Source organism: Pontibacter ummariensis, assembly GCF_900188175.1.
Lineage (GTDB): Bacteria > Bacteroidota > Bacteroidia > Cytophagales > Hymenobacteraceae > Pontibacter > Pontibacter ummariensis.
In genome coordinates this window covers 57672-115046 of the sequence record NZ_FZOQ01000006.1, presented here as the reverse complement: position 1 = coordinate 115046, position 57375 = coordinate 57672, and the positions used below count along the sequence as shown (strand labels likewise).

General features: G+C 50.7%; 53 protein-coding genes (2 of these 53 running past the window's edge). 34 read left to right on the top strand and 19 right to left on the bottom strand.

Annotation, left to right across the window (positions count from 1 at the left end; genetic code table 11):
- Positions 1-189 carry the 3' portion of a translational GTPase TypA gene (typA, locus tag CHB92_RS08465; RefSeq protein WP_089318757.1) on the top strand. 1617 nt of this gene lie to the left of the window's left edge, so 189 of the gene's 1806 nt are visible here — the last part of the coding sequence; its start codon lies beyond the left edge, outside the window; its stop codon occupies positions 187-189.
- A gap of 89 nt (positions 190-278) precedes the next feature.
- Here typA and CHB92_RS08460 read toward each other — a convergent pair whose 3' ends face one another.
- Entirely contained in the window at positions 279-1325 is a 1047-nt protein-coding gene (locus CHB92_RS08460) for a hypothetical protein (RefSeq protein ID WP_245842393.1), read from the bottom strand.
- Between the two features lie 1002 nt (positions 1326-2327).
- Between CHB92_RS08460 and ilvD the strand changes: the two genes are divergently transcribed.
- The 7 genes from ilvD (at position 2328) to CHB92_RS08425 (ending at position 11805) form a co-directional block, all read left to right on the top strand.
- Entirely contained in the window at positions 2328-4046 is a 1719-nt protein-coding gene (gene ilvD / locus CHB92_RS08455; protein WP_089318756.1) for a dihydroxy-acid dehydratase, read from the top strand.
- Positions 4009-5742 carry a biosynthetic-type acetolactate synthase large subunit gene (gene ilvB / locus CHB92_RS08450; protein WP_089318755.1) on the top strand — a complete coding sequence of 578 codons (1734 nt, stop codon included), beginning with the start codon at positions 4009-4011 and terminating at the stop codon, positions 5740-5742. The genes ilvD and ilvB overlap by 38 nt, the downstream gene beginning before the upstream one ends.
- Before the next feature lie 38 nt (positions 5743-5780).
- A complete protein-coding gene (gene ilvN / locus CHB92_RS08445) occupies positions 5781-6389 on the top strand; it encodes an acetolactate synthase small subunit (protein ID WP_089318754.1) in 609 nt (202 codons plus the stop codon).
- Between the two features lie 149 nt (positions 6390-6538).
- Entirely contained in the window at positions 6539-7579 is a 1041-nt protein-coding gene (gene ilvC, locus CHB92_RS08440) for a ketol-acid reductoisomerase (protein WP_089318753.1), read from the top strand.
- 11 nt (positions 7580-7590) lie between these two features.
- The gene (ilvA, locus tag CHB92_RS08435; protein WP_089318752.1) at positions 7591-8865 is read left to right on the top strand and encodes a threonine ammonia-lyase IlvA; all 1275 of its coding nucleotides are present in this window, start codon (positions 7591-7593) and stop codon (positions 8863-8865) included.
- A gap of 14 nt (positions 8866-8879) precedes the next feature.
- A complete protein-coding gene (locus tag CHB92_RS08430) occupies positions 8880-10415 on the top strand; it encodes an ATP-binding cassette domain-containing protein (protein ID WP_089318751.1) in 1536 nt (511 codons plus the stop codon).
- A 175-nt stretch (positions 10416-10590) separates the two neighbouring features.
- Positions 10591-11805, top strand: a complete 1215-nt coding sequence (locus CHB92_RS08425; RefSeq protein ID WP_089318750.1) for an OmpA family protein — start codon at positions 10591-10593, stop codon at positions 11803-11805.
- Positions 11806-12196: 391 nt separating this feature from the next.
- Here the strand turns inward: CHB92_RS08425 and CHB92_RS08420 are convergent, their stop codons facing one another.
- The gene (locus CHB92_RS08420; protein ID WP_179222991.1) at positions 12197-14683 is read right to left on the bottom strand and encodes a DUF5686 and carboxypeptidase-like regulatory domain-containing protein; all 2487 of its coding nucleotides are present in this window, start codon (positions 14681-14683) and stop codon (positions 12197-12199) included.
- A 269-nt stretch (positions 14684-14952) separates the two neighbouring features.
- Between CHB92_RS08420 and CHB92_RS08415 the strand changes: the two genes are divergently transcribed.
- The 3 genes from CHB92_RS08415 (at position 14953) to CHB92_RS08405 (ending at position 20292) form a co-directional block, all read left to right on the top strand.
- Positions 14953-16155 (top strand): multidrug effflux MFS transporter, encoded by a 1203-nt coding sequence (locus CHB92_RS08415; RefSeq protein WP_089318896.1) that lies wholly within the window; start codon positions 14953-14955, stop codon positions 16153-16155.
- Between the two features lie 166 nt (positions 16156-16321).
- The gene (locus CHB92_RS08410; protein ID WP_089318748.1) at positions 16322-17914 is read left to right on the top strand and encodes a hypothetical protein; all 1593 of its coding nucleotides are present in this window, start codon (positions 16322-16324) and stop codon (positions 17912-17914) included.
- Between the two features lie 287 nt (positions 17915-18201).
- A complete protein-coding gene (locus tag CHB92_RS08405; RefSeq protein ID WP_089318747.1) occupies positions 18202-20292 on the top strand; it encodes a prolyl oligopeptidase family serine peptidase in 2091 nt (696 codons plus the stop codon).
- Between the two features lie 195 nt (positions 20293-20487).
- Here the strand turns inward: CHB92_RS08405 and CHB92_RS08400 are convergent, their stop codons facing one another.
- The 4 genes from CHB92_RS08400 to CHB92_RS08385 all read right to left on the bottom strand — a co-directional run bounded on the left by CHB92_RS08400 (position 20488) and on the right by CHB92_RS08385 (position 24503).
- Positions 20488-21234: an SDR family NAD(P)-dependent oxidoreductase gene (locus CHB92_RS08400; RefSeq protein ID WP_089318746.1), complete on the bottom strand. Its 747-nt coding sequence runs from the start codon at positions 21232-21234 to the stop codon at positions 20488-20490.
- 3 nt (positions 21235-21237) lie between these two features.
- Positions 21238-21939 (bottom strand): type IX secretion/gliding motility protein PorT/SprT, encoded by a 702-nt coding sequence (porT, locus tag CHB92_RS08395; RefSeq protein WP_245842391.1) that lies wholly within the window; start codon positions 21937-21939, stop codon positions 21238-21240.
- An 11-nt stretch (positions 21940-21950) separates the two neighbouring features.
- Positions 21951-22673 carry a bifunctional demethylmenaquinone methyltransferase/2-methoxy-6-polyprenyl-1,4-benzoquinol methylase UbiE gene (gene ubiE / locus CHB92_RS08390; protein ID WP_089318744.1) on the bottom strand — a complete coding sequence of 241 codons (723 nt, stop codon included), beginning with the start codon at positions 22671-22673 and terminating at the stop codon, positions 21951-21953.
- 264 nt (positions 22674-22937) lie between these two features.
- Positions 22938-24503, bottom strand: a complete 1566-nt coding sequence (locus CHB92_RS08385; protein ID WP_089318743.1) for a tetratricopeptide repeat protein — start codon at positions 24501-24503, stop codon at positions 22938-22940.
- A 446-nt stretch (positions 24504-24949) separates the two neighbouring features.
- On the opposite strand from CHB92_RS08385, the gene yihA reads away from it, so the two are divergent.
- From yihA to CHB92_RS08365, 4 genes are all read left to right on the top strand, one after another.
- A complete protein-coding gene (yihA, locus tag CHB92_RS08380) occupies positions 24950-25555 on the top strand; it encodes a ribosome biogenesis GTP-binding protein YihA/YsxC (protein WP_089318742.1) in 606 nt (201 codons plus the stop codon).
- A gap of 74 nt (positions 25556-25629) precedes the next feature.
- Positions 25630-26037: an energy transducer TonB gene (locus tag CHB92_RS08375; protein ID WP_089318741.1), complete on the top strand. Its 408-nt coding sequence runs from the start codon at positions 25630-25632 to the stop codon at positions 26035-26037.
- Positions 26038-26058: 21 nt separating this feature from the next.
- Positions 26059-26514 carry a DUF5606 family protein gene (locus CHB92_RS08370; protein WP_089318740.1) on the top strand — a complete coding sequence of 152 codons (456 nt, stop codon included), beginning with the start codon at positions 26059-26061 and terminating at the stop codon, positions 26512-26514.
- Between the two features lie 78 nt (positions 26515-26592).
- Positions 26593-26901, top strand: a complete 309-nt coding sequence (locus CHB92_RS08365) for a hypothetical protein (protein ID WP_089318739.1) — start codon at positions 26593-26595, stop codon at positions 26899-26901.
- Between the two features lie 92 nt (positions 26902-26993).
- On the opposite strand, the gene fbp is transcribed toward CHB92_RS08365, so the two are convergent.
- Positions 26994-28016 carry a class 1 fructose-bisphosphatase gene (fbp, locus tag CHB92_RS08360; RefSeq protein ID WP_089318738.1) on the bottom strand — a complete coding sequence of 341 codons (1023 nt, stop codon included), beginning with the start codon at positions 28014-28016 and terminating at the stop codon, positions 26994-26996.
- Between the two features lie 89 nt (positions 28017-28105).
- Here fbp and CHB92_RS08355 point away from each other — a divergent pair, with 89 nt between their 5' ends.
- The 4 genes from CHB92_RS08355 (at position 28106) to CHB92_RS08340 (ending at position 31162) form a co-directional block, all read left to right on the top strand.
- Positions 28106-29362, top strand: coding sequence for an aspartate kinase (locus tag CHB92_RS08355; protein ID WP_089318737.1), 1257 nt, complete (start codon positions 28106-28108; stop codon positions 29360-29362).
- A gap of 223 nt (positions 29363-29585) precedes the next feature.
- Positions 29586-29726 (top strand): hypothetical protein, encoded by a 141-nt coding sequence (locus CHB92_RS25780; protein WP_179222990.1) that lies wholly within the window; start codon positions 29586-29588, stop codon positions 29724-29726.
- Between the two features lie 306 nt (positions 29727-30032).
- A complete protein-coding gene (locus CHB92_RS08345; RefSeq protein ID WP_089318735.1) occupies positions 30033-30497 on the top strand; it encodes a Fur family transcriptional regulator in 465 nt (154 codons plus the stop codon).
- A gap of 26 nt (positions 30498-30523) precedes the next feature.
- On the top strand, positions 30524-31162 hold the full coding sequence (locus CHB92_RS08340; RefSeq protein ID WP_089318734.1) for a peroxiredoxin: 639 nt from the start codon (positions 30524-30526) through the stop codon (positions 31160-31162).
- A 59-nt stretch (positions 31163-31221) separates the two neighbouring features.
- On the opposite strand, the gene CHB92_RS08335 is transcribed toward CHB92_RS08340, so the two are convergent.
- On the bottom strand, positions 31222-32097 hold the full coding sequence (locus tag CHB92_RS08335; RefSeq protein WP_179222989.1) for a dimethylarginine dimethylaminohydrolase family protein: 876 nt from the start codon (positions 32095-32097) through the stop codon (positions 31222-31224).
- Positions 32098-32306: 209 nt separating this feature from the next.
- On the opposite strand from CHB92_RS08335, the gene CHB92_RS08330 reads away from it, so the two are divergent.
- Together CHB92_RS08330 and rsgA are read left to right on the top strand one after the other, a co-directional pair.
- Positions 32307-33557, top strand: coding sequence for a 3-deoxy-D-manno-octulosonic acid transferase (locus CHB92_RS08330; RefSeq protein WP_089318894.1), 1251 nt, complete (start codon positions 32307-32309; stop codon positions 33555-33557).
- A complete protein-coding gene (gene rsgA / locus CHB92_RS08325) occupies positions 33554-34477 on the top strand; it encodes a ribosome small subunit-dependent GTPase A (RefSeq protein ID WP_089318733.1) in 924 nt (307 codons plus the stop codon). The genes CHB92_RS08330 and rsgA overlap by 4 nt, the downstream gene beginning before the upstream one ends.
- An 85-nt stretch (positions 34478-34562) precedes the next feature.
- Here the strand turns inward: rsgA and CHB92_RS08320 are convergent, their stop codons facing one another.
- A complete protein-coding gene (locus CHB92_RS08320) occupies positions 34563-35198 on the bottom strand; it encodes a fasciclin domain-containing protein (protein WP_089318732.1) in 636 nt (211 codons plus the stop codon).
- A gap of 146 nt (positions 35199-35344) precedes the next feature.
- On the opposite strand from CHB92_RS08320, the gene CHB92_RS08315 reads away from it, so the two are divergent.
- Complete coding sequence (locus CHB92_RS08315; RefSeq protein WP_089318731.1) at positions 35345-35803, top strand: peptidylprolyl isomerase; 459 nt, start codon at positions 35345-35347, stop codon at positions 35801-35803.
- Positions 35804-36092: 289 nt separating this feature from the next.
- Positions 36093-37397, top strand: coding sequence for a dicarboxylate/amino acid:cation symporter (locus CHB92_RS08310; RefSeq protein WP_089318730.1), 1305 nt, complete (start codon positions 36093-36095; stop codon positions 37395-37397).
- Here the strand turns inward: CHB92_RS08310 and CHB92_RS08305 are convergent.
- A complete protein-coding gene (locus CHB92_RS08305; RefSeq protein WP_089318729.1) occupies positions 37375-38106 on the bottom strand; it encodes a hypothetical protein in 732 nt (243 codons plus the stop codon). The genes CHB92_RS08310 and CHB92_RS08305 overlap by 23 nt on opposite strands.
- 154 nt (positions 38107-38260) lie before the next feature.
- Here CHB92_RS08305 and CHB92_RS08300 point away from each other — a divergent pair, with 154 nt between their 5' ends.
- The gene (locus CHB92_RS08300) at positions 38261-39091 is read left to right on the top strand and encodes a CPBP family intramembrane glutamic endopeptidase (RefSeq protein ID WP_089318728.1); all 831 of its coding nucleotides are present in this window, start codon (positions 38261-38263) and stop codon (positions 39089-39091) included.
- Between the two features lie 100 nt (positions 39092-39191).
- Positions 39192-39485, top strand: coding sequence for a hypothetical protein (locus tag CHB92_RS08295; RefSeq protein ID WP_308701843.1), 294 nt, complete (start codon positions 39192-39194; stop codon positions 39483-39485).
- A gap of 51 nt (positions 39486-39536) precedes the next feature.
- Here the strand turns inward: CHB92_RS08295 and CHB92_RS08290 are convergent, their stop codons facing one another.
- Positions 39537-41057, bottom strand: a complete 1521-nt coding sequence (locus CHB92_RS08290; protein WP_089318727.1) for a sigma 54-interacting transcriptional regulator — start codon at positions 41055-41057, stop codon at positions 39537-39539.
- 125 nt (positions 41058-41182) lie between these two features.
- Entirely contained in the window at positions 41183-42283 is a 1101-nt protein-coding gene (locus CHB92_RS08285) for a vWA domain-containing protein (protein ID WP_089318726.1), read from the bottom strand.
- Between the two features lie 168 nt (positions 42284-42451).
- Between CHB92_RS08285 and CHB92_RS08280 the strand changes: the two genes are divergently transcribed.
- The gene (locus CHB92_RS08280) at positions 42452-42730 is read left to right on the top strand and encodes a DUF427 domain-containing protein (protein ID WP_089318725.1); all 279 of its coding nucleotides are present in this window, start codon (positions 42452-42454) and stop codon (positions 42728-42730) included.
- Positions 42731-42841: 111 nt separating this feature from the next.
- Here the strand turns inward: CHB92_RS08280 and CHB92_RS08275 are convergent, their stop codons facing one another.
- From CHB92_RS08275 to CHB92_RS08260, 4 genes are all read right to left on the bottom strand, one after another.
- Complete coding sequence (locus tag CHB92_RS08275; RefSeq protein ID WP_089318724.1) at positions 42842-43828, bottom strand: acyl-ACP desaturase; 987 nt, start codon at positions 43826-43828, stop codon at positions 42842-42844.
- 196 nt (positions 43829-44024) lie between these two features.
- Positions 44025-44981 (bottom strand): glycosyltransferase, encoded by a 957-nt coding sequence (locus CHB92_RS08270; protein WP_089318723.1) that lies wholly within the window; start codon positions 44979-44981, stop codon positions 44025-44027.
- Positions 44982-45093: 112 nt separating this feature from the next.
- A complete protein-coding gene (locus tag CHB92_RS08265) occupies positions 45094-46203 on the bottom strand; it encodes a DegT/DnrJ/EryC1/StrS family aminotransferase (protein ID WP_089318722.1) in 1110 nt (369 codons plus the stop codon).
- Positions 46204-46216: 13 nt separating this feature from the next.
- Complete coding sequence (locus CHB92_RS08260) at positions 46217-46654, bottom strand: sugar 3,4-ketoisomerase (protein WP_245842387.1); 438 nt, start codon at positions 46652-46654, stop codon at positions 46217-46219.
- 113 nt (positions 46655-46767) lie between these two features.
- Here CHB92_RS08260 and CHB92_RS08255 point away from each other — a divergent pair, with 113 nt between their 5' ends.
- The 3 genes from CHB92_RS08255 (at position 46768) to corA (ending at position 49555) form a co-directional block, all read left to right on the top strand.
- Complete coding sequence (locus CHB92_RS08255; RefSeq protein WP_245842386.1) at positions 46768-47676, top strand: hypothetical protein; 909 nt, start codon at positions 46768-46770, stop codon at positions 47674-47676.
- Positions 47677-47679: 3 nt separating this feature from the next.
- Positions 47680-48285, top strand: coding sequence for an IMPACT family protein (locus CHB92_RS08250; protein WP_089318720.1), 606 nt, complete (start codon positions 47680-47682; stop codon positions 48283-48285).
- A gap of 139 nt (positions 48286-48424) precedes the next feature.
- The gene (gene corA, locus CHB92_RS08245; RefSeq protein WP_089318719.1) at positions 48425-49555 is read left to right on the top strand and encodes a magnesium/cobalt transporter CorA; all 1131 of its coding nucleotides are present in this window, start codon (positions 48425-48427) and stop codon (positions 49553-49555) included.
- Between the two features lie 15 nt (positions 49556-49570).
- On the opposite strand, the gene CHB92_RS08240 is transcribed toward corA, so the two are convergent.
- Positions 49571-52291 (bottom strand): hypothetical protein, encoded by a 2721-nt coding sequence (locus CHB92_RS08240; RefSeq protein WP_089318718.1) that lies wholly within the window; start codon positions 52289-52291, stop codon positions 49571-49573.
- Positions 52292-52453: 162 nt separating this feature from the next.
- On the opposite strand from CHB92_RS08240, the gene CHB92_RS08235 reads away from it, so the two are divergent.
- The gene (locus tag CHB92_RS08235; protein WP_089318717.1) at positions 52454-53350 is read left to right on the top strand and encodes a universal stress protein; all 897 of its coding nucleotides are present in this window, start codon (positions 52454-52456) and stop codon (positions 53348-53350) included.
- Here the strand turns inward: CHB92_RS08235 and CHB92_RS08230 are convergent.
- Positions 53347-54249: an ATP-grasp domain-containing protein gene (locus CHB92_RS08230; protein WP_089318716.1), complete on the bottom strand. Its 903-nt coding sequence runs from the start codon at positions 54247-54249 to the stop codon at positions 53347-53349. The two genes, CHB92_RS08235 and CHB92_RS08230, sit on opposite strands and share 4 nt — an antisense overlap.
- A gap of 139 nt (positions 54250-54388) precedes the next feature.
- Between CHB92_RS08230 and CHB92_RS08225 the strand changes: the two genes are divergently transcribed.
- From CHB92_RS08225 to CHB92_RS08210, 4 genes are all read left to right on the top strand, one after another.
- Positions 54389-55027, top strand: coding sequence for a hypothetical protein (locus CHB92_RS08225; RefSeq protein WP_089318715.1), 639 nt, complete (start codon positions 54389-54391; stop codon positions 55025-55027).
- A gap of 133 nt (positions 55028-55160) precedes the next feature.
- Positions 55161-55613 carry a D-aminoacyl-tRNA deacylase gene (gene dtd, locus CHB92_RS08220; protein WP_089318714.1) on the top strand — a complete coding sequence of 151 codons (453 nt, stop codon included), beginning with the start codon at positions 55161-55163 and terminating at the stop codon, positions 55611-55613.
- A 94-nt stretch (positions 55614-55707) separates the two neighbouring features.
- The gene (locus tag CHB92_RS08215) at positions 55708-56613 is read left to right on the top strand and encodes a hypothetical protein (RefSeq protein ID WP_089318713.1); all 906 of its coding nucleotides are present in this window, start codon (positions 55708-55710) and stop codon (positions 56611-56613) included.
- Positions 56614-56628: 15 nt separating this feature from the next.
- Positions 56629-56955, top strand: a complete 327-nt coding sequence (locus tag CHB92_RS08210; protein WP_089318712.1) for a nucleotide pyrophosphohydrolase — start codon at positions 56629-56631, stop codon at positions 56953-56955.
- Positions 56956-57015: 60 nt separating this feature from the next.
- Here CHB92_RS08210 and CHB92_RS08205 read toward each other — a convergent pair whose 3' ends face one another.
- Positions 57016-57375 carry the end of a 2-phosphosulfolactate phosphatase gene (locus CHB92_RS08205; RefSeq protein WP_089318711.1) on the bottom strand. Its footprint extends 366 nt past the window's final position, so the window shows 360 of its 726 coding nt (coding positions 367-726); its start codon lies beyond the right edge, outside the window; it ends in the stop codon at positions 57016-57018.

The window sequence follows — 57375 nt, the reverse complement described above, 5'->3', positions numbered from 1 at the left end:
ACAAACATGCGTGCTTCCGGCTCTGATGACAACGTGAAGATCGCACCTGCTAAAAACTTCTCACTAGAGGAGGCCATGGAATACATCCAGAAAGATGAGTACCTGGAGGTAACACCGAAGAGCATCCGCATGCGTAAGATTTACCTCGACGAGAACGAGCGTAACCGTATGTCAAAAGCAGATGCCTAAGCATTACATATCCTGCTTCTAAAAAGGCCAGCCGTACTAATACGGCTGGCCTTTTGTTTTAAGACTTATAGATGGTCATCCTACCCATGTCAGTCCCTGTTCACCACGCCACCGCCCGTAGCCACAGCAAGGTCTTTGGGCTCTCCCACTTTACCGCCTATCGCAGCGGCGATGGCTCCTAGCAGCAGCCCAAAGAAGGAATAGATAGCGGCTTTTGACACAGCCGATGCCACGTCTCCACCTATCTCCTGTGCACGCGCCCCGACCTGGGCTCTGGTGTCCTTGTACTGGGCTTTCGCCTGCTCGTAAGTGTTGACCCAGCCATTCACGACCTCCTCTGCCTCTGCTCTGCTTCTACCCGTTCGCTCCATTACAATGTTGATGGCTGCTTCACGGTCAGCCGCATTCACAATGTCCTGGCCTTGCCCGTATAGCCTATCAAACACGGCATCAAAAGTAGAGCCTGCTGCCTGAGGACTTGCAGCGGCCTCACCTGCTGCGCCTTGTACATTACTAGCAGTCTGCTGCGCCTCTTCCTCCAGGTTTTCCGGTTGCAACTCCTCTTTCCCTGTCTGGCGCAACAACTGACGGGCCTCCTGTTTTAAAGTCGACAGATCGATGTTAGTGTTCTGTAGTTGCCCCTGCACAGCATTTGCCGCCTCAGGTGCCACTGCGGCAATGCCTCGGCCTGCCAGTGAAAGCGTATCTCCAACCAGGCTGCCCACACCGCTTAGTACCCGTCCTACAGCAGTTGTGAGCAGGTAAAAGGAGAGTAAGGTAAACAGGCTCCAGGTGATAATGCCATGCAGGATACTGTCTGCTGTGGTGGGCATACCAGCCAGTCTACCTGCCACCCAGCCCCCGATAAACAGGGAAACCAGCGTGCTCACTATCCACCAGATAAGAGCTCCAGTACCGAGTCCTGCCATGGGGTCCTGTTCCTCAACGGGGTTTATTGTTCCAAAGCCAATGCCCAAGCCCAACAGGCTCCAGGCTAGTTGCACCACCAAAGCTACTACCAGGCCTGCAAAAACCGCCCCCCAGGATATTCGCTTAAATACGCCCAGGCCGGTGCCATACCGGGGCCCCGCTACAGGAACAGTGTAACCTCGTTCGTCACGTAAGTTGTCTTCCATAATTTTATAGCATCAAAATTTCAGATAAGCTTTCTAACGCTTTTAATCTTAGCGAGTTATAAAACCTTCTTTCAGAAGCCTTTTCCGCTCCTCCATAATGCCTTCATAGCACTGAAACTCTAAGAAAAGTGCGCGAACCGTAGACAGGCTGAGGTGTGCCACGACATTAGCCGCCGAACGGAGAAGACGAACCCCTCAACAGTTAAAAGCTTACAGTTAACTAAAAAAACCTTCTTCTAAACTTTGAACTTTGCCAAAAACTGTTAGCTTTGCTTTTACAATGATCAAACAAGCACAACTCTTCGTCAGCATTATTATTAACCTTGTGATTTTACCACAGGGACGGAGATGAATTGCTAAAGAATACCCCTATCAGAATTTGATAACAGCAACCATCTCCTGCAAGAGATGGTTTTTTATTTACTGCCTCGCCCGAATTAACTTATACACAGCATGCTTCTCTCTTCCATCATAGTAGTCATTCTGATTCTTGTCATTTCTCCTCTACCCCCACCGGGTTGACAGGACAGGCCTCTTTATATGCAAAAGCCTTTCTGCCCCGGTGGTCAGAAAGGCTTTTTTGTTTAGTCCACATATCCTTACACCTTAAAACAAAAGATAAGATGCCCGCAAATAGTAAAATACCCGTGCCTTGGGGGGAGAAGTTTACAAGAGTCAGACAGCTACCGCCCTAGAGCACCTCTTCCCAGCCTCTTAATTGCTTTGCTTAACAGTTGTAGTCCATTAAAAATGACAGTTAGAGATTGTATCGACAAAGGGGCAAAAAGCTGCAATTAAGGCAAATAGACGCAAAAAAAGAGACTTTAGAAATAGTGAAAAGCGAAAGCGTTGGTTTCAGGGGCAGGGATAATCCCAAGTAAATTGTAATCTAAACAAAGCCGCGTTCCTGCCACTCAGGAACAAAGAGAGACGAAACAGACTCCTTGTTAACAGTGCCGGCGCGAGCTTGTAACCAAAGCAGAATTACTAAGCCAAGTAAAAATGACCTTGAATAAATATAGCCGCATCTACACCCAGGATGACAGTTTGCCAGCCTCACAGGCCATGCTCATTGGTTCGGGTTTATCTGAAGAAGACCTGCGGAAGCCCTTTGTGGGTATCTGCTCTACAGGCTTTGAAGGGAACACCTGTAACATGCACCTCGACGGTCTCGCAGACGAGGTAAAGAAAGGAGTAAGCCAATTAGGGATGGTGGGCCTGCGCTTTAATACCATTGGTGTGAGCGATGGCATTACCAACGGTACGGAAGGCATGCGCTACTCGCTGGTATCAAGAGAAGTGATTGCCGACTCCATTGAGACTATCTCAGGAGCCCATAACTACGATGCCTTGGCTTGCGTGGTAGGCTGTGATAAAAACATGCCCGGCTCCCTCATCGCCATGGCCCGCCTGAACAGACCATCCCTCATGGTGTATGGTGGCACCATCAAAGGAGGGATGTTTAAAGGGGAAAAATTAAATATCGTTTCCTGTTTCGAAGCTTATGGCCAGAAACTGAACGGGAACATATCAGAAGAGGATTACCGCGGCATCATCCGCAATGCCTGCCCCGGCCCCGGGGCCTGTGGGGGCATGTACACGGCCAATACCATGGCCTCTGCCGCAGAAGCCCTCGGCATGGCCATCCCTTATACCTCCTCGTTGCCGGCTGTAAGCCAGCAAAAACGCGAGGAGTGCCTTCAGACGGGCAAATACCTGCTGAACCTGCTGGAGAAGGACATCAAGCCGAGCGACATTCTGGTGCGTGAGGCCTTTGAGAACGCGATGGTCCTGATCACGGTGCTGGGCGGGTCCACAAACGCGGTGATACACCTCATTGCCATCGCCAGCGCGGCAGGCATTAAACTAACATTGGACGATTTCCAGGCAGTAAGTAACCGGGTACCTGTGTTGGGCGACCTAAAGCCAAGCGGTAAGTACCTGATGGAAGATCTGTGCGCCTTGGGCGGTGTACCGGCTGTGATGAAGACGCTCCTGAATGAGGGCCTCATCAACGGTGACCTATTGACAGTAACAGGCAAAACGGTGGCAGAGAACCTGGCGGATGTAAAGCCACTGGGGGAAGAGCAGGACCTGTTAAGGCCGCTCTCGAATCCTATCAAAGCTGATGGGCATATCCAGATCCTGTACGGCAACTTGGCTACTAAAGGCGGCGTGGCCAAAATCAGCGGAAAAGAAGGCCTGCGATTTGAAGGGCCAGCCGTGGTATTCAACTCTGAAGAAGAACTGAACGAAGGCCTGAAAGTGAATAAAGTAAAGGCAGGTAACGTTGTCGTTATCCGCTATGTCGGGCCAAAAGGTGGACCGGGCATGCCAGAGATGCTGAAGCCAACCTCTGCCATTATGGGAGCCGGTTTGGGCGATAAAGTAGCTTTGATCACCGACGGGCGTTTCTCTGGCGGTACGCATGGCTTTGTGATTGGCCATGTTACGCCGGAAGCCTTTGATGGCGGCAACATCGCACTAGTGGAAGAAGGGGATATTATTACCCTGGATGCAGCAACCAATACCGTGCACCTGCACGTGGACGAGGCCCTGCTAGCCTTGCGTCGCGACAAATGGGTAGCCCCACAGGCTAGGGTGAAAAGAGGCGTGTTGCAGAAGTACATTAAAACGGTAAGCGACGCAAGTAACGGATGTATAACAGATTTAGAAGAGGCGTATGTTAACGAAAGAGAACCGAGCTCCGGAATTGCTTGAGGATGTACAAACAAAATCAGGGGCGGAAGCACTCATTCTTTCGCTTCTTGAAGAAAAAGTAGATACCATTTTCGGATATCCTGGAGGGGCTATCATGCCTGTCTACGATGCCTTGTATGATTACCAGGACAAAGTAAACCACGTGCTGGTACGGCATGAGCAGGGGGGCATACACGCCGGGCAGGGCTATGCCCGCTCTTCCGGTAAGGTAGGCGTCGTGTTTGCCACCAGCGGCCCGGGAGCCACTAACCTGGTAACGGGTCTGGCAGATGCGATGATCGACAGCACGCCGCTCGTGTGTATTACCGGGCAGGTGTTCGCGCACCTGTTAGGTACCGATGCCTTTCAGGAAGCAGACGTGGTCAGCATCACAGCCCCTGTAACCAAATGGAACTACCAGGTAACAGAAGCCTCTGAAATACCCGAGGTGCTGGCCAAAGCCTTTTACATTGCCAAAAGCGGCCGGCCAGGGCCTGTACTGGTCGACATCACAAAGAACGCCCAACTGCAGAAATTCGACTTCAAAGGTTATACACCTTGTCAGCACATACGCAGCTACCGCCCTAAACCAATTGTTCGCAAAGAGTACATCGAACAGGCTGCAGAACTGATCAACCAGGCGCAGAAGCCTTTTGTGTTATGGGGACAGGGCGTAATGCTAGGCTCGGCCGAGCAGGAGTTTAAGGCCTTTGTCGAAAAGGCGGGCATACCATCTGCCTGGACGATTATGGGCGCCGGGGCGCTGCCAAGCGATCATTACCTGAACGTGGGCATGCTGGGCATGCACGGCAACTACGGCCCCAACGTGTTAACCAACGAGTGTGATGTGCTTATTGCCATCGGGATGCGCTTCGATGACCGCGTAACCGGCAGGCTGGATAAATATGCCAAACAGGCAAAGATCATTCACCTGGACATTGACCCGGCTGAGATCGGCAAAAACGTAGAGACCACGGTGCCCGTGTGGGGCGACTGCAAAGAAACGCTGCCCCTGCTGACTGAGCTGGTACAACAAAAAAAGCACAGCGCGTGGCTGGAGAAGTTCAGAATGTATGAGGCGGAAGAAATCGCTGCCGTGATTCAGGACGAACTGCACCCGGCCTCCGAAGAACTCACCATGGGCGAAGTATTCCAGCAACTGAACACGCTCACCAACGGGGACGCCATTATTGTAAGCGACGTTGGGCAGCACCAGATGGTAGCCTGCCGCTATGCTAAACTTAACCACACCCGCAGTAATATTACCAGCGGTGGCCTTGGCACCATGGGTTTTGCTTTGCCTGCAGCCATTGGAGCCAAGTTCGGCGCACCAAACAGAACAGTAGTAGCCGTGGCCGGCGACGGAGGCTTTCAGATGACCTTACAGGAACTCGGCACTATAATGCAGAGTGGCGCGGACGTGAAAATGATCATTCTGAACAACCAGTTTCTGGGAATGGTACGGCAGTGGCAGGAACTCTTCCACGACAGGCGCTACTCTTTTGTAGACATTACCAGCCCTGACTTTGTGAAAGTGGCAAGCGGTTATGGCATTGCCGGCAAGAGCATCTCTAAAAGAGAAGACCTGCAAAGCGCACTACGGGAAATGCTCCAGCACCCGGGCTCTTTCCTCTTGGAAGTAATGGTGACCAAAGAGAACAATGTGTTCCCGATGGTACCACAAGGGTGTAGCGTGAGCGAGATAAGACTTAAGTAATTCTTCTGCGAAAGTGGAAACCGATTAAAGAAAGAGTTATGAGCAATGCGAATCATATCGACAGGAAGGAATTTAACATCACCGTTTACACGGAGAACCAGATAGGCCTGCTCAACCGCATCGCCATCATTTTCTCCCGGCGAAAGATCAATGTCGACAGCCTGAACACCTCCCCCTCCGAGATAGAGGGAATCCACCGCTTCAGCATCGTAATACACGAAACAGAGGAGGTCGTGTCGAAACTGGCAAAGCAGATAGAGAAACAGGTGGAGGTACTCAAAGTGTACTATAACACGAACGAGGAGGTGATCTGGCAGGAAATGGCCCTGTACAAGGTACCCACAGACGTGATCGCCGAGAAAGCGCTGGTAGAGCGACTGCTCCGTGAGAATGGTGCCCGCGCTGTGGTGATCCGCAAGGACTACACCGTGTTCGAAACAACCGGCCACCGCGAAGAAACGGACAACCTGATCAAGGTGCTGCAGCCTTTTGGGCTGATAGAGTTTGTTCGAAGCGCCCGCATCGCGATTATCAAGCACAGCGAAGGCTTTAACCGAAAGCTGCGTGAGTTTGAGCGAACAGAGCCCGGCCACGAAGTAAGCGAGAACGAGTACCTCAACAGCCGCGACAAAGTTTTTTCAATGTAGATTTTTACGACAGAAGATCTTTGACAAAAGACAAGAGCGCCTTACAAGGGAATCATTCCGCAGCATAAAGCCTCCTACAGTCCTTCGTCTTTTATCTTATGTCCCTTATAAAAGAAATAATTACTAACCTTAAAACGAGCTAAATTAAAATGGCAACTATCAATTTCGGAGGAGTAGACGAAACCGTAATCACCCGTGACGAATTTCCTCTATCAAAAGCGCAGGAAGTACTGAAAGACGAGGTTATCGCCGTAATCGGATACGGTGTGCAAGGCCCCGGACAGGCACTTAATATGCGGGACAATGGATTTAATGTTATAGTTGGCCAGCGCAAAGATTCTCCATCCTGGGACAGAGCCGTAAGCGACGGTTTTGTAGAAGGAGAGACACTTTTTTCTATCGAAGAGGCGGCAGAGCGCGGCACCATCCTGGTGAACCTCCTGTCAGATGCCGGGCAGATTGCTGTATGGCCTACCCTGAAAGAAAGACTAACCCCTGGTAAGACCCTTTACTTCTCCCACGGCTTCGGTATCACTTTTAAAGAGCAAACCAACATAGTGCCTCCGACTGATGTGGATGTGATCCTGGTAGCCCCGAAAGGTAGCGGTACCAGCCTGCGCAGGCTGTTCCTGGCTGGCGGTGGCCTCAACTCTTCGTTTGCCGTGTACCAGGACGCGACTGGGAAGGCTTATGAGAAAGCAATCGCGATGGGCATTGGTGTAGGGTCCGGTTATCTGTTCGAGACAGACTTCAAAAAAGAAGTATACAGTGACCTTACTGGCGAGCGAGGTGTGCTGATGGGTGCCCTGGCAGGAATCATCGAGGCACAGTATCAAGTACTGCGGCAGCGTGGCCACTCCCCTTCTGAGGCGTTTAATGAAACGGTGGAAGAACTGACACAAAGCCTGGTGCCGCTTGTTGGCGAGAATGGTATGGATTGGATGTTCGCCAACTGCTCCGTTACAGCGCAGCGCGGCGCCCTGGACTGGAAAGGCAAGTTTAGGGAAGCAACGCTACCGGTATTGAACGAGCTATATGATAGCGTGGCGTCTGGTAAAGAGGCTGAGCGCACTATCCAAAGAGGTTCTACCCCTGGCTACCGCAAGGACTTGGAAGCAGAACTGAAGGAGCTGCGCGAATCAGAATTATGGCAAACCGGAGCAGTGGTAAGAAAGCTACGCTCCAAGTAAAGGTATAGCAAATGCATAAAGATGTAGTTTCTTTTGATCGCGTAGTGGATCTGGAAAACGTCGAGAAGGCGGCAAAGAACCTAAAGGGCGTTATCTCTAAAACCCCACTGTTACAGAACCTCTCCCTGTCAGAGCAGTACGGCGCAAACATTTACCTGAAGCGGGAAGACCTGCAGATCGTGCGCTCTTATAAGATCAGAGGAGCTTACAACAAGATGTGCACTCTGCCCCGAGAGGAGCAGCCCAACCTGGAGATTGTTTGCTCCAGCGCGGGAAACCATGCACAGGGGGTGGCTTACGCGTGCCAGTTGCTCGGGATCAAGGGCTACATCTTTATGCCTGCTAAAACACCGGCTCAGAAAGTAAACAAAGTGCGCCTGTTTGGGAAGGATAAGGTGGAGGTCGTACTAACCGGCAACACCTATGATGATACTTTCCAGGCTGCCAAAGCTTTTTCAGATGCACACGGGAGCACTTTTATTCCTCCTTTCGATGATATGGCTATCGTGGAGGGACAGGCAACCGTGGGGCTGGAGATCCTCAGAGCTGCGACCTTTCCAATCGATTACCTCTTCATGCCAATTGGAGGCGGAGGACTCGCCTCGGGTGTTTCCAGTGTGTTTAAACAGCTGAGCCCCGACACAAAACTGATCGGCGTACAACCAATGGGCGCCCCGTCTATGTACCGCTCCGTGAAGGAAGGACAGCGCCTGATGTTGGACGAGATCGACAGCTTTGTGGATGGCGCAGCCGTGAAATGCCCAGGGGAACTTACCTTTGAGATTTGCCGCGAACTGCTGGACGATATTCTCCTGATCCCGGAAGGACAGATCTGTGAGGACATTCTGAAGATGTATAACGAGGAGGGAGTTGTATTGGAGCCAGCCGGCACCTTATCCATCTCTGCCTTAAAAAGCTACGCAGAGGAGATTAGAGGGAAAAACGTGGTATGCGTAGTGAGTGGCAGCAACAATGATATCACCCGCATGGAGGATATCAAGGAGCGTGCCATGCGGCACCAGGGACTAAAACATTACTTTATGGTGACGTTCAACCAAAAGCCAGGGGCTCTCCGCACCTTTGTGAATCAGGTGTTGCACCCGGACGATGACATCATCCATTTCCAGTACATCAAGAAAAACAACAAAGAAAAAGGCCCTGTTTTTATCGGTGTCGAGGTAAAGCATCCGCACGATGTGGAAAGCATCAAGCAACGGATGACGGAGGAAGGCTTTGGCTATGAGTACCTGAATGGCAAGCAGGACTTCCTGAACCTGCTCGTATAAAGCACAGATCCCTAATGCCTGCCACAAAACCTTTTCTTTCGCTTCAGAATATTACCGTCCGACACCTGCGCCAGGTGCTGTTCCAAAACCTGAACTTTCAGGTGAATAAGGGGGAGCACTGGGCCCTTGTAGGTGAAAGCGGTTCTGGCAAAAGCAGCCTACTCCAAGCTATCGCAGGTAACTCCCTGGTGGTAAATGGTAGCATAAAGCACTTCTATTTTCAGGATTTTGCAAAAGAGCAGCTATCGAAAAATGTACCGCTCACGCACCGGGACTTCCTGGCACACGTGCAGCAGCGCCACAACTTCCGTAACCTCTCGTCTAACAATACTGAGTTTTATTACCAGCAGCGCTATCATGCCGCTGATGCAGGGGATGCACCGACAGTAACGGCATACTTACAGGCGGTGATGCCTGCTACAGCTTTAGAACAACATTGGACTTATGAAAAGGTAGTACAGACCTTAAAGCTGGCGCCATTGCTCAACAAGGAGCTTATTAAGCTATCGAATGGAGAAACCAAAAGACTGCTAATTGCCGCAGCCCTGCTCAAGAACCCACTCCTGCTCCTGTTAGACGCGCCCCTCACCGGCCTGGACATACAGACACGGGAAGAATTTAACGGCATCATTCGGGAAATCACCGCATCCGGCATCACGGTCATCATGGCCACTACTCCCACAGAAATACCGGAAGCCATCACCCACGTAGCAGAATTGCGACAAGGGAAGATCATCAAAGCAGTACCAAAAAACGCTTACCAGCCAAAGACCAGGGAGTCCATTGCTAGCCCCTCTCTGGATGAAAAGGAATTGCAGGCCTTGCTTGCCGTGCATACTTCTCCTAGCTTCGACACGATCGTGAAGATGGACGAAGTATCGATCCGCTACGGCGATAAACAGGTGTTGGACGAAGTTGACTGGCATATCCAGCAGGGGGAGCGCTGGGCCCTGTTAGGCCATAATGGAGCTGGTAAAACCACGCTGCTCAGCCTGATCAACGGAGATAACCCACAGGCTTTTGCGCAACGCTTAGTGCTTTTCGACAGGAAAAGAGGCAGCGGCGAAACCATCTGGGACATTAAGCGGAACATTGGCTTTGTATCGCCGGAACTGCAGCAATACTTCCCGTACAACAGCACCTGTCTGGAAGTAGTGGAGTCAGGCTTTTATGATACACTGGGGCTCACCCGTAAAAGCGAGCCTAAGAAGGCGGCGTTTGCCTTACATTGGATGCGCCTCTTTAGAATTGAAGCCTTGGCACAAAAGCAGTTTAAACAGGCTTCTGCCAGTGCCCAAAGGCTTTGCCTGCTGGCGCGCGCCCTGATTAAGCACCCGCCCCTGCTCATTCTGGACGAGCCCTGCCAGGGGCTGGACCAAGCCCAGCAGCAAGAGTTAAAGCAAGTGCTCAATACCATCTGCCGCCTAAGCCGGATTACCCTTATTTATGTAACGCACTACCAGGAAGAATTGCCTGAAGCCGTAACCCGTATCTTACAATTAGCACAGGGAAAGATGGTACCAACCCTGTCCCTCTCTCCTGCTCTTTAGGCTTTCGGGTAGCTTCATGTCAGGAGCTTCTCTCTTTCCCGAAGACTAGCTTCTTCATCTTCTACTTTTATCCCACTACCCAGTAAAAACTTACTTTTACTAATTTTAATTATATTATTTATGATATAATTTCTAGTATTTATAGCTTGTAGTCTGTCTTAAGCCACTTGTTCTTATGAAAAAGACTATTATAACCGCTTGCTGTGCAGGGCTCTTAGCCCTTACCCTCCTTCCCGCACAAGCCCAGTTTAATGTTGGTAAGAAAATTCAAAACAAGCTGAACCAGAAGGTAGACCAACAGATTGACAAATCCATTGATGATGCTTTGGAGGGTCCTAAGAAAACCAACACCAAAAAGGACGGCAACGGGGTGGGTAGTGAAGTTGCTACCGCGGATAAAGCAGGCAATGCTGCTAAAACAGGAGACATCAAAGCCTGGACGAAATATGATTTCGTGGCTGGCGACAAGGTCATGTTCGCAGACAACCTGGCAGGGGAGGAAAACGGAGAGTTTCCCTCACGGTGGGACTTGCTGAGCGGCAATGCCGAAATTGCTATGTTCGAAGGAGAGCCAGTGATTAACCTGGTACAAAGCCAGACAGACATCACGCCATTAATGGAGGGGGACGCCTGGCTGCCGGAAACCTTTACCATCGAAATGGACCTCTTCTTTGACAGTGATAATTCGAATGTAGGCTACTATATATACCTTATTCCTGACGGTAAGTACTACAAACAGGAAATCCATGGCGACCTGTGGGACCCGATTGATGTAAGGGCTAATGGTGTACGGTTTAAGGACTATGGGTCCGAATCGACGGAACTAAAGGCTGCTGGCATACAGGGGCAGTGGCGACACGTGGCTATTTCCTTTAACAAGCGTAGCATGAAGGTGTACCTCGACCAGCAGCGCCTGATCAACATACCCAACGTAAACGGCAAACCCAGCGACCTGCGGATAAAGATTGACAAACGCATAGACGCCAACACCATGGTGAAGAACGTAATGATAGCAGAAGGCGGCAAGAAGCTGTACGACCAGATAATGGCAGATGGAAAATTTGTGACCTACGGCATTAAGTTCGACGTGAACAAGGCTAATATTCGTCCGGAGTCAGTTGGCACCCTGAACAGTATTGTGCAGCTGTTGCAAGAGCAGCCAACGCTTAAGTTCAGCATAGAGGGCCATACCGACAGTGATGGCGAGGAGGACAGCAACATCAAGCTTAGCCAGCAGCGGGCAGAAGCCGTGCGGAGCTACCTGGTTGGGCAGGGCATTAAAGATGACCGACTGACTGCCAAGGGCTGGGGCGAGTCGAAACCCATGGACAATAACAACACCAAAGAGGCAAAGGCCAACAACAGAAGAGTCGAGTTCGTGAAGCTGTGACCCTTTGTTGCACATTGTTCCTCTTACAAAATATACTGTACTCCCATGGGCCTACCTGTAGCAGGTAGGCCCTCTTTTTTTTAAAGGCTTATCTGGCGCTATATTCGTCTTCAAAGATGAAACAGCCGAGGCAATATTTTCCAAGATGTACCATACCGTAAAAAGCTTGCAACCGCACAACTCCTATGATTGGGTATGGCAGCAGAAACTTGGCTGGGAGAGGCTTATCCCGGCGGTGCCTATAACAGAACAGTATGCTGATTATAAGTTGCCTGTACCAAGTTTCCGGAGAATGGCAACAACAGAATAGCTTCCCAAGCAATTTACCTGCCTTAAAAGGAAAGGGCCTGCTATAGTTAGCAGGCCCTTTCCTTTATTTTACGAGCTTTCTTTACAGTTTAAACTGCACGGAGGCTTTCAGTCCGAACTTTCTGGCTCCCTCATCCAAATAGGTTAACCTATGGAAGGCATCCACGCGTAGCACCTTAAAAATGTTCTCGATCCCGTAACCCACTTCCACATAAGGCGTGTTACCCAATGCCTTAAACGTTTCCTGTGGAGCACCCGAAGGAGTTACTTCCGGCATCAGATCCAGGTTGCTTTGGCTCAGGCTACCGTAGAGGATGTTTCCGCTGGCCAGTACACGCCACTTCAGCTTTTTAATAAGGGGCAGTCGGTTAAACAACAGGCCCTCGAAATACTGCTCGTAATGCAGGGAAGCGTAGGTATCACTGGCAAACTCAAAGTAGTCCATCAGGTTGTAAGTAGCTTCATAGTAAAAAGGCGTTTCGTTACCGGTATGTACCTCCAGCAGTGGGTAAGGCACCGGAGAAAAAATCTTACCCGCTTCCAGCCTGTAAAGGGCGTTGCCCAGGCGCCCCATCACAAACTCCTGCTCCACGCCCAGGTCTACCCTCTGGTAGTTCACGGTTGCTCCCAGGGTGTTGTTAAGGCCAAGGGTGTACTTCAGGTTCATCACAGGCCAGCTGCCGCTACCCAAGCTGATGCGCTCGTTATCGTTCTCTACAAATACTTCGTTATTTGCAAAGCGCGTCATAAAGCTAAGCTCAGTGGCTGTAAAGGAGCTAGCCACTTTCTCTGGCTGCCCGACACCCTCTGCATAGTATGCAAAATCATACTGCGGATCGAAATGCCGAGTACGCAAGCCAACACGCTCTGTCACACCTCGTAGCAGGTCACGCTGTAGGTACAAACTCATTTCCCGCACCATAATAGGACGGCGCAACTCACCGAAACGGGAGAAACCCATGAAAAAAGGACTTGCTTCCAGCTTCTCTGACATCAGTCCCACCTGCTGCAGGTCCTCCTGGTACTTCAGGCCTACTTCGCTCCAACGCTTACGGCTCAGGATGTAGCGCCCTCCCACGCTATACTTGGTTTCCCGGTCTTCGGTGCCGTAGGCGGCATAGCCCCGCAACTCCAGCTTATCGCTAAAATTTATGTTCGTTTTGCCGCCTACCTGAAAGCGGTGTCCTTCCACGTTATTATTAGCATAGGTATAAGGCCAGGGCCCCCAACTTACACTACCCAAGCTCTTATAGCCCGTTCCTAATACCATGGCCATGTTGGTAAAGCGCTGCACTTTGGGTGTTTCACGGATCGCGTTGATGGTAGCGTATACCTGCTGGTCCGCCACACTCAGGGTATCATGACGGCGCTCCTCCCAGAAGGTATCTGTCTGCTTGCCGGCCCCTGCCATCAGCTCTACCGGCTTATCGAAAAAGTCGGACTGCTGGGGCTGGTTTACGGTAACATCTTTATAAGATGTATGCACCTTTGCCAGTATCCCCGGCCGCTTTGGGGTCAGCCCTACGATCTTGATCCTCACGTCTGTCTTGGAGGGCATCCAGGCACTTTCTCCTACTGGCAACAACTCCTGCTGCAGGGCGATGCTCTCCACAAAGTTGATGTTAGCCGATTTGCTTACTGTCACATCGATCTTACGCAGGGCATAGCTGTCTGCAGTGATCCACATGCGGCCGTTAAAGGCCAAATCTTGCGGGCGTTTCTGCTTGAAGGAGAGCTCATAGCACCAGTCTTCACCAACAAAGGTACTGTCCTCTAGTTCGTAGTGATAGTAACCTTTCCAGCCATCCGCGATGGGGCTGACAAAGTTCTTCTGCAATACGCTTACCCAGTTCTGGTAAAAGTTATAGTCCTGGTAGCTGCTGCCAATCACCTGCGATACCAGCGTGCCATCCTGCAGGCCAATGCCTGTTACCTTGGTGGCTTTAATGTTCTCCTTACTGCGCTTAGGGTCCCGCATATAGTAAAAGTCGGAGAGAGATTCTGAGATAAAGAAGGGGAGAACTTTTCTGCCGTCCTCACCAGCCAGGTACATTTGTGAGTCTACCAGCGAGGTAATGGCCTTCCCTAGCACACCCTTGCCTTTTTGCTGCCCCACGTTGTCCACGTCGAACTGCATTTTGGTATAGGCCTCATACTGGTAAGCAGTCAGCTTGCGCTTATCGTTCGCGTTTTTGTTGTCCATGACCCGGCGCATAACAGGCCAGGCAGGGTTCTCGCCGGGGCGAATCACCACCTCCTGCAATTTCTGCGCATTTGTCCCCAGCTTAAAGTCAATGACCTGCACTGCCACGCCTTTCTTCACGGGCAAGGTCTGCGACAAGTAACCTACAAAAGAGGCTGTCAGCGAATCAGGCGCAGCGGAAAGACGAATATTGTAGGCCCCGTTTTCGTCGGTAGAGGTACCTACCGACGTGTTCTTTACAAAGATGCCCACAAACGGAAGCGCTTCGCCCGTCACGGCATCTGTTACTTGCCCCGTGATGCGAATCTGCGCCTGGGTGGCGCTGGCAACAAGTAAACAAAGTAAAATAGTTAAATATTTTCTCAAAGCTATATTATGAAAGGGCGCGCAAAGGTAAAATGTTTTTCCAAATTCTAAACAAGTTCTTCGTAAAGGCTCCAGCACCTGCCCTTCACCAAATAAAACAGACTTTGGCAAACCCTTACAGCTAAGCTTCAGTACTTTCCAGTTCGTGTTGGCTTGTTTTAACTGTCTGCGGCAGTTCGCCACAAGAACACTTTGAGCAGGTTTATTGTTTAAACATCATAAATCCTTCCGTGGGAGTATTTTTTATTAAAAAGGATTCAGTACAAACAGTGAATAAGAATAAAGAATTAGTCATCATTTTGATACTTGGGGCACTGGCCGCCATTGGCCCTTTCTCCATTGACATGTACCTGCCAGGCTTCCCGGCCATTGCCGCTGACCTGCATACCGATATTGCCCATGTAGGCCTCTCTCTGACAAGTTACTTTATCGGCATCTCGGTGGGGCAACTGGTTTACGGACCTTTAATTGACCGTTTCGGACGCCGGAGGCCTCTGCTCTTCGGGCTGCTGCTCTACATGGCTGCGGCGGCATTCTGTGCCTTTGCTCCCACTATTCATTGGCTTATCGGCCTCAGGCTGCTGCTGGCCTTGGGGGGCTGTGTGGGCATGGTGGCGAGCCGGGCCGTGGTGCGGGACCTCTTCCCGCCCAGCGAAACAGCCCGTGTGTTTTCCACGCTACTGCTCGTGATGGGCGTTGCCCCTATCGTGGCGCCCACCATCGGCGGCTACGTAACGGCGCTTCTGGGCTGGCGCTTTATTTTTGCCGTGCTCTTTGGTATCTCCGTGTTGGTATTCTTTGCCGTGTTGCGCTACCTGCCCGAGAGTAAGCCGGAGGACAAGAGCATATCGCTACACCCTGCCAACATCACAAAAAAGTTCTGGACGGTCTTAAAAGATCAAACCTTTAGGAGTTATGCCATAGCCGGCAGCTTTGGTTCAGCGGGTATGTTCGCCTACATTACCGGCTCCCCTTATGTGTATATGGAGATACTAGGCTTTACGGAACAGCAGTACGGGTGGCTGTTTGGGCTAAATGCGTTTGGCCTGATTGCTGCAAGCCAGTTTAACAGGGTATTGTTAAAAAGGCGGAGCAGTGCCGATATTACCCTTTTAGCCGGTACACTACAGTTCCTGACAGGGCTTTTACTGATCCTGAGTAGCGCCTTTGGGCTGATTCCACTGTCGGCTGTGCTGGTACTAATCTTTAGTTATCTGGTGTGGCAGGGCTTTATATTCCCCAATGCTACGGCCCTGGCACTGGAGCCCTTCACCACCCATGCCGGTAGCGCCTCTGCCCTGATCGGGAGCATGCAGATGGTAGTGGGTGCGGTTGCCTCAGGTCTGGTTAGCTATTTTCATGATGGCACGGCAGTTCCTATGGCAGCGATCATGGCTGTATGTACCTCCATTGCCTTTGTCGCACTGCTAGGGGCCAAGATAAACCCCAGGGTGGCACCTGCCGTTTCCTAATGCCGCTTTGGCAAGAGGAAAGCTTATGAAACAGTTCAGAACTGAGGTCTTTCTTCTCTGTCGGCTCAGCAAAGAGGGCCCTTGCCTAAGGCCCAAGGGCGCTTCGCCTGAAAACTTAATGCCTGATTTACGTTAGAAGTGTTAACAATAAAATGAATAGGCGTCCATGATGATAAAACCGTGGCAAGTAATACTTGTACTTCTTTTACTAACCTTTACTGGCTGTGCCAGAAAGAACTTCTTCGCTGAAACACCCGTGGTAGACCCAACAGTTTATGCTAAACTGCAAGAGTCGCCGGAAGGCATAGACAGCGTAGTGGTAAAAGCGGGCAAGCACTACAAGCGCGGATGGTTGCATCGCCTGTTCTGGGGCCAGCACAACCGCCCCATATGGGCGAGCCCCGTAAAAGTACCCGTGTTTGATATGGATACCGTGCAAGGAGGCTTGGAGATTGAAGAACTTGGCGGGGGCTTTCAAACAACCAGCCTCACACTGGTAGGAAAAGACGGCTTTACCTATGCCCTCCGCTCTATTGATAAAGATCCCAGGGAGGTGCTACCAAAAGGCTTGCGGAAAACCTTTATGACCAATGTGCTCCGCGACCAAATCTCTGCTATTAACCCCTATGGGGCTTTTGTCATTCCCCCGCTAGCGGAAGCAGCAGGGATCTATCATAGCAATCCGCGGCTCGTGTATGTACGCCCCAACGATACAGACTTTGGCGAGTACACCGATACCTTCAGTGATAACTTGTTCATGCTTGAGGAAAAGTTTGATGACGAGCACACCATCACGCCGATGCTTGGAAACGCTGTGGATATTGATGGTTCAGGAACCGTACTTGAGAACCGCTTTAGTGAGAACGACCATTTTATAGACGAAACAGCTTTTGCCAAGGCCCGCCTCCTGGACATCCTGGTAAACGATTGGGACCGCCATGAGGGGCAGTGGGAATGGGCCGTATATGAAGAAGACGGAGAGAAGATTTACCGCCCAATCCCCGAAGACCGTGATAATGTCTTTTACCGGGGGCAGGACGGCATTATCCCCTGGCTGCTTACCCGCAACTGGGGAATCCGCAAGTTTGAGTCTTTTGACAAGGAGATCAATGACGTAAAGGCCCTGACGGTTAACTCGGAGTTCATAGACAAACGTGCCCTGTCGCAGGTAACACGGCAACAGTTCGACTCCCTGGCTAAAGAACTTCAGGTTGCCCTCACAGATGAGGTCATAGACCGGGCCGTGCGCCAATTCCCGGACTCCGTTTACAACCTGATCGGCGAGCGTACAGAGCGCAGCCTGATCAGCCGGCGGGACATGCTGGATGAAGCGGCGGCCAAATTTTATGAGATACTGGCGAAGGAAGTGCTGGTGGTTGGCACAAACCAGGAGGACAAGTTTGAGGTGAAACGCCTGGATGATGAGCGGACCGAGGTTGTGGTGCGCCGACAATCGGACGACAAAGTATACTACCGGCGCACTTTTTACCGACCAGAAACGGAGCTAATCACTTTGCGCGGACTGGCTGGGGAAGATGAGTTTGAGATAAGCGGGGATGTGCAACGGGGAATAAAAGTAGAGGTGTATGGGGGGCGTGGCGAAGACGAGATAAAAGACACGTCCCGTGTAAGACGCGGAGGCAAGAAGACCTGGGTGTATGACACGAAGCGGGGCACAGAACTAGAGAAGAGTCGCGAAACAAAAGACAAACGCACGAACGATATACGCGTGCACGCCTTTGACTGGGAAGGCTTTTAGAACTAGTACCCCCAAAAAGAAGCTTACTCTTATTTCCCTCATTTTCTTTACTATAAAGCCCCGGATGCTGTGCCGTTCCTGATGCATCCTCCCGTCCAGAGTTTCTGTGGCCGGCTTTTTTGTTGCAAGCAAATCCTCCTACTTCCATGTTTAAACAATAACGATTGGCAGGAAAGGAACAATTGTGTTAGTTTTACTTCAAATAAAAATAACACAACCCGCAGCTCCATTCGCAGCTGGCGTTTTGATCACGCTGCCTGCTGTGGCTTCACCCACACCTGCCTTTTATGAAACAAATTGTACTCCCTTTACTGGCTTGTCTGCAAGCAGGCCAGGTACTTGCCCAAACCCTGGAATACCCTGCTACACGCCAGACCGCTGTGGTAGACACCTTCTATCAAAAGAACATAATCACAGATAATTACCGCTGGCTCGAAGACCTACGCAGCATCGAAACGAACAAGTGGGTAGAGTCGCAAAACAGCGTGTCGAAGAAGTTCCTCGCGAAGGCATCCAATAAGACAAACGCCTTCCTGGGTTTCGATAAATACAGCTACGTCCGGACGACCAACAACTTCGTGAAAGACGGCAACTATTATTTCCGGTATTACTACTATAACACCACTGGCTCCTCAGGGCTCTACTACAAAAGTACCATGAGTGACAATCCCACTCTGGACAACGTATCGCCGCTCGTGGACCCTAAAGATATTTCTGCCACTGACCGCATCAACCTGAAGGGCTATAAGGTATCCCAAAGCTCTGATTTACTGGCGTACCAGTTCAGCCGCAACGGCAGTGACTGGGCGGAGATCAAGGTTGTGGAGCTAAAAAGCGGACGGCATCGCCCGGACCATCTGCGCTTTGTGAAGTTCTCGAATATCGCATGGAAAGGGAACGGCTTCTTTTACGCCGCTTACCCCAAGGCTGGCGAAGGGCAGAAAGTGTACTACCACGAGCTGGGCACCGAGCAAACACAGGACAAGCTCATCTTTGAGCGCAACAGTGCCTACTACATGTTTGATTTCAGCACCACAGCAGATGGCCGCTACTTTGTGCTTCGGGAAGAGCACCAGGTAACAGGCACGGAAAGCACCTTTATCATCGACTATAGCAGCGAAACCCCTGTCCTGAAGCCACTGCTTGCGAACCTTGCGTTCACGTTTAAGGTGCAGAACAGCCGTAACGGCAAACTTCTCGCCTACACCACGCACAACGCCCCCAATGGACGTTTGGTAGAGGTAGACCCGGCCAACCCGTTTAACTGGCGGGAAATTATACCGCAGTTCTCCAAGGCACTGCTTACAGAAACGTACCTGATGGAGGACCGGATAGTGGCAACCTTTCTGGTAAAGGGGCATCCACTGCTCACCGTGTTCGACTATACCGGCAAAATGCTGTATAACCTGGAGCTGCCTGTGGCAACGTCTGTGCACAATTTCTCCGGTGCCCCGAATAAAGACGAGGTGTATTACCGCTACAATGCGTATACCTTCCCATCTGTCGTATACAAGTTCAACACGAAGACTTTTGAGCGAACGCTTACTGAACGCACCACCGTGTCTTATGACATCGACAACTTTGAATATAAGGAGGTCGAGTATCCGGGTAAAGACGGCACGCTGATCCCGATGACGCTTATATATGAGAAAGGGCTCCGGCTCGAAGGCGGCAATCCGACCCTCCTGAAGGCCTACGGTGGCTTTGGAGTAATCAGCACACCGCACTTTGACCCGGGCATTATTCACTTCGTGAAAAAAGGGGGCGTATTTGCCTTTGCATCTATCCGGGGCGGTGGCGAACTGGGCCAGGAGTGGGCCAGGCAGGGTCGCGGGGCCAATAAGCAAACCTCCTTTGATGATTTCAACGCTGCCGCAGAGTACCTTATTCAGGCGGGCTATACCAATCCGGCCAGGTTGGCGGCAACAGGGGCCTCAAACGGCGGCCTGGTGGTGGCCGCCGCTGCCATCCAGCGCCCGGACCTGTACAAAGCAGTAGTTCCCGTAGCGGCTCCACTGGACATGTTGCGCTTTGAGAAATTCACGGTAGGGGCCCTGCACGTAGATGAGTACGGTACAACGCAGGACAGCCTCAGTTTTCAGAAGCTCCGGGAGTACTCGCCATTGCATAATATAAAGCCAACGGTAAATTACCCGGCCATGCTGCTGATGGCATCTTCTAACGATGACCGGGTGCCCCCCTTCCACTCTTATAAGTTCGTGGCCGCGCTGCAAAACCGTCCGGCGCAAAAGAACCCGGTCATTCTGAGAACTGAGCAGGACGCCGGGCATTACGGGGCCACAGGACTTTATTCCATGGTACGTGAGGAGGCAGACCTTTATGCCTTTGTGATGCAGCTTCTCTCAGAGGATCAGTAAAAAGTGTTTCGGGTACCTGAACCTGCTAAGCCAAGGCTAAGGCGTAAAGGTTATCCATGCACGCCATGTACTAGCTTCAGCACAAGCGCAAGGACTTCTTCTGCGCGCTGAGTTCGATAATTATAAAAGCCCCGCTTCCAGAGGCACTGATGCCAAAGAAAGCGGGGCTTTTGTATACCTTAATCCCGTCACTAACTATTGCTTATGCAATACGGTTGCTGAGGCCTGTGCAGTGGGTAACACGAGCACCTCTGCCAGGTTAACGTGGGCCGGGCGGGTAACGATAAAGCTGATCAATTCGGCAATGTCCTGTGCCTGCAGGGCTTCAAATCCCTGGTACACGCTGGCCGCACGTACTTTGTCTCCTTTAAAGCGTACTTCCGAAAACTCTGTTTCCACCAAGCCCGGGTTCACCTCCGATACTCTGATTCCTTCCTGTACCAGGTCGATACGCATGCCTTTCGAAAGGGCGTCCACAGCATGCTTTGAGCCGCAATACACGTTCCCGTTCGGGTACACCTCTTTGCCTGCAATGGAGCCTATGTTCACGATGTGGCCTTTTTTCTGCGGCAACATCAGCGGCAAAACGGCTTTGGTTACGTAGAGCAGGCCTTTCACATTTATATCGATCATCGCATCCCAGTCATCCAGTGCCCCCTCCTGTATCGGGGCAAGGCCATGGGCATTACCGGCATTGTTTACCAACACCTCTACCTGCCGCCAGGCTTCAGGCAAGGAGTCTATGGCCTCCTGCACAGCTTCCTTATCCCGAACGTCGAACACCAGGGGATAGACCGGCACGCTTAACTGCTGCTGTAAGGCCTCCAGGCGTTCTGCCCGGCGACCTGTGGCAATGATACGGTAGCCTTTTTCTGCCAGTTCCACAGCCGTTGCCCAGCCGATACCAGAGGTAGCCCCGGTAATGAGTGCGATTTTCGTCATAGTTTATTCAAAGAAAAAGATGAGTGAAACGTTGTGGTTGGTCAGCTTCTGGATATAGTTGCTATACTCTTCGCCAGTTGGCTTGTGCTGGTCAAACAATCCGTGGGAGAAGCGCAGCTCTGGTGCAAATTTGAAATAGGGATAGAAGACGTCCAGGCCGATACCGTACTCCAGCGCTATGTCAAAAGTCTCCACACGCAGTTCCTTGTTATCTCCCGCGTCGTTTTTGGCTTTCCCCAGATCAATGCCCGGCTTTACCCCTGCCACCAGGTACGGCCGCAGGTTAGAGCGTCGCTTGGCTCTGTATTTTAACAGGAAGGGCAGTTCGATAACCGTAGAGTTGATGCTTTGGTCCTCATCCATGCGCTCCCCTGAATCCTGAAGGGCGTTCGCGAACTCTATTTTCCTGTTATAGAAACCTACCCCGGGCACAAAGCGGGCATCCAGGTACTGGGCCAGGCGCACGTTTAGCACCAGGCCGGTATAAAACCCAACGCTTGTTTTCGTGTTCACGTCAACGTGCGGTGTTGTAGCGTTCTGCTGGTCTACATAGGCCTTGGAGTGTTGCAGGTTATATTTGGTAAAGGGTACAGCCAGGTAAAACCCATAGTGTACGGGTCTTTCGTCATAACCAGGCTTGTTCATGGTCATGATCTTCTCCTGCGCCTCTGCCGTGGTACCAGCAAACAGCAACAATGCCAGCAAATTGATAAGAACTATTTCTTTCCTATATAGATGGAGCTTATTCCAAATGTGAGTGAATGCCATTTCGTGCTTCTAAATCCTACTTTTTGATAAATATTAAGAAAACTCTGCCCATCCGGAAAGGCCTGGACGGACTCAGGCAGATAAGTATAGGCAGCATTATCTTTAGAAACGATCTTCCCTACCACCGGTAGTATATTCTTAAAATAAAATTGATAAAGCTGCTTCATCGGGAAGCTGCGCGGCTTCGAGAATTCCAGCACGACGGCAGTGCCGCCCGGCTTCAGGACCCGGTACATGTCCGCCAGCCCCTTCTCCAGGTTCTCGAAGTTGCGTACTCCGAAAGCTACTGTTATGGCATCAAAGGAATTGTCTTCAAACGGCAGGTTTTCAGAATCCCCATACTTCAACTCAATCTTGTCTGTCAGGCCTTTCTTGGCAAGCTTCTCGCGTCCCACCGCCAACATACCCTCCGAGATGTCCACTCCTACAATTTTCTCGGGCTTAAGACGCAGGGTTTCGATCGCAAAGTCGGCGGTGCCGGTAGCAATGTCCAGCACGAACTTAGGCTTTTCTGGAGCAAGCAGGCTAACAGCCTTCTTTCTCCAGATAATATCGATGCCAGCACTGAGAAAGTGGTTCAGGAAGTCGTACTTGCCCGCGATGTTGTTAAACATCGTAGCCACCTGCGATTTCTTGTTCTCGTTCTGGTCTTTGTAAGGTACTACCGCCATGGGTTAAGGTATAAGGTGTTAGGCCGGCAAAAATACTCTTCCTAAAACTATAATTCACGGATTATGTTCCGAAATATAAAAAAAGCAGGCTGGGCGAATACCCAGCCTGCTCTCCGGCGTACCGTTTCTGTGGCTACAAGCGCTTAGTCAGCGCTATACTTATCAAGCCTTCCCCTTTGCTGGATGGCACCTTCAGCTCTTCTCTACAGTTAGCAACGGCTCCAACACCAGTGCAGGGCACCTCACAAGACTCGCCGCATTCCCTTAGTCAACATAAAAGTTTTGGGTAAGAGTCGTGGCTTCGTCCAGCACCAGGGGCACTTCAAACTCTTGTTCACCTATTAGCTTCCCATCTTTCAAAAACTGCACCTGATACTTTCTGCCAGAAAGCAAGTCGACCTTATAGTTGGCCAGAGAGGCATCGGACACGCTGCGGTAGGAAATAGGGTGCTTATTCGCCTGCATGCCGTTAAAGACAAGTTCAACTTCAGGCATACTGGTGCCATCAGCCTTAGACAGCACCTGCCCGCTCACGTTTACGTTTCGAATATAGTTGATCCTATAAATGTCCGTTTCACCAAAGCCTCCAAGACGATAAGACGTCAAATAAGCGTAACTACCATCTGGTGCCAAGCGGTAGTACGTGTCCTCGTCAGGGGTATTGATGGGCGCCCCCAGGTTCTCGGGAACCGTCCATTTGTTCGCCACAGGATCAAACTTTGCGACAAAAATATCATAGCCACCCATGGAGTTATGGCCCCGGGAGGCAAAATAGAGCGAGCCGTCCCGGGCAAGAAAAGGGCTATCATCATCATAAGGGGTATTAATAGTTTCGCCTACACTTATTGGCGAACCCCAGTTGCCTTTCTCATCCTTCTTGACCATGTAAATGTCCAGGTCCCCGTTTTTGGAGTAGTGACTGGTAGAATAAAGAAGTGTCTGCCCATCGGGGGTAATAAAAGCGTCCGCCTCAAAGTCCCGGGTGTTCACTTGGTCACTTATGCTCCTTGGTTTTCCCCAGCTACCACCAGCCCCCCGCTCTGATACCAGGATATCGCCGTTGTTCTCGGACCGGTACATCAACAGTTTGGTATCATTATCAAAAAGTTGAATGGAAGCGTCATGAACCGAGCTGTTTAGCTCGCCGGCAACTACGCTTGGTTTGTCCCACTCCCCCTCAGACGTCCGCTTTGTCTCAAAGATATCCTCAAAGTATTCTCCATCTCTGGCTTCCTGGTTTCCTGTTGCTTTCTCACTTCTGGAAGTATAAAGCAGGTAATTATCATCTAATGAAATAGCAGGGCTGTGCTCGGAATAGAGCGTGTTAACAGCCTCTCCAAGATTCTTCACAAATACATCTTTAGGGTTAGCTACTTCCTGCTTTGCATTCTTTGCATTCTGAATGAGGCGCTTGACCTCCTCATGCCGTTCTGCATATCGCTTTGGCAGCTCCTCCTGGTACTCCTGGAAGTGCTCAATGGCGGTATCGAAATGGTAGTTAATCAGGTTTACGCGGCCTAACCAGTAATCCAAGTCCCTGTCAAAGTCCGGCTCTAGCTTCTGTACGCGGTACAGGTAATCAGCGGCTTTCTCTTTATCAAACGTTAGATAGCTAACCCCAGCAGGATACAGTACTTTAACATTGGCAGGTTCTTTAGCAAGCGCTTTCTCATAGTAGGAAGCGGCTTCCCTGTAGTTCCCTCTCTCAAAAAACCTGTTTCCCTTCCTGAGCAGCTTTCTAGTGCTCTGAGCTAGTGCTGTACTTACTAACAGGCAACTCAGTACCAGCAGGGTCGCATATCGGATAGTATGTTTGGTTTCTAAACGCATAGCTAAGTCTTCAATATCTCAGGGTTGGGTACAGCTTGCGCACCATAGTGCCCGCAGCTAACAACCCGGTTCATACAGTAGTGGTATTTGTACGAATTACATTAAGAGTTGTCCATATATTAACCTATACTTTATTGAATACTACTGATTTAGGCACTCCCTTTTTACGCTGCTACAGATGATGCTGACAACAGCAATTAACTACATGCAGACAGCTTTGCCCTGCTGCTGCGACATTAAAAAAGCACTTCCTCACAGATCTTCCTCCGTGTTCCGGACGCCATTCACTCACCCCTAGCCAAGTAAAGAGGGCTTTCACTTTGTTAGGAGAAAATCAGTATCTTTGAGATGAAAACTCAAGCCTTGCACAAGGCGCAGTTTGCGATGCTGTAATCACATGGCCGAAGCTGTATCCACGGAAATGAGTGCGTATTTAAACCAGCAGCATGATTATTAAAGAAGCAAAGTTTTTGATGAGCAATACCCGTGTAGAGGATTGCCCGGCCCCAAACAAGCCGGAGTACGCTTTTATCGGACGCTCAAACGTGGGCAAGTCGTCTCTTATCAACATGCTGACCGAGCAGAAAGGCTTAGCGAAAACTTCTTCCTCCCCCGGAAAGACACAACTGATCAACCACTTCCTGATAAATGACTCCTGGTACCTGGTAGACTTACCCGGGTATGGCTATGCCAAGGTAAGCAAAGGAGAAAGAGAGAAGTGGAAGAAAATGATCAATTTCTACTTCCAGAAGCGTGAAAACTTAGCCTGCGTATTCGTGCTGATCGACTCGCGCCATGAGCCGCTGAAGCAGGACCTGGAGTTTATTAACTATTTAGGAGGCATGGGCTTGCCTTTTGTTATTGTGTTCACCAAACTCGACAAACAATCAGCGGTCAAGACGGACTCAACCATCGCCGCCTACCAGCGTAAACTGCTTGAAACGTGGGAAGAGCTTCCTCAAATGTTTCGCACATCAGCTGAAACGAAGGCAGGGCGCGACGAGATCCTGAATTTTATTGACGAAGTAAACATACAGATGCAAAATCAGTAGCCGCCTGTATCAAGGTCTGCATCTCTGCCCGAACCATAGCTCCCCATAACATCTAAACTTAATATTTACCCTTTATGAAAAGAAAATTCTCCTTTTTGTTTCTTTTATTTGCTTTGATGGCCGGCACCGTGGCCGCTCAGAACACAGAGACAAAGCAAGCTGCCCCGCAGCAGGAAAACAACGTGTGGGTGCCAGAGAAAGTCGTTCCGGTAGCCGAGCACTATGACGGGGGCCAGGAGGCCATGTACAAGGCTATCTACGAGGAGCTGAGCTACCCGCCTATGGCCAAACGTCACCGGGTGCAGGGCGACTGTATCATAGGCTTTACAGTGAATGAAGATGGGTCTACCTCTAACTTTAAGGTAATCCGCACCCAAGGTGCCGGCACAGGTGAAGAAGCCCTTCGTGTGGCCAAGCTGCTTAAATTTAAAGCCCCGGGCTACCGACTGGATGCCAGCATCCCAATTATGTTTAAATTATAACCACCAAATGTTTATTCTTTTATGCCTATTGATTTAAGACAAATTGCAGCCATTTCTGGCATGAGTGGCCTTTACCGTGTGGTAAAGCCAACGCGTACCGGTGTTATTGTGGAAAGCTTGGAAGAGAACCCAAAGACGCTGGTCGCACAGGCGCGGCACCGCATGTCATTACTGGATGAGATTTCTATTTATACTACTGATGAAGAAGGTACTGTGCCCCTCGCCGAAGTGTTTGACAGAGTTCACCAGAAGTATGGCAGTGACCTGCCCCTGAGCGAAAAGCCAAGCAACGAGGATTACAAAAGCTTTATGTATGACGTGCTGCCCAACTTTGATGAAGACCGCGTGTACGTATCAGACATGAAAAAGCTGGCGAACTGGTACCAGATCGTGAACCAGCACGTGGGCTTTACGGCACAAGAGCAAGCAGAAGCTTCTGACTCGAAAACAGACGAAGGCAAAGAAGAACAAGCATAACCATTACGAAAATACAAAAAGGCCCTTCCCTCCAGAGGGGCTTTTCTGTTTCCGCAGGCGCCTCCAAACTCCAAGCTTATGCCCTATTCACCTGCCATTGTTACAAGTGCTACAAACCACCTCCAGCGGGTTTTTGACATAGAGAACCTACCTGGTCAGGACCTGGAAGCCCTGCAGTACAAGCTTGCCCGGGTGGTGTTGCACCTGCTTCACTCGGACCTGAACCGCTTGTTACACATCCTGTATCGCATTGATGTGGAAGAACATAAAGTTAAAGAGGCCATGGTGGCTGACGATCCGGAAACTATAGCGGAGCGAATTGCCCGGCTGATTATAAAACGGGAACTGCGGAAGGCCGAGATACGGGACAGGTACCGGCAAAGGTAAAGGCTGGAACTCCTCCCTGGTATGGATACAGAAAAGCGAAGGCAGCGAGGACTTATCCTCGCTGCCTTCGCTTTTTCACAGTATGTGGTGCTTTATTTTGAAACGATGCCTTCTTCCACTTCAACCTCCTTTAAGAAGGCTTCCGCTTTATCCACCATCTTTGCCGAGCCGATTAGCAGCGGGCAACGCTGGTGCAACTCTTCCGGTTGCAGGTCCATGATGCGCTTGAAGCCGGTGGTAGCCTTGCCCCCCGCCTGCTCAATGATAAAAGCCAGGGCATTGCACTCGTAAATCAGGCGCAGCTTTCCACTTGGCGCTTTATTCGTCGGAGGATACATGTAAATCCCGCCCTTTAGCAGATTCCGGTGAAAGTCTGCTACCAGGGATCCAATGTAGCGGGCAGAGTAGTTCTGGTCTTTGCAGTAGTTCACGTAGTTCTGGATCCCCTCCGGAAAGCTGTTCATGTTACCCTCGTTACACGAATAAGTAGTGCCGTCTGCCGGCGTGGTAATATTGGGGTGCGACAGGAAGAACTCGCCTAGAGACGGCTCATACGTAAAGCCGTTTACCCCGTGCCCCGTGGTGTAGACCAACATCGTAGAGGATCCATAGATCACATAGCCCGCCGCCACCTGCCGGGTGCCCTGCTGCAGGCAATCCTCCATTGTACCGTTAGAACCTGTCTCGGACTTTCTCCTGTAAATAGAGAAGATCGTCCCGATTGATACGTTCACGTCGATGTTGGAGGAACCGTCCAGCGGGTCTATTGCCACGATGTACTTGCCCCGGTGGTTACCGGTCTGTATGACGTCATCCTCCTCTTCCGAGATGATCGTGCACACCTCCCCCCCGTTCCGCAAGGCCCGTATAAAGCGGATGTTGGCGATGACATCCAGTTTTTGCTGCTCTTCCCCCTGTATGTTCTGGTTTCCGTAGGCACCTGTTACATCCAGCAAACCGGCACGGTTAATTTCCCGGTTTACGATTTTTGCCGCGAGGGCTATGTCGCGTAGCAGTTGCGACAGCTCTCCTGTCGCGAAGGGAAACTCTTCCTGTTTCCGCATGATAAACCTGTCCAGCGTAGTGCCAACAGGGAGTGCGAGTTTGTCGTTCATACGATTGATTTTGACCTATATAGAAAAACATTGATTTTGGGCATTCCGGCGAACTATGCCTACTTTTACGGAACTTAAGCTAAGACAGGATGAAAGTATATAAATTTGGTGGTGCATCGGTAAAAGACGCCAGCGCGTTCCGCAACCTGGCCAGCATCGTAAGAACACAGGGAGGTGAAAGGCAATTGTTACTGGTGGTCTCCGCCATGGGTAAAACCACCAATGCTTTAGAGCAGGTCATGGACCTGGCCTACCAACAGAAGGACTTTCAGCAGGAGTACACGCAACTAAAGGACTATCACACGGGCGTATTGCAGGAGTTGTTCCCACAGCAGCATCCGGCACACGAAAGGCAGGAGCACTTACTCCGTCTCCTGCTACAGGACCTGCAAAGCATGGATCCTTCCGGTGAGTACGACCAACTGTACGATCAGATTGTTAGCTACGGCGAGTTGTTGTCTTCCTCTATCCTCCACTACTTCCTGCAAGAGCAGGGGCTACAAAACAAGTGGGTGGATAGTAGAAAGTACATCCGAACAGACAGTAGCTGGCGCGAGGCGAAAGTAGACTGGGTGAGCACAGAGCGGCAGATCAAGCAAGACTTACCCGCTGTTTTAGAGCAGGAACTGGTGGTGACGCAGGGCTTCTTGGGAGGCACACCTGAAGGCCGCACGACGACCCTTGGCCGCGAAGGCTCTGATTTTAGCGCCGCTATTTTTGCCTACGGACTCGATGCGACAGAGATGTGCATCTGGAAAGATGTGGAGGGGCTGTTAAACGCTGACCCGAAGTATTTTCCGGACACAGTGCGCTACGCGGAGATCTCTTACCAGGAAACCGTTGAAATGGCTTACTACGGGGCCTCTGTTATACACCCCAAAACGATCAAGCCCCTTGCCAACAAGCAGATTCCGCTCCATGTTAAGTCTTTCCTGAACCCAACAGGGGCAGGCACCAAGATCTATAACTGCCGGTTCGATAAACTGGCTCCGGCCTATATCATCAAAGAAAACCAGTGCCTGGTTTCCTTCGCCGTTAAAGACTTTACTTTCGTTTCTGAGAAAAACCTAAGCACTATTTTTGGTGTCTTATCCGAACTGCGGATTAAGATAAACCTCATGCAAAACTCCGCTATCTCCTTCTCTATCTGCACCGACTTCCATGCGGAGCGCTTACACCGTCTGATGCAAAGACTGCATGACCAGTTTGTAATTCACTATAACACCAACCTGCGTCTTTTTACCATAAAGAACTACACAACAGAAAGTATAACGAAGCTGATGGATGCAAAAGAGATACTGCTGGAACAACGGACTCGCACAACTTTTCAGTTTGTGAGCAAATAAGCGACTGCATCTTTTTAAAATATTTTGGCTTTTATGCAATATAATTTTTTGCATATTCAATATGTTATTTTTATTTTACATGTAACAAACGTAATATTGTGTCTTAAGCCCTATTTACTTGCCCATGCAAGCAGCTGAAAAAGTCACCCCGTTATTTCTGCTTAAGCTAAGTCTGTTATTTGTGCTTCTGCTTATTGGTTTTATGTACAAACCGCAGGAAATCATGCATATAGACCGGTCTATTCCGCTTTTAGTAGCCCCTCCAACAACCCCGGTTGATAAGCCCATGGACCAGTATAAGAATGTACATGAGTTATATTTTAAGATTGCGCAGGGCGAAGCTTCCCGCTCAAGACCTATTTGACTTCTGCTAATATTGTCATCATTCTTTGCTTGCCCTCCACAAAAAGGGCATTGCTTACCCCTGGCCTTACTGGCTGTACTTCTCCCTCCCCCCTTCTTTGGTTACCTTCAGCACACGTTTGGCATTGCCTCTACAAGCCCCTCTCCCAAGCTTGATATCAATCATAAAAGGAAGCAGCTTAGGTGTTCTGCCTAATCGTCCTCATTTAAAAGCTTTCGTTGTTTAGCGGCGACCTTTTTGCTCTGTAAAAAAATCTGTTGTAGCTTTGCATAAATTCCTAAACAGGAATTTTTCTTAGTTAGATAGATGCAGCAAACTAACCGTCAGTACTTACGAGAGCGCCTTTTGCAAAATAGCCTGAAAGCTACGCACCAGCGGATTGTTGTGTACGAAGCCCTGACGGAGCTGCATGGGCACCACCCAACCGCTGAGGAAGTGTACCAGCACTTAAAGCCTGCCAACCCCAGCATCTCCTTAGGCACGGTGTACAAAACCCTCGATACCTTTGTAGAGGCAGAACTTATCCGGCGGGTACTTTCGGAAGAGGGAGGCAAGCGCTATGATGCGAACACAATGGTGCACAACCATATCTACTGCAGCAATACCAAAGAGATCATTGATTACGAGGATGCAGAACTGGAACAGTTACTGCAGGACTTCTTCAGAAAACGAAACCTGGAGAACTTCGAAATCAAGAGCTTTTCGGTGCAATTAACGGGCAAAAAGGTAGTGCCCGAAAAACAGATCAGCATTTCACGAGTATCTAAATAGATTTTAAACTTTTAAATTAATTTTAAATGGCAGTATTAGTAGGAAAAAAAGCGCCTTCTTTCAAAGCTACGGCTGTAGTAAACGGTGAGGATTTTGAGGAAAACTTCTCATTAGAGCAGTATGTAGGCAAGAAGCATGTGCTGTTCTTCTTCTACCCAATGGACTTCACATTCGTGTGTCCAACTGAGATCCTGGCTTTCCAGGACCGTCTGGCTGACTTCGAGCGCAAAGGTGTTGCCGTTGTTGGTTGCTCTACAGACACACACGTATCACACTTTGCCTGGCTGAACACGCCTCAGGACCAAGGTGGTATTCAGGGTGTAACATACCCTCTGGTTGCTGACGCGGCTAAGACAATCGCTCAGAACTACGACGTTTTGGCTGGTCACTACGACTACAATGAAGAAGGTGAAGTAACTTTCGTTGGAGAGCCTGTAGCTTACCGTGGCTTGTTCCTGATCGACAAAGAAGGTGTGGTACGCCACCAGGTAGTAAACGACCTTCCACTAGGCCGCAGCATCGACGAGGCACTTCGCATGGTAGACGCCCTGCAGTACTTCGAGGAGAAAGGCGAAGTTTGCCCTGCTAACTGGGAAGAAGGCAAAGAAGCCATGCAGGCTACAAAAGAAGGTGTTTCGAACTACCTTGCAAACAGAAACCAGTAAGCACAGCTTGCTTATAAATAACAAAAAGGCCCCGGCAATTGCCGGGGCCTTTTTGTTATTCAATACTGTCCTCTAAGCAAGGGTAAGGTGCAGCACCTGAAAGAACCTCCCGTAGCAGGTGCTGCATCAAACTTTATCTCCACCACCTCCACGCCGGTCTTTCTTATCATATCGTTAATGGGCTTACATAAAGGATGATCGCGGCTGATGACCTTATCCTGTGACAGGGACAGAATGTTTGTTGCTAACTCCTGCTGCTGTGCTTTATCTACTTTAATCAGTTCGTACACGTCTGTTATCTCCCTAGGTACCGCTTCAAAGCCTTCCTCATAAATCAGAGCAGCCTTCTCTCCTACGGGGTTAAACATGCAATCCAGGTGCAGCACGTTTTCTCCTTCTGCCAGCGCCCGGGCCTTGATGGGTACGATATTGAACACATCCCCAAACTGCTCTTTCAGAAACTCTACCCCCTCCTGGTTTGTCCGCTGCGACACCGCTACAAAGATGTTTCCTTTATCAATCAGGATATCCCCTCCTTCTATAAAACAGGTAGGCGAATCGGGAATGATGATATTCGGCTCGCTGTCGGGGATATGGTGCAGGTAGCGAAAAATACCGGCGCTCTCGTAGCGCCGGCTCCGCTTTACCATATTGCACAGCAGAAACTTCTCCCCGATCACCACGCCAATATCGCGGGGTGTGAGCTGGTCATACACAAACTTGCCTACATAATCCGGCACCAGCACCTCTACGCCCGCCTCTGTCAGCACATTTCTGAAGTTCTCGAACTCCTCCTTCAGCTGTTCGCGTGGAGGCAGTCCTGTCTTTTGCTCCTCGTTTACCAGCTCCGCATAAGCGGGAGACTCATTGTAGTTTTCGTATCTACCGATAATTACCTTTTGCAGTGTATCTGTCTCGCTGTGTTGCTGTATCATGCAGGGTTCTAGAATTAACAAAATGTTGGCAGTGCCACAGGTGCAAAAATAACGCCTAAGTATCGAAATGGGTGTATTTATACTGCTGCCACGCCTTCTGTCAGACAAAGACAGCTGATCCCACCGCAATGCCTTATATTTGCACGATAACATGGTCTGGCTGGCAATGCACGTTACCGGTTGTTTTGCGGCCACTGCAAGTACGAAATTTGAAGTTACTTTACGATATCGGCCTGACGGCATACAAATCAGCCCTAAAGCTGGCAGCACCCTTTAACCAGAAGGCCAAGCTCATGCTGCAGGGGCGCGAGCACCAGCTGGAGCGGCTGCAAGAAGCTTTACGTGGCCACAAAGCGCCTGTCGTGTGGTTCCACTGCGCCTCTTTGGGAGAGTTTGAGCAGGGCCGCCCGGTAATAGAGGCCTTTCGGGAGGAGTTCCCGGCCTATAAGGTACTGCTTACCTTCTTCTCTCCTTCCGGCTACGAGGTACGCAAAAATTACACAGGCGCAGACTACATCGCTTACCTGCCGCTGGACAGCGCCTCTAATGCACGGCGCTTTTTAGATGTGGTACAGCCAAAACTGGCCGTGTTTGTGAAATATGAGTTCTGGCACTATTACCTGCAGGAGCTCCAGCAACAACGTGTTCCGGCACTCTCTATATCGGCTATCTTCCGTCAGGAGCAGGTTTTCTTTAAACCTTACGGGGAGTTTTACCGCAACATCCTGCGCCGCTTTACCCACGTTTACACACAGAACCAAAGCTCTCTGCAGCTACTTCAAAGCATCCACATCACCCAGGCAAGCGTTGCCGGGGATACCCGCTTCGACAGGGTGCTGCAAACAGCCGCCTCTGTAAAGCAGATCCCGCTTGTGGAGGCATTCGTGCAACAGCAACCGGTCTTTATGATAGGCAGCAGTTGGCCTGCGGACATTGATGTTCTGTTGCCGCTCATCCAGAAGTACCGTGCCTCCATAAAGTTCATCATTGCCCCGCACGAGGTGCAGGAACAAGGCATTGTGCAGCTTATGAAAGCTTTAGGAGGAAAGGCTGTTCGCTTTTCCAAAACGACGGCGGCGGACGCACCCCAACAAGATGTACTGGTTATCGACAACGTTGGGATGCTGTCTTCGCTCTACCGTTATGGCACCTATGCCTACGTTGGCGGGGCCTTTGGGAAAGGCCTGCATAACACCTTAGAAGCAGCCGTTTTTGGACTCCCACTTTTCTTTGGGCCTAAGTACGAAAAGTTTCAGGAGGCAAAAGACCTCGTAGCGCTACAATGTGCCTTTCCTATTCAGGACGCAGAGGAGCTGTTGGCCGCCTTTGAGCAGGTACACCTGGAGGCAGGAGCCAGACAAAAAATAACCGATACCGAAAAACGATACGTAAAGAAACAGGCAGGTGCCACGAAGCGGATAATAGCTGATATGAAAAGCCTGATAAAGGAAATCGCATGAAAGGAGTTGTAGTAAAATCGACAGGGTCCTGGTATCTGGTACGTGATGAGGAGGGAAAACTGCACCGCGCACGCCTGCGGGGCAAGTTTAAGATTAAAGGCCTGAAGGTAAGTAACCCCCTGGCTGTGGGCGATAAGGTAGACTTTGAGGTGGAGGAAAGCGGGGACGACACGGCTGTTATCAACCAAATCCAGGACCGTGAAAATTATATCATCCGGCAGTCGACCCATAAATCGGCCTTCTCTCATATTATTGCAGCCAACCTCGACCAGGCCTTTCTGATCGTTACCCTGGTTTCACCGCGTACCTCCTTCGGCTTCATCGACCGTTTCCTGGTTACAGCTGAGGCCTATGATATTCCGGCCATGCTAATTTTCAATAAAACGGACCTTTACGATGAGGACGTTCAGGATTACCAGCGCCAGATCAGCCATATGTATGGAGCGATAGGTTATGGTAGCCTGCCGGTATCGGCTAAGAACGAAGAGGGGATTGAGGCGATCCGGGAATTATTACAGGGGAAAACCACACTCCTCTCCGGCCACTCCGGTGTTGGCAAGTCCTCGCTCATCAACCTGCTGGTACCGGACCTGGAGCTGAAGACATCGGAAATCTCTGACTTCTCAGATAAAGGGGTACACACCACCACCTTTGCCGAGATGTTTGAGGTGAATGAGGATACCTTTATTATTGATACCCCCGGGATAAAGGAACTGGGCATCGTAGACATTCCGCCGGTAGAGTTAAGCCATTTCTTCCCCGAGATGCGCGAACGCCTGAACCAGTGCCGGTTCAACAACTGCACCCACTTTAATGAGCCAGGCTGCGCCGTGATCGAGGCCGTACGCCGTAATGAGATCTCCCTGAGCCGTTATGAAAGTTACCTGAGCATGCTGCACGGCCAGGATAACAGGAAATAGTTCCGCCATTTAGACAAAAGGGAGCGGCAGGTCTGTGTAGACACCTGCCGCTCCCTTTTTAGGCCTATTCGTTATAGTGTGTCGGTTAATTCTCGACCGTCAGTACTTTGTCGACCACGTGAATCACGCCATTATCGCTGATAATACCGCCCTCCACTACTTCTGCTCCGTTAACCATTACATTCCCACCGCGTTTGGTGACTGTTAATCGCTCTCCTCCAACCGTATTAAGCGTAGTAGCGTCCAGCAGTTCGGCATTCGTGATCGCCCCCGTTACAATATGGTTATTCAACAACTCCTTAAGGCGTTGCTGGTTTTCCTCATCCGTCAGGTTCTCCAGCACACCCTCTGGCAAAGACTCAAAGGCTTCGTTAGATGGGGCAAAAATGGTATAAGGTCCTGTACCTGCCAATACATCCACTATCTCTCCCTTTCTGATTAGAGAAGCGAAAGTAGTCAGGTTCATATTAGAGGTAATGTTCTCTGTGATCAACTGCGTCGGCATCATGGTATGTCCGCCTATAGCCGGGTCTGTCATACGTAGGTCTGCCTCATCATCAGGTGCTGCGTGGGAAGGCGGGTCGAGATTGTCGCGCATGTTGGGGTCATTGTTCTCCTGCTGCATCTCGTTTTCAACTGCGTCTTCCGGAGAGCCACAGCTAAACAGCATGGTCAAAGCAAAAAGCGCAGCTCCAAAAGTAAATAATCGGGTTCTTTTCATAGTTTGTGTTCGTCGTGCTTAATTAAACGTAAGTTTTATAAAGCTTAAATCGCTTTGGCTCCCTAAAAAGAGCCATCTCCCTTTCTTAAACTATAAATTCCGTACTTTTGTTATCCACATTGTTTTAACGCATAACCGAACAAACCATGAAAACTGCAGAAATCCATACTGGCAAAGGTGTGATGAAAGTCGAGTTTTATGAGAAAGACGCTCCTAAAACAGTACAAAACTTCATAGATCTTGCAAAGAAAGGCTTCTACGACGGCCTTACCTTCCACCGCGTTATTCCTGATTTTGTGATTCAGGGTGGCTGCCCGAACACGCGCGAAGGCGCGAAGGGAGTACCAGGTACAGGCGGACCGGGCTACAAGATCGACTGTGAACTGACAGGCGAGAACCAGTACCACGACCGGGGCGTGCTGAGCATGGCTCACGCCGGCCGTAATACAGGAGGTTCCCAGTTCTTCATTTGCCACAGCCGCAAAAACACTGCGCACTTAGACCGTAACCATACTGTGTTTGGCAAAGTGGTAGAAGGCGACGAGGTGATCGACAAGATCAAGGCGAACGACAGAATCGAAAAAGTTGTCGTGAACGAGGAATAGTATACCCTACCACTTCTCAACGTTCTATCAAAAGCCGCTCTTAGAGCGGCTTTTTTCTTTACTACCCTTCTGCCACGATGCACTTTTAGGAGGTACTACAGCAACTTTCCAACAATAATCCTGCTTCCTGAGTATTTATGCGTAATTTTAGGATAGAGCGATTCGGTGCCTATTGGGAATTCCTGCTTTGCCTGTCCCGGCTTTTTAGTACCATGCTCCCGTATAACCCTAAGCTTACATGCATATTCGGGTAGAGCCACCATGCTTTGCCCCTGACCTTAAACTACGTATGAAAAGACTTGCTTTACACTGGCGGATCCTGATCGGCATGGCCCTCGGCGTGCTGTGGGGTATAGCAGCCAGTTCCCTCGGTCTTATTGAGTTCACACTCGACTGGATCAAGCCCTTTGGCACCATTTTCATCAACCTGCTCAAGCTCATTGCCGTACCGCTGGTACTTGTCTCCCTGATCACGGGCGTGTCCAGCCTCAGCGACATCAGCAAACTCTCCCGTATTGGCTCTAAAACCATTGGCATCTATCTCATGACGACAGTAGTTGCCGTGGTCATGGGCTTGGTATTGGTAAACCTGACGGAACCGGGCAAAGCTTTTTCGCCGGAGAAGCGGGAGGAGTTCAGAGAGGAGTTTGCTTCTACTACCACCCAAAAATCCACAGATGCCGCCGCTGTGGAGGGGCAAGGGCCACTACAGCCTCTGGTTGATATCGTACCGGCAAACATATTCGGTTCCTTAACAAACAACGGGGCCATGCTGCAGGTCATTTTCTTTGCCTTGCTCTTCGGCATCGCCCTCATCACCATACCGCCCGACAAGGCCGCCCCTGTGAATGACTTCTTTGAGGGGGTGAACCTGGTTATCCTGAAGATCGTGGACTTTATCATGCAAACGGCCCCTTATGGTGTGTTTGCCCTGTTAGCAGGCCTGGTGGTGGAGTTTGCCGGCGAAGACCCTAACGCTGCCTTAGAGTTGTTACTGGTTCTTGGCTATTATTGCCTGGTAGTGATAGCCGGTCTGGCCATCATGATTTTCGTTGTCTATCCTGCCCTTGCCGTATTGGTAGGGAAAACCACCTATAAGAAGTTCTTCGAAGGAATCTTCCCGGCACAGATGCTGGCCTTCTCCACCTCCTCCAGTGCCGCTACCTTGCCGGTAACCATGGAGTGCGCCGAAAAGAACCTGGGCATTAACCGGGAAATCACCAGCTTTGTGTTACCGTTGGGCGCCACGATTAATATGGACGGTACCAGCCTTTATCAGGCTGTGGCTGCCGTCTTTATTGCACAGGCTTATGGCATAGAGCTCGACATCATGGCGCAGATCGGTATTGTAATGACCGCTACCCTCGCCTCAATTGGCGCTGCTGCCGTGCCTGGCGCCGGAACCGTGATGCTCGTAATCGTACTGCAACAGGCTGGTATCCCGGTAGAGGGGATAGCCCTCATACTGGCCCCTGACCGTATCCTGGACATGATCCGCACTACGGTAAACGTGACAGGCGATGCTACGGTATCCATGATGGTGGCACGCACCGAAGACCAGCTGCAACCGCCTAAAGAGACAGCAAGAGTATAGCATAGGCAATAACCCCGAGCGCAAAGGCCCAGTAGCGGCTTTTGCGCTCTTCGGGTAACTCTTCCTTCAGCACGTTCAGAATTACGCCTCCTCCTATAAAAGACAGTACCAGCACTATGATCGTGTGCGATACTTCTATCAAATAACCAACGCTCCAGCCTCCTATAAGCGCCAGTACCAACAGCCAACGGCCGTACTTCCTGTACCTGTAGCGGTAATGATCCATCAGGCCAAAGTCGTTAACAATAAAGTGCAGCGCCATGGCTACGGTAAACAGGATTAGCTTGCGCAGCGGCCCCTCTTCTCTATAAAAAAGGATATAACCGATCAGGGCGTTGTACACGGCAAAGGAAGCTATGTGAAGCCAGAAAAGTCCTGGAGAGGGCACATACACCCCCTCCTCCTCTTTGTTTTCCTTCTTTGAATCTATCACCGAACGCTCTAACCCGAAGAACACAGTGAGACCAAGTAAGGCCATGATGTACACGTGATGGCTCAGAAATCCCTCCCCCGGAAAAGCCTGCTCTATATGCTCCTGTCCTTCACTCAGCTCAGGAAACAAATGCAGAAATACATAGGCAACAGAGCTTCCTCCTGCTGCTGATAGCCATATACTACGTGGTACGCCAGCCCAAAACCGTAGTCTCGTTCCAAAGAAATGTATAAAGGCCAGCACCAGCACCGGCCATATCGAAACATGTTGCACCATGTTAAAGGCTACTTGAATTAGACTGTCCGGGTTTTTAGCACAACAGGACTTTAACCGATAAACAATCTAATCCGGTGAGGCTATAAGTGCACTTCCTGTAAATTTTAGTACATTTAAGTAAACATCCTCAAGAACTTCCTCTCAAAAGAAAACTATGCGTGATTCGTACCTGAAGCAAAGAGAGCCGTCCAAGCCCTGGACCTTCTTCGCCTTAAGTTTTGCCTTCTCCTGGGTTGTTTGGGGAGCTGTGCTGGCCGTCCCAATGCCGGAGAGCCTTCTCCTGCCAGTTATCATTCTGGGCGCCTTTGGGCCAACCTTCGCTGCTGTTTTCCTGGTTCAGGCCTCCTCAGATAAGGAGACAAGGGGCGACTTTTGGAATAGAGTCCTTAGCTTAAAGCGCATAGGCTGGAGGTGGTATCTGTTTATCTTTCTCTTTTTTCCGGCTATCTACCTTCTGGGCTACTATGTCTACTCTTTCTTTGGCGGCTCCCAACCTCCCGTAGAGAGCTTGTTCAGTGGGCTCGAAACACCTGCGGATGCGCTGATTTTTGCACTGATCATGATCTTGGGTGGACCTGTAGCGGAAGAGTTAGGCTGGCGCGGCTATGTGCTGGACCCACTGCAGGAAAAGTGGGGAGCATTGAAAGGCAGTGCCATACTAGGCTTTTTCTGGATATGCTGGCACTTGCCGCTGTTCTTTATCGAGGGCACCTCGCAGCATGCCAAAGGCTTTGGCTTTCAGTTCTGGTCCTGGTCTTTTCAGCTGGTCTTCCTTTCTATCGTCTTTACCTGGGTTTATAACAACACGAACAGAAGTATTTTGGCGGCAGTACTGCTGCACCTGATGGCCAACATGGCCTATCCTGTTAACCTGGAGCCTGTCGGAGAGGCCATCTTCACAGTAATCCGGTTACTGATCGTACTAGCCATTGCATTCGCCTGGCGGCAAAAGCCTTCGGTCAAAAAGCAACTGATAAGGGCATAGGGCGACCATAAACAGGAAACTAGCCTGCCTGTTTGCCAGTAATAAGGGCTAAAGCGAATTACTCTTCCCCGGCATTTTAGAATTGAATTGTTACTCGTTGATGATGGATTTACATAGCTATAAACAGAGCCTGTCGGCTAATACACCTCCCGTCAATACGTCTGTCTACCTACAGGCCTTATGGTATGAGGCGAAAGGGAACTGGGATAAAGCACACGAGTTAGTACAGGACCTGCCGGACAAAGAGGCTGCCTGGGTACATGCGTACCTGCACCACAAAGAAGGCGACACCTGGAACGCTGACTACTGGTACAGCCGGGCGGGCAGAAAAAGGCCGGCTGTTTCTTTGGACAGAGAGTGGGATCAGATGGCGGAGGCGCTTTTACAGCAATAAAAAAGGCAGGAGCTTAACACTCCTGCCTTTCTACTTAAAAGCCACCAAACGTTAGTAGTTGTCGTCATCGTCTTCCTCGCCAAAATCCGGCATGGTAAACATCCCACTAAGCAGGTCCTTAAACTGTAAGCCGGTGCTGAGGCGATTCTTGCTGAGCTGGCTGTGCTCTGCTAGGCCATGCAAGGCGAACTCCATCATAAACAGCTTCTCGTCTCCTTTCGCGTCTGGCTGATATTTCTCTACCAGCTCCTTTAGGCCGGGTACGCGCTGCAAGGCCTTCTTATAATCTGCTTCGGAAGCATCGCTCAATATGTCCACAGTGTTACCATCCCCGAACCAGTCTGTCACCGTTTTATAAGGGTTGCCTTGTTTCGACTTCTTACCCTTGTCCGGATCCGGGAAGTAGTTCAGGAACTGAGTACGGATCGCTTTGCCCATGAGTACCTGCGCCACATGGCCCGCTCCCTCCTGCTCGCCCTCGTACACCAGCTCTACTTTACCGGTAACTGCAGGAATCGTATTCAGAAAATCAGCAACCCGCACATACGTAGCACTTTCTCCATTTAGCAGGGCCCTTCGCTCTGCGGCACTTAGCAGGTTTTCAAAGGCAGAAATGGTCAGTCGGGCAGACACCCCGCTTTTGGCATCCACGTACTCACTCTCCCGGGCCTCAAAAGCCACCTGCTCTATCAGGTCGCGGATAATGTCGTTCGTTTGCACTACCTCGCTTTGTCCGGCTTTCACTCTCGCCTCCTGGCTGGTGATCTTCTTCCCTGTCTCGATGCTCTTCGGGTAGTGCGTGATAATCTGGGAGTCGATACGGTCTTTCAATGGCGTTACGATGGAACCACGGTTTGTATAATCTTCCGGGTTGGCCGTAAATACGAACTGTATGTCCAGGGGCATGCGTACTTTAAAGCCACGGATCTGGATATCGCCCTCCTGCAGAATGTTGAACAACGCCACCTGGATACGCGCCTGTAAGTCCGGTAACTCATTGATGACGAAAATACCGCGGTGCGAACGAGGGATCAGGCCAAAGTGAATCACCCGCTCATCAGAGTAAGGCAGCTTCAGGGTAGCGGCTTTAATGGGGTCCGCGTCCCCAATCAGGTCTGCTACAGACACATCAGGCGTGGCTAGCTTCTCGGTATAGCGCTCAGAGCGATGCAGCCAGCTAATAGGGGTATCGTCGCCATGCTCGTGCACCTGGTCCTTGGCATAACGCGAAAGCGGCTGCAAGGGGTCATCGTTCAACTCAGAACCCTTCACTACAGGAATGTACTCATCCAGCAAATCTACCATCTGCCGGGCAATTCGAGTCTTGGCCTGTCCGCGCAAGCCAAGCAGGTTCACATGGTGCATCGACAGGATCGCACGCTGCATGTCCGGGATTACGGTTTCCTCATAGCCCCAGATACCCGGGAACACCTCTTCTTTGTTCTGCAGCTTTTTGATCAGGTTCTGACGCAGCTCCTGCTTAACTGACTGTGGCTCATAGCCAGCTGCTTTCAGCTGGCCCAGGGTTTTTATCTGTAATAATTTCTCGGAAGGAATGTTCTTATATTTCATTTTGTCTTTTTCTGTTCTACTCCTTTGGCTTCGGTTGTGGCTCCCTGCTCAGGAATAACTGCTATGGCGCAGGTACGTCTTATCAAAGTTATCACCTTAGTAAAACATAAATACTTGCATACTTCTTAAAACGTTTTTCTACGGTTCTGCTTGTAATCCCGGAACACAAGGTGCCCCAAGCCTTTCAGGCTGCTGTAGTAGGCTTGGCCGTTGTTTACCTGTGTAAACTCGTCAACAAACTGTTGCAGGTAAGGGTCTGAGGCGATCATAAAAGTCGTGATCGGGATCTTCAGGCGCCGGCATTGCGCAGCCAGGTTCAGAGTTTTGTTCACCACCTTGCGGTCCAGCCCGAAGCTGTTTTTGTAATAGCGCAAACCCTCTTTTAAGCAGGTGGGCTTTCCGTCCGTGATCATGAAGATCTGCTTGTTGGGCGTCTTGCGCTTGCGCAGGATGTCCATCGCCAACTCCAGCCCTGCCACCGTGTTCGTGTGATAAGGCCCCACCTCCAGGTAAGGCAGGTCTTTGATTTCTATCTGCCAGGCATCGTTGCCAAACACGATCACGTCCAGCGAGTCTTTCGGAAACTTCTGCTTCACCAGCTCCGCGAGGGCCATGGCTACTTTTTTAGCCGGTGTAATACGGTCTTCGCCATACAGGATCATGGAGTGCGAGATGTCAATCATGAGCACAGTAGCCGCCTGTGTCTTGTGCTCCGTCTCGGTTACCTCCAGGTCCTGCTCGGTTAAGCGCAGGTCGCCGATGCCGTGATTTATCTGGGCATTGCGCAGCGAGTCCGTCATGGAAATCTGCTCCAGCGCATCCCCGAAACGGTACTCCCGCCGGTCGGTGCTGGCCTCATCGCCAATACCTGTGTGCGGGGTGGCATGGCTGCCTTTGCCTCCTTTCTTCAGTTTCCCGAAAATTTCTTCTAAAGCACTCTTTCGGATGCCCTGCTCGCTCTTGGCCGTCAGTGTAAAGTTTCCCTGTCGCTGCGGGTCTTCATCCAGATAACCCTTTTTGCGCAGGTCTTCTATAAAGTCGCCGATGCCGTACTCACCACTGGTCAAATTATATTGCTTGTCGAGCGAACTGAGCCAGTTCAATGCCTCCCCAACATCTCCGGAGGTAATGGTGACCAGTTGCATAAAGATTTTCAATAGTGATTCGAACCCCGGCTTGTCGTCCTGGGGTGGTACATATTCTGAAAAACGGTATCCTAAAGACATAAAGTAAAGTGCTTTGTGAGGTATAACAGTGCAGGCCGCCACATTGTTCGGGAAAGGGCTTAACGCCTCCTACATGCAATAATTTAGAAGATAAAGCCTAAGAATTCAACATTTATCCAACAGCCCTAGTAGAACTAGGATATCACAAACTATAAAACGTAATAATTTATGAAAGCGATATGGAATGCCGTAGTGATTGCAGACAGTGATCGTACCGTAGAAGTGAATGGCAACCACTACTTCCCACCGAACAACGTAAACCCGGAGTACCTGGAGGAGAGCCGCACGCACACCGATTCTGAGTTAGGCGAGGCGACGTATTACCACGTAAAAGTACACGGCGACGTGAAGCTGGACGGGGCCTGGTCTTACCCAGACCCGACAGACGCAGGCAAAGAGGTCAGGGGATATATTGCGTTCTCGAAAGAGATAAAGCTAGAAGAGTAACGAAGTGCTAGGGAAAAGAGCCCTATATCAAAGGCAAAAAGCAGGAGGGGAGCCGATTTAATGGCTCCCCTCCTGCTTTTTATATCAATTAATTTTTAGGTGCTGGTTTGTCTACCGGTCTGCAATCCAACGGAACTTGTATTCCAAAGAAGGAACACGCATGCGGTCGGCTACACGCTTCAGGCGGTTTGGCAGCGCCATCACATAATCACGGGCGCGCTCACCAGCTTCGTTCAGGCCAGTCAGTCCTTCAATCTTCCACTCCTTGATCAAGCCATCCAGAATGTCGGTATAATCGGCAGAGGTGTACACCCCAATGCGTTGTGCGGCATCTGTAAAATGACCGAACGTTTTCCCCAGGTCCACACCCAGTTCACGCATGTAGTGCGCTGGCATCACGATCTTTTTGCGCATCATGTCCTCAAAAGCAAGCATCATTTCGTTCGGATCGGCCTCAAATATCTTGCTTACAAAGGCTTTGTAGGCTTTGGCATGTCGGGCCTCATCCGCTGCCACATGGCCGCAAAGCTTGGCCAGCATGTTATCTCCCTGCTTTTTAGCAATCTGTGCTACGCGGCGGTGCGAAATGTTCGTTGCTGTTTCCTGAAAGCTGGTGTACACAAAAGAGCGGTACGGGTCATTGTCCGTCTGCAAGTCAAAGCCATCAGCCAACAGGTACTGCGTAGAGGCTTCCATCTCGCGCATGTTGATGCGACCACTCAGAAACAGGTAACGGTTCAGCGCATCACCATGTCGGTTTTCCTCGGCAGTCCAGCTGCGGTTCCACTTCATCCACGGGCCGTTTGGGTCTTGCGGCAGGCCATCGATCGTCATCAGCCAGCTTTCGTACGTCGGCAATGCTTCTTCGGTAATGGTGTCCCCTACTAGTACAGCCAACAGGTCATAACTTAAATCACGGGCACGTTCCCGCAAGTCCTTGAGCTCGTCAAAAAAATTATCCAACGTGCTATCAGGCAAAAGATCAGCAGGTTGCCAACTATCTTCTACTGACTTAAGAAACTCTGAGAGCTTTTCACCCACAAAGTCTTCCATCCATCTGATTACTTCTATTCGGGAGGCAGTCGGTGCTGTGATCATTCTGTTTTGGTTGATTAAAAGTCAAATATACTTATTAAAGCGAATATAGCTGCTCGGCAGATTAATAATTTAACAAGGTCCGTACAGGAAACCCTAATTAATCTGTTAAGCAACTTATACTTACGAAAAAAAAGGAATGAGTTATGCGGATTGAAGAAAATATAACAGAAGTATCAGAAAAAGAGTGCAATTAATTTTATTTTCGGAGGTGATGGTACCATTTCCGAAGGAAACTCAGGTTGATATTCTGGCGGTTTAGCTGCCTTAAAAGCTGGTATAAAAAGGGTAATTTTCCCTGTTTTTGTAAAAGCGAAAACAGCTGCTCCGCCTCCTGATAATTGCAGGTAAGGTAGGCATGCCTGGCCTCATATTTAAGGCGCACGGCCAGGGCCTGCCTTTCTTCCTCTGTTAGTACCAGTCGCGCTGCCTTTTCACACACCTTCACGGTGGAGGAGAGTAACTTATTCCCTACTTTGTACAAGCCCTGAGAGAGCGATCGCTCATGCACGCGCCGCAGAGTCGTGACGCGGTTCAGGTAAAAGTATTTGTACTTGCGCGACGACCTCACCCAAAAATCGAAGTCCTCATAAGCCAAGGCTTCGTCATAGCCCCCCAGGTCCTCAAACACCTCCCGCCGCATCATCATCGTTGGCGGGCAAATAAAATAGCGCCGCAAAATATCTTTAAACACATCGCCAGACGGCACTTCCGCAGCCACAGTCCCATCCTGGTGCCGCTGATAATGATAACCCAGGTGAGCAGAAGCGTCGGAAATATATGCCGCATCGGAGAAGACCACGCCATAACTTTTATCGAGCTGTTCGAAGGCCGCCACCTGCTGGGCTACCCGCTCAGGCAACAGCACATCATCCGTGGCAAAATCAAGGAGGTACGCCCCCCGGCTGGCCCTCCATCCGATGTTAAAAGCTTTTGTGTTCCCAACGTTCTGCCCGGTACTGATAAACTTTATCTGCGGGTACTTGTCCAGGTACTCCTGAATGATGGCCACGCTATCATCCGTACTGCTATCGTCCACTACCAGTATCTCCACGCTCGGATAAGTTTGCGCCAGCACCGAATCCAGCGCCTCTCGCAAGAATCGTTCATGGTTATAGCACAGGCAAATGATGGAGACTAAGGGTAGTTGGTGCATCTGCGAAGGTACTAAGAAATTAAGCAGACTGGAAGGCTATGTTCATATCACGCTGTACAAGCCAAGGATCATGTTATTCTCCAGTTTGGACAAATTATAATTGAATGTATGCTTATCTTCTAAAGAACTTTCGCACTACGTCTACCACCCTCTCCTGCTCCTCCGCCTGCATTCCCGGAAACAGCGGCAGGCTAAGGCTGGTGCTCGCTAAGTCCTCCGCTACAGGTAAGTCGCCTTGCTTGTAACCTAAAAACCCGTAGGCGGGCTGCAAGTGCACGGGCACTGGGTAATGAATAGCTGTTCCTATGCCCTGCTCCAGCAAGTGTTGTTTCAGCTTATCTCGTGGAGCGGTCCGGATGTTAAAGACGTGGTACACGTGGCCACAGCCTGGAGCAGTGTATGGGAGCATCAAGCCGCCTACATCCTGAAGTTCCTGCAAATATACCTGGGCCAACTTTTGACGGGCAACGTTCAGTTCATCCAGGTGTTGTAGCTTTACCCGCAGCACAGCTGCCTGCAGCTCGTCCAGGCGCGAGTTCACCCCTACCAACTCACTCCGGTACTTTTGCACCTCACCGTAATTGCGGTATTTCCGGATAAATTCTGCCACTGCTATATCATCCGTAACCACGGCACCGGCATCACCCAGCGCCCCCAGATTTTTGGTAGGGTAAAAGCTGAAGGCAGCGGCATCCCCAAAGGAGCCAGCTTTCTGCCCCCGATAAGTTGCACCATGCGCCTGGGCAGCGTCCTCCACTACCGACAGGTTATGCTCCTGTGCCAGCTCAAGAAGCGGCGCCATGTCACATACCTGCCCGTATAGGTGCACAGGCAATAAGGCTTTTGTCTTTGAAGAAACAGCTTTCGCCGCTGTCCTGATAGTAAGGTTATAGGTATGGGCATCAGGCTCTACCAAAACCGGCTTCGCCCCTACCTGCAGTATAGCATTTACAGTGGCCACAAAGGTATTAGCGGGCACGACCACTTCGTCGCCAGCCCCTATCCCCACACCTTTTAAAGCGAGTACCAGGGCATCGTAGCCATTGCCGACACCTGCTGCATGCCCTACTCCGATAAAACGCGCAAAGGCCTCCTCAAAGGTCTTTACTTGCTTGCCTAAGATGTAATGCTTGCTCGCCACCGCTTCCAGCAAAGCAGCTTCCACAGCAGCTTCTAAACCGGCTGGGTAACCTCTGAACTGAAAATATGGGATCGACGCCATACGGAAGAACTGGCTACAGCGCCAGGTGATTTGCTAACTGCTTAAAGTATGCATAATCGCGGATGTAGTCCTTCTCGTCGTAATCCGTTGAGGCAAGGCACAGCGCGATGGCCCCTTCCGAAAACTGCAGCTCCGTCCAACACATGGCCGGAATATAGACGCCTTGCCGGGAGTCGCTCAGATCAAACACATACACTTCGTTGCCCGTGTCCACCTTCACCTGAAGCTTCCCTGAGATGGCAATCAGCACCTCTTCCGTGGCTTTGTTCGCATGGTTCCCCCGCGTTACCCCCATCGGGATGTCATGCGTCCAGAACACTCTTTTAATTTTAAAAGGGACATTTGCAGCTAACTGCGTAGAGGTCAGGAAGCCTTCTTCCGGGCTACCCATGCGCTCCAAGGGAATCAGGTATGGATTGGCAGGCAATGGCTTTGGATTTAGTACTGTCACAAAATAAGCCTTTTTGCTGTAATTATGTTCCGTTTAGTCCCCGGGTTTTGCCCTTGCCCTTAGTTGGCTACCTTTGCAGTAAGGCAGGCAAGGGGACACTGCCGAGAAAACCTATGCTCTACCTTCTCCTCAGTATATTAGTCAGCACTCTGCTGATCTTCATTTTTAAGTTGTTCCAACGCTACAACGTGCACGTGTTTCAGGCTATCGTGGTCAACTACGTGGTCTGTATACTCGTGGGACTGGCTTTTCCGGAGGGTGCTGAGGTATTACAACCGCAGATCTTTACACGCACCTGGGCCTACTTTGCCTTGGCCCTTGGCACCATCTTTATCTGCACTTTTTACCTGATAGCCCTTTCCACGCAAAAGGTAGGCGTTACGGCCACATCCGTAGCCGCTAAAATTTCTCTGGTGATTCCGGTATTGTTCAGCCTGCTGGTCTTGCAGACAAGCCTGAAGGACTACACCTTGCTCAACTACCTGGGCATGGGCCTGGCCCTGGTAGCCATCGTCCTTTCCTCCCTGCGGCCGCGGCAGGCAGAAGGAGTGGAGGCCTCCCCTGCCATGGCACTCATACTCCCACTTACCATATTTCTGAATGGGGGTATTGCCGATTCGCTCATCAACTACACGAATCAATATTACCTGCAGGCCCACGAAGCGAGCCAGTTTACCATGCTGACCTTTGCGACCTCTGCTGTAGTTGGCCTGCTCGTGTTACTATACCAGAAAGCTTTTGGCAAGACGCACTTTAAACGTCGTAGCCTTGTGGCCGGCGTTATACTGGGAGTACCTAACTTTTTCTCTATCTTTTTCCTGATCAAAGCACTCGCCGCCTTCGATAACGACGGGGCCTTCTTTTACCCGATCAATAACATGGGTATTATCATGGCGGGCGCTCTAGGAGCCGTTCTCTTTTTCAAAGAAAAGCTCAATGGCCTCAACCTGGTGGGGCTCGGCCTCGCGGTTCTGGCCCTGGTGCTGCTCTCGTATCAGGAAATAGCACGTAACCTGTTTTAGCTTATGGAAGAAGACACCTACCGCACCATCGAAGCGCCATCCGAAGGCCTTTACAAGGAAAAAGGCAGTAAGTTTATTGCTTTGGCCTACCCCGTGTACACAGAGGAGGAAGTAAAAGAGGTGATGGCAGACCTGAAGAAAAAATACTACGATGCCCGCCACCATTGCTATGCCTATAGCTTGGGAGCCGACAAAAGTCGCTACCGCGCCAATGACGACGGCGAACCAAACCATTCTGCCGGGGATCCTATCCTGGGGCAGATCCGCTCTGCCGACCTTAGTAATGTGCTGATTGCGGTAATCCGCTACTTCGGGGGCACCAAGCTGGGGGTCAGCGGTCTGATCAACGCCTACAAGACCGCCTCGGCCGATGCGATCGAGCATGCGACCATCGTTGAAAAACACGAGACTGTGCTGTTGCAGGCGCATTACGCCTACCCTCAGATGAACGACGTGATGAGCCTGGTAAAAGAGTATAACCTAGACGTGCGGGAGCAACACTTTGAATTGGACTGCCGCCTGACCCTGGAAGTGCGCCGGAAACTGGAAGAGGAAATAACCACCAGGCTGGAAGAGGTAGACGGCGTACAGGTGTCTGTAAAAGGCTGATTTAGCCTGCAGTTGCAAGCCCCCTCCTTTCATCCTTACATGTACAGAACACCAGTTGCCCACAGCCTGACAAGGCTCATTCCGGTAAATTCAGTTATTTTTTCCGTAATTGGCCTGTTGACCATCCCAACGCATACCCATGTCTAAACGCAAGCACCGCCGCACCCGCAGCAAAATACTCGATCGCAAAGCAGGCCTAAAACCAGGTTCTCTGCTGATACCAACTGAGGCGTATCCCCCGCGCTTTTTCCTGATGTCGTTCAACGAGGAGTTCTTTGAGGAGATAGAGCTAAAAAGCTACGGAGAGCTGCTGCAGCGCGTGCAGGCAAAACCAGAAGCCCGCCACTGGATAGACATTCGAGGCTACGGTGAACAGGCCATGCTGGAGCAACTCACGATAGACTTTGGTTTGCACCCCCTTCAAATGGAAGACGTGATAAACGATTACCAGCGCCCCAAGGTAGAGGAGTTTGACGACAACAGGCTGTTCATTATTACGCGTATGCTGCGTTGGTCACCAGAGTTCAAAAGCCTGGACGACGTACAGCTGTCTCTCTTTACTGGCCCCAATTACGTGCTTACCCTCCAGAGCGACTATGGCGACTGCCTGGACCCGCTGAGGGAGCGCATCCGGATTGGCAAAGGGGTTATCCGGCACCGCCCGACCATGTACATGGCCTATGCCATTCTGGACGTAGTGTTGGATTACTACTTCCCGGTAATCGGGGAGATTGGCATTTACATAGAGGACCTGGAGCAACAGGTGTTACGGGAGCCGAACAAGTCTACCCTGAGCAGTATTCTCGACCTGAAAAGCGAACTCATCAAGCTACGGCGGATTGCCTGGCCAGAGCGGGACAAGATGGTAGAACTGCTGCGCATGGACGAAGATACCATTCCGGAATCGCTGCATGTGTACTTCCGGGATGCCTATGACCACTCGGTTCAGTTAGTGGATCTGATCGATAACCACAAGGAAATGGCCTCCAGCCTGGTGGAGCTATATATGTCCACGGTAAGTAACAGGATGAACGAGATCATGAAGGTGCTTACCATCATCTCCAGTATCTTTATTCCATTGAGCTTTATCGTGGGCTTGTACGGGATGAACTTCTCCCGGGAGAATCCAGATACGGGGGATGTACTACCCTACAACATGCCCGAACTCTACCAACCTTATGCCTACCCTATCCTACTCTTCCTGATGATAACGCTGATCACGCTGCAACTCATCTTCTTTTACCGGAAGGGCTGGTTCAAGAGCTTCTAGCAATGCTGTAGGAGATTAATCAGGCAGCGTAAAGCTGATTTTCTTTAACTCGTTGCGGAACACCTTGTACAACGTGTAGGTATTTGTCGTTTCGTTGTAGTAAATGGAGACCGGCTTATTGCTTTCGAACGTACGGTTGCCAATAAGATTTCCTTCTGTATCGTACAGGTACGTTTTCTGCGGCCCTGTTTCCGTAACGGCAAAGATTTCGTTAGCCCCACCGAAGTTAAAGTACTGCACAATTTTAGGGGCGGAGGTCACATAGCGTTTCTCAAACAGCTGGTTCAGGTCCTGATCAAAAATAGTTACCTGCCCCTGCTCCTGCCGCACAATTACGAAAGAACGTCCTCCGCTGCTTTCCGGCACCAGCTCAAACAGCGCGCGCTTACTTGGCCTTGGCAATTGTTCCCTGTTCAATACCCTGCCCTGCAGGTTGAAGGTCACCACGTTGCCATAGCGCGTGACAGCGGTCAGCTCTGTTTGCTTCAGGTCTGCGCCAACATTCACCACTACACCGGAAGTTAAAGGAGACTTTAAACTGATAGGAAAACCGGGTAAGGTCTCCCCCTCAGGGTTAAGGGCATACACATAGCCGTTCTCAAGAGGCACCAGAATTACGTCTGTTCCGCCCACGCGCAGGTGTTGCGGTTCTGCTGCCAGCTTGTAATCCAGTTTGCGCGGCTGCCAGCCCGGAATAGCAGCGCCGCTCATGTTGTACATGTACAGGTTGCCCTTGCTGTCGTCTACCAGCAGCCGGTACTCCTTGTTATTCTCGTAATCGAACACAACCAGGTGCTGTATGTCCAGCGAATCGCCCAGGTTAAAAGGGAAGTTTTCCAGCTCCTGCCCTTGGTTGTTGATGGCATGAATGCGGTTGGCGGTGGCGAAAACATAGCTTAGCTTGTTGTTCGGGCCATACTCTATCTGCTTTATCCTTCCCCGGATAGAAGTCCCCAGGGTATCTACCCAGCCCCGTTGCCCGGAAGCCGTGATGTTGATCAGCACATCAGCAGAGTCCTGCACAATCACCTCGGGGCTCCTGTCCACCGTGTTTTGCACCGGAAAGGGCCTTGTATCTATGCGGTTGCTTAAAGGTAATGTCTGCTCCACAGCAAATGTTTCCTGCGTTACATTATTTGTAAGGTGTGGCCTGCGGATAACAAGGCTAGTATAATACTGCCCGTCTACTAGGGAGAATTGAAGGCTTAACTGGCTAAAGCGCTTGATCAGCGAAGCATTTTGCAATAAGTCTTCCCGGTTTTCCTCCACCACATAGCGGTTCAGGATATACCAGGCATTCACGGTATTGAAATACACGCTCAGGTTCGCCTCCTGCAGGGTCTCTTCCAGAAAGGCTTTCTGCCCGCCGGACTTTCCCCACACGTCCTCGTCTGAGATGTCATCCAACAGGCTCCGCAGCGTAGCCATCTCCTCTGCTATCAACAGGTAATTGTCTACCTGCACGACATAACTCTGCTCAAACCCCTGAAACAACCTGCCGAAGAGCTGTGCAGGCAGTTCCGGTATCTGCAGCAGCATGATGTCGTAGCTACCATACCTCTCGGTATAGGGCTGTTGCTTTCTTGCCACTGCCACCTGCCTGTTCAAACTACTCAGAAGCTGCAGGGTTAGAGCAGGAGCAGGCATATGGGCATAGGCTACTTTCTCCGGGCTGGCTGTCAAGCTGTTTGTTTCCAGGTACGCGATAGCGGCCTCACTGCTAAAGGTCTGTGCCAGGCTATCCACAGCAGGGGCAAAAGCCACGTCCGCAACTTGTAGCGGCAGGCGCAGGCGCTCAATCTCCTTTAAGCCGAAGTGCAGCAATAAGGCGGTTCTGTTCGGCAGGTAATTCTTCACTCCTAGCTCGCGGGGCTCCTCGGGTTGCATGACGCTGTGCAGCGATGTTTTCAGCTTTTCAGGTAGTGAAAAGCCGTTCAAGAATATTTTGTCCTGCTGCAGCTTTAATTCCAGCATGCCACTGCGGCAAAGGGAGGCCAGGTAGCGCACCTCCGGCATAATTTCAGCTTCCAGGAAAAGGGCGAGCAAGTCTGGCAGGGCCCGGTAATTCACGAACACATTGGCATACACGTCCGGCTGGCCAAGGTAATTGGTACTGGCGAACTCAGCGGCAACAGAAGCGGGCGTACGCCGGTTGATGCGCCGTACAGTCTCCTCCAACAGGGCAGGAGAAGGACTAAGAATGATGTTGTTATGATATGTGAAGTAGGAAAAGGTGCTGCCGGTATACGTGTTCCGGACATCTGTGATCAGGAAGTCCTGGTACTCGTGGGTGCCTTCGTCGAAAAAAGGGCTTTTACCAATGTCCTCGGTGAGCGTGCGAAGAAAGCGGTGCTCGCCAACCGTGTTGACGGGGATGTAGTAAACAACTTCCACATCTTTGTTGCCCACTACATGTACGGAGGTCAGTATCTCCTTTTTATCGAGGAAGCGCTCCAGCCGCTGGCTCCCCGGTGCCACACTGTCCAGGTACGCTATGTTTTCCTGAAGCAGTTGTGTTGCGGGCAAGGTAGACAAGCTTTCCCACAGCCCTGTCTCGCGTAGGTGCTCCACCAAGGCTAAGTGATCGTTCGTCTCCACTACCAATACAGCACTGTCGGGCACCAGTGTCCACAGGTCCACCTTCTCCCTGGAGTCTTTCCAACGGCTAAAGCCATAGAAAGCCAGCGAGGCCAGCACAACAAAGCCAATGAAGTAGAATACGATGCGTTTTGGCATGGCAAGCGTTTTCGAGCTACAAAATTAACCTAATTTTTTAAAAACACCGGCCCGTCCCTGCCAACTGTTCACTTCCCGTTGCAGCGCAGGAGGTTAAGCTTCAGAAAGGACAACACCTCCTTGACACACGCACGTATACAGGACCCAAACACATCGAATCGCATGTTCAGAGTTCTCGTACCCGTAGATTTTTCAGATAGTTCTACCCTCGCCGGGCAGTACGCATTACACATCGCCGCTGCCACCAGGGGCGCCCGCCTATTACTCCTGCACTGTTACCAGGATTACATGCTCGACGCGGAGAACGCAAACGGGTCTTCCGAACTTGGGGCAGGCTTTAGCCTTGCTTCGGAGGCAATCACAGACGAAGTGCTCAACCGTAATCAGCGAGACGAACAAGGGTTGTTGGACGAGCTGTTTGAGGAACTGCAGCATAAGGCCCGGCGCATCGCCCCTCAGGTAGAGGTGGAACGAGCCTTTATCTATGGCTTGCCGGAAGACGTGATTCCGGAAGAGATCACACGCTTTCGCCCTGACCTGATGGTTATGGGCACCAGAGGGAGCTCCAACCTAGCCCGCTCTTTTTTCGGCACCATTACGACCAAGATGGTACAGGAGGTTTCCGTTCCGGTGCTCACCATCCCCCAACAGCACAAGGGTACAGCTCTGGAGCGGGTGCTTTACGCCACCGACTTTAACCAAACAGACCTGCAGGCCCTGGATGCGCTCCAGCATCTGCTACACCCCTTTGCCCCCCGCATTATCTGTGTGCATGTTACCAGTGAGTCAGAAAAGCAGGACAGGCAGGAACTGGACAAGCTACAGCAAAAGCTGGAAGCAAGGGTACAGACAGACAATGTGCGCTTTATGTTATTGCAGGGCGATGACGTGGCAGAGGCGCTCCAACAGTTTGTGGCAGAACAGCAAGTAGACCTGGTGGCCGTGAACAATCAAAAGCGGTCGATGCTGGACAGCGTTCTGCACCCCAGCCTGACCAAGAAGTTAGTGCTGGAGACACAGGTACCGCTCCTGGTTTTCCATAGTAACCCAAAGGCTTAAGCAAGGCTGACAGCGTGCGCTCCTATCTGCGCCATCAAAGCTTCATAGTAACGCTCAAAAGCCCCCTCATTTGTAGACAGGAACAAGAAGGGCTCAATTAGCTCCAACTCCATCAGCACAAGTTCTCCCGCTACCTCCACGCCGTCTACCCGGGCATAAAGGCAGTATTTCGCCACTGTATCTATCACGTGCTGGGCAGTCTCGAGTAAGGCGGCAGGCGGCTCCGGCGTGTGCACGGTACCCCCGTAAAAGTGCTGTACCCGGAAGTCGCCGGGCTTAGCCGCTTTAAGCACAGTGTGGCTGTACTTACCGTTAAAAAACAGGAAAGACCACTCGCCTTTGGTGCTGACCTCCTCCACGAAAGGTTGTGCCAGGAAGCTTTCCTGTTGTAAGAGGCGGTTGATCTTCTCTTCCTTTACCACTGCCTCAGAAGGGCTAAGGGCAAAGGTGTTTTTGGCGCCCCCGCTCACGGCTGGCTTAATGATTATCTTCTCCGCCTTCAGTTCCGTGAACACCTCAACGGCGTTGAAGCTTGTCCCCGCTTCCAGCCAAACAGTCGGCACTACCTTCACGCCTTTTGTCTGCAGGTCCAGCAGGTAACGCTTGTCGGCGTTCCAACGCACTGTCCGCACCGGGTTCAGCACCCGTACATTCAGCTGCTCCAGCTTGTCGAGCCAGGCATAAAAAGCATCAATTTTATCAAAGTAATCCCAGGGAGACTTCAGCAGTACCAAATCAAATTGGCTCCAGTCTACTGCCGGATCATCCCAGATCTGAAAAGAAACAGGAAGGCCTTTTTCCTGCAACAATTCGAAGAGCTTTGTGTTCTCTTCTTCAGATATCCCCGCGTAACTTCCCTTGTCCGTATATGTAACTAAAGCTATTTGTTGTATTTCCATTTTTGTTTCATATTTGCTGCCAAATTATACTTTATCCTGAGCCTAAACAACCAGCTGAGGCAGTTTTAGCTATAACTTTTGAGCGGCCTGTACTCGTATGTAAGGTATAGTCTTACCTGCACCTATTTATCCATTTAACATGCCTTACCGCCGTTACAACAGCCGCAGCTATTCGTACAGCCTTGCTGTGCGCCTGTTAGTGCTGTTGTTACTCATCCATACTTTTGCCTCAGCCTGCACCGCCGACTCTGCTACGGAGGAAGAAGCCGGCATGCCCGAAGCGCCCGACAACGCATTGGCAGCCGATACCTCCTCTGTCCGCCGCTCAGCTTATGTCAGCCTGCTGGGGAACCCTTTTATTGGCAATTACAGCCAGGTCAACAACCTGAATAGTTACTTCGACCGCATCAACGCGGACTTTACCCTGGATGCGGACCCCATCGAAAACCGACACCAGCCCAGCGTAACAGACACAATTTATACTATCCGCTCCGGCAACTCTGTGATGGAGTTTTACGCCCCTACTAAGTCTGGTATACTACTACTACAGATGGCCGACATAACCAGCGGGGATATAAAACTACGGGATAACCTGCGGGTGGGCATGAGCCAAGGTGAGCTCATGAACAGCCTTAAAGCCCATGGCCAGGACCTGAAGATCACCCAGAGCCCGAGCGAGGTTATTGCTGCGAACCGGGAAGGCGCCCCGACCCTGCTCCGCTTTTTCCTTAAGAACGGGAAAGTACACCGTATCCTGTTCGAGGGCTACGTGGATTAGGCATTTTTCAAGAAAAGGCGCTCTCCTAAACGACCACCTGTACTGATTATCGCTTAAAGGCTAAGCTCGCCCCGCTTTCTGTTCCCTGGCATTCGCAAATTGGTATCTTTGCAGGAAACCAACACAGAACAAAATGCGCTTAGTCATTCAGCGGGTAACCCGGGCATCTGTCGAGATCGAAAAAAAAGTAAAAGGCGAAATAGGGCCCGGGCTGCTCCTGCTAGCCGGTTTCTGCCCGGATGACACGCCAGAGGACCTAAAGTGGATGGCTAGTAAAGCGGTGCAGCTGCGCATTTTCAGCGACAGCGAGGACAAGATGAACCTGAGTGTGCAGGACGTGGGAGGCGACCTGCTCGTGGTAAGCCAGTTTACCCTCTTTGCCAGTACCAAGAAAGGCAACCGCCCCTCTTATATAAATGCTGCTCCTCCTGCTGTGGCGATTCCCTTATATGGGCAATTTGTGGCGCTGCTGGAGGCCGCTTTAGGCAAAAAAGTGCAGACAGGAGAGTTCGGCGCCGACATGAAAGTATCGCTTTTAAACGACGGCCCGGTAACCATCGTGATCGACTCGAAGAACAAAGAGTAAGGCAAAAATATTTAAAAGGGAGCCATCTCTAAGGCTGAGGAATTTCTATATATTTAAGGGAAAGTTAAATTATAGCTTCCTTTCCTCATACTGCATGGGCTACAGCACTCCCTCTGCGCTTACGGCAACGCTTGCCGTTCTCCTCCTGTTGCTCGCTACAGGTACCGTAGCCCATGCGCAGGACAGGATACAGGAACAAACGCAGCCACGCCAGCACTGGCGGATACAAACAAAAGACGGATCTGTTTTACAGGGCGTTTTCCTTGGCCAGACCGAGGCTGGTATCCGGCTGCTGACGGAGAGCGCAGGGGAAATTACAGTGCCCATGGAGCAGGTAAACAGCTTCCGGATACTGGACGAGCGTAATTTTAAGAACGGGGAATACTGGTTTGAGAACCCAAATGCCACCCGCTACCTTTTCTCCCCAACGGCCTATAGCCTCCGCAAAGGAGAGGCCTACTACCAGAACACCTACCTGGTGCTTAACTCCTTTAATTATGGGCTTACTGACAGGTTTACCATAGGGGCAGGATTCGAAATAATTTCTACTTTCTCCGGCGAACCCACCTTCTTTATTACCCCGAAATACTCGATCCCAATTAGCGATAAATTAAACGCTGGCGTTGGCGTGCTATATGCGACCACCGCTTTAGGCGAGGGTTTCGGAGGCTTGGGCATCGGCTACGGCATAGTAACCTATGGCAACAGGGAGCACAACGCCACCCTGGGTGCAGGTTTTGGCTTTGTGGACGACGAAGTATCCGGACAGCCCGTCCTAACCCTAAGCGGCATGACGCGGGTAGGCCGCAAGACAGCGCTGGTAACAGAAAACTGGTTTATACCGGAAAACAGCAGTTACTATGGAGTTTACTCCTATGGGATACGCTTTATGGGAGAGAAGATTACCGTAGACCTGGCCTTCCTGAACAACGCCGACATTGCCGAATCAATCCCCATTGGGGTACCTTACGTCGATTTTGTGGTTAAATTCGGGCAATAATTAACTTACACGAACATGACGATAGGCGAAGCACAGGCACTGGTAGACAAATGGATCAAAGAAAACGGGGTGCGCTACTTTAATGAACTCACCAACATGGCCATATTAACGGAAGAGGTAGGCGAAGTAGCCCGTATCATCTCAAGGCAGTACGGTGAGCAGTCTTTTAAGAAAAGTGACGAAGGGAAACAGCTATCCGATGAACTGGCCGACGTGCTGTTTGTGCTTATCTGCCTGGCCAACCAGACCGGCATTGACCTAACGGAGGCACTGCGAAAAAACCTTGACAAGAAGACCAGCCGCGACAGCAACCGCCATAAACAAAACGAGAAGCTGAAATAAACTGAACGGGGTAGTGCTTTAGTAAAGCACTACCCCGTTCAGTTTATTTCTTGTGACGGCTTACTGCTCTACAGCAGTCGCGTTCAGGTCTACCAGCCTGTCCTGGCGCCACACAGGCAAGGCCTCGTACACGTTGTGCTGCAGGCAAAACTCAACGTCTTGATGGATCTCCAGGTTCTCGAGTCGCCGCACGTGCGAAGACTGCCTTAAAAAGTTACCCAGGTCAGCTTTAGCGGACTGGTACAGGCACAATGCCGCGAGTGTGGCATCGTTTTCAAAGGAGAACTGCCCCTGCAAACGCTCTGCCAGGGCTCCGGCATAGAGGGTATCCTCCAGGTTAAACATCCCTTTCCACCCGGCACAAACCACCAGCACATCCAGCTGCAACGCGGCCAGGTGGCTGGCCACCGCCTCCAGGTT

What these genes read in the sequence shown, in the direction of transcription:
- CHB92_RS08460 (WP_245842393.1), bottom strand. Translation starts at nt 1,325, where the DNA reads ATGGAAGACAACTTACGTGACGAACGAGGTTACACTGTTCCTGTAGCG.
- ilvD (WP_089318756.1), top strand. Translation starts at nt 2,328, where the DNA reads ATGACCTTGAATAAATATAGCCGCATCTACACCCAGGATGACAGTTTG.
- ilvB (WP_089318755.1), top strand. Translation starts at nt 4,009, where the DNA reads ATGTTAACGAAAGAGAACCGAGCTCCGGAATTGCTTGAGGATGTACAA.
- ilvN (WP_089318754.1), top strand. Translation starts at nt 5,781, where the DNA reads ATGAGCAATGCGAATCATATCGACAGGAAGGAATTTAACATCACCGTT.
- ilvC (WP_089318753.1), top strand. Translation starts at nt 6,539, where the DNA reads ATGGCAACTATCAATTTCGGAGGAGTAGACGAAACCGTAATCACCCGT.
- ilvA (WP_089318752.1), top strand. Translation starts at nt 7,591, where the DNA reads ATGCATAAAGATGTAGTTTCTTTTGATCGCGTAGTGGATCTGGAAAAC.
- CHB92_RS08430 (WP_089318751.1), top strand. Translation starts at nt 8,880, where the DNA reads ATGCCTGCCACAAAACCTTTTCTTTCGCTTCAGAATATTACCGTCCGA.
- CHB92_RS08425 (WP_089318750.1), top strand. Translation starts at nt 10,591, where the DNA reads ATGAAAAAGACTATTATAACCGCTTGCTGTGCAGGGCTCTTAGCCCTT.
- CHB92_RS08410 (WP_089318748.1), top strand. Translation starts at nt 16,322, where the DNA reads ATGATGATAAAACCGTGGCAAGTAATACTTGTACTTCTTTTACTAACC.
- CHB92_RS08405 (WP_089318747.1), top strand. Translation starts at nt 18,202, where the DNA reads ATGAAACAAATTGTACTCCCTTTACTGGCTTGTCTGCAAGCAGGCCAG.
- CHB92_RS08400 (WP_089318746.1), bottom strand. Translation starts at nt 21,234, where the DNA reads ATGACGAAAATCGCACTCATTACCGGGGCTACCTCTGGTATCGGCTGG.
- ubiE (WP_089318744.1), bottom strand. Translation starts at nt 22,673, where the DNA reads ATGGCGGTAGTACCTTACAAAGACCAGAACGAGAACAAGAAATCGCAG.
- CHB92_RS08385 (WP_089318743.1), bottom strand. Translation starts at nt 24,503, where the DNA reads ATGCGTTTAGAAACCAAACATACTATCCGATATGCGACCCTGCTGGTA.
- yihA (WP_089318742.1), top strand. Translation starts at nt 24,950, where the DNA reads ATGATTATTAAAGAAGCAAAGTTTTTGATGAGCAATACCCGTGTAGAG.
- CHB92_RS08375 (WP_089318741.1), top strand. Translation starts at nt 25,630, where the DNA reads ATGAAAAGAAAATTCTCCTTTTTGTTTCTTTTATTTGCTTTGATGGCC.
- CHB92_RS08370 (WP_089318740.1), top strand. Translation starts at nt 26,059, where the DNA reads ATGCCTATTGATTTAAGACAAATTGCAGCCATTTCTGGCATGAGTGGC.
- CHB92_RS08365 (WP_089318739.1), top strand. Translation starts at nt 26,593, where the DNA reads ATGCCCTATTCACCTGCCATTGTTACAAGTGCTACAAACCACCTCCAG.
- fbp (WP_089318738.1), bottom strand. Translation starts at nt 28,016, where the DNA reads ATGAACGACAAACTCGCACTCCCTGTTGGCACTACGCTGGACAGGTTT.
- CHB92_RS08355 (WP_089318737.1), top strand. Translation starts at nt 28,106, where the DNA reads ATGAAAGTATATAAATTTGGTGGTGCATCGGTAAAAGACGCCAGCGCG.
- CHB92_RS25780 (WP_179222990.1), top strand. Translation starts at nt 29,586, where the DNA reads ATGCATATAGACCGGTCTATTCCGCTTTTAGTAGCCCCTCCAACAACC.
- CHB92_RS08345 (WP_089318735.1), top strand. Translation starts at nt 30,033, where the DNA reads ATGCAGCAAACTAACCGTCAGTACTTACGAGAGCGCCTTTTGCAAAAT.
- CHB92_RS08340 (WP_089318734.1), top strand. Translation starts at nt 30,524, where the DNA reads ATGGCAGTATTAGTAGGAAAAAAAGCGCCTTCTTTCAAAGCTACGGCT.
- CHB92_RS08335 (WP_179222989.1), bottom strand. Translation starts at nt 32,097, where the DNA reads ATGATACAGCAACACAGCGAGACAGATACACTGCAAAAGGTAATTATC.
- rsgA (WP_089318733.1), top strand. Translation starts at nt 33,554, where the DNA reads ATGAAAGGAGTTGTAGTAAAATCGACAGGGTCCTGGTATCTGGTACGT.
- CHB92_RS08320 (WP_089318732.1), bottom strand. Translation starts at nt 35,198, where the DNA reads ATGAAAAGAACCCGATTATTTACTTTTGGAGCTGCGCTTTTTGCTTTG.
- CHB92_RS08315 (WP_089318731.1), top strand. Translation starts at nt 35,345, where the DNA reads ATGAAAACTGCAGAAATCCATACTGGCAAAGGTGTGATGAAAGTCGAG.
- CHB92_RS08310 (WP_089318730.1), top strand. Translation starts at nt 36,093, where the DNA reads ATGAAAAGACTTGCTTTACACTGGCGGATCCTGATCGGCATGGCCCTC.
- CHB92_RS08305 (WP_089318729.1), bottom strand. Translation starts at nt 38,106, where the DNA reads ATGGTGCAACATGTTTCGATATGGCCGGTGCTGGTGCTGGCCTTTATA.
- CHB92_RS08300 (WP_089318728.1), top strand. Translation starts at nt 38,261, where the DNA reads ATGCGTGATTCGTACCTGAAGCAAAGAGAGCCGTCCAAGCCCTGGACC.
- CHB92_RS08295 (WP_308701843.1), top strand. Translation starts at nt 39,192, where the DNA reads ATGATGGATTTACATAGCTATAAACAGAGCCTGTCGGCTAATACACCT.
- CHB92_RS08290 (WP_089318727.1), bottom strand. Translation starts at nt 41,057, where the DNA reads ATGAAATATAAGAACATTCCTTCCGAGAAATTATTACAGATAAAAACC.
- CHB92_RS08285 (WP_089318726.1), bottom strand. Translation starts at nt 42,283, where the DNA reads ATGTCTTTAGGATACCGTTTTTCAGAATATGTACCACCCCAGGACGAC.
- CHB92_RS08280 (WP_089318725.1), top strand. Translation starts at nt 42,452, where the DNA reads ATGAAAGCGATATGGAATGCCGTAGTGATTGCAGACAGTGATCGTACC.
- CHB92_RS08275 (WP_089318724.1), bottom strand. Translation starts at nt 43,828, where the DNA reads ATGATCACAGCACCGACTGCCTCCCGAATAGAAGTAATCAGATGGATG.
- CHB92_RS08270 (WP_089318723.1), bottom strand. Translation starts at nt 44,981, where the DNA reads ATGCACCAACTACCCTTAGTCTCCATCATTTGCCTGTGCTATAACCAT.
- CHB92_RS08265 (WP_089318722.1), bottom strand. Translation starts at nt 46,203, where the DNA reads ATGGCGTCGATCCCATATTTTCAGTTCAGAGGTTACCCAGCCGGTTTA.
- CHB92_RS08255 (WP_245842386.1), top strand. Translation starts at nt 46,768, where the DNA reads ATGCTCTACCTTCTCCTCAGTATATTAGTCAGCACTCTGCTGATCTTC.
- CHB92_RS08250 (WP_089318720.1), top strand. Translation starts at nt 47,680, where the DNA reads ATGGAAGAAGACACCTACCGCACCATCGAAGCGCCATCCGAAGGCCTT.
- corA (WP_089318719.1), top strand. Translation starts at nt 48,425, where the DNA reads ATGTCTAAACGCAAGCACCGCCGCACCCGCAGCAAAATACTCGATCGC.
- CHB92_RS08240 (WP_089318718.1), bottom strand. Translation starts at nt 52,291, where the DNA reads ATGCCAAAACGCATCGTATTCTACTTCATTGGCTTTGTTGTGCTGGCC.
- CHB92_RS08235 (WP_089318717.1), top strand. Translation starts at nt 52,454, where the DNA reads ATGTTCAGAGTTCTCGTACCCGTAGATTTTTCAGATAGTTCTACCCTC.
- CHB92_RS08230 (WP_089318716.1), bottom strand. Translation starts at nt 54,249, where the DNA reads ATGGAAATACAACAAATAGCTTTAGTTACATATACGGACAAGGGAAGT.
- CHB92_RS08225 (WP_089318715.1), top strand. Translation starts at nt 54,389, where the DNA reads ATGCCTTACCGCCGTTACAACAGCCGCAGCTATTCGTACAGCCTTGCT.
- dtd (WP_089318714.1), top strand. Translation starts at nt 55,161, where the DNA reads ATGCGCTTAGTCATTCAGCGGGTAACCCGGGCATCTGTCGAGATCGAA.
- CHB92_RS08215 (WP_089318713.1), top strand. Translation starts at nt 55,708, where the DNA reads ATGGGCTACAGCACTCCCTCTGCGCTTACGGCAACGCTTGCCGTTCTC.
- CHB92_RS08210 (WP_089318712.1), top strand. Translation starts at nt 56,629, where the DNA reads ATGACGATAGGCGAAGCACAGGCACTGGTAGACAAATGGATCAAAGAA.